The 57,671-nt window shown below is 53.4% G+C and carries 53 protein-coding genes (1 of these 53 only partly in view); 12 read left to right on the forward strand and 41 right to left on the reverse strand.

Annotated elements, in window-relative coordinates:
• Positions 1-570: 570 nt before the first annotated feature.
• The 5 genes from guaA to bcp all read right to left on the reverse strand — a co-directional run bounded on the left by guaA (position 571) and on the right by bcp (position 5,851).
• Complete coding sequence (guaA, locus tag D7Z26_RS20510; RefSeq protein ID WP_120978901.1) at positions 571-2,091, reverse strand: glutamine-hydrolyzing GMP synthase; 1,521 nt, start codon at positions 2,089-2,091, stop codon at positions 571-573.
• A gap of 95 nt (positions 2,092-2,186) precedes the next feature.
• Positions 2,187-3,155, reverse strand: coding sequence for a polysaccharide deacetylase family protein (locus tag D7Z26_RS20515; protein ID WP_120978902.1), 969 nt, complete (start codon positions 3,153-3,155; stop codon positions 2,187-2,189).
• A gap of 94 nt (positions 3,156-3,249) precedes the next feature.
• Positions 3,250-4,494: an MFS transporter gene (locus tag D7Z26_RS20520; RefSeq protein WP_120978903.1), complete on the reverse strand. Its 1,245-nt coding sequence runs from the start codon at positions 4,492-4,494 to the stop codon at positions 3,250-3,252.
• Between the two features lie 84 nt (positions 4,495-4,578).
• Positions 4,579-5,286, reverse strand: coding sequence for a FadR/GntR family transcriptional regulator (locus tag D7Z26_RS20525; RefSeq protein WP_120978904.1), 708 nt, complete (start codon positions 5,284-5,286; stop codon positions 4,579-4,581).
• Positions 5,287-5,353: 67 nt separating this feature from the next.
• Positions 5,354-5,851, reverse strand: a complete 498-nt coding sequence (gene bcp / locus D7Z26_RS20530) for a thioredoxin-dependent thiol peroxidase (protein WP_233567081.1) — start codon at positions 5,849-5,851, stop codon at positions 5,354-5,356.
• Between the two features lie 156 nt (positions 5,852-6,007).
• Here bcp and D7Z26_RS20535 point away from each other — a divergent pair, with 156 nt between their 5' ends.
• A complete protein-coding gene (locus D7Z26_RS20535; protein WP_120978905.1) occupies positions 6,008-6,685 on the forward strand; it encodes a DNA-binding response regulator in 678 nt (225 codons plus the stop codon).
• A gap of 307 nt (positions 6,686-6,992) precedes the next feature.
• Here the strand turns inward: D7Z26_RS20535 and D7Z26_RS20540 are convergent, their stop codons facing one another.
• From D7Z26_RS20540 to D7Z26_RS20550, 3 genes are read right to left on the reverse strand one after another with little or no spacing between them, the layout of a single operon-like run.
• The gene (locus D7Z26_RS20540) at positions 6,993-7,790 is read right to left on the reverse strand and encodes an ABC transporter permease (RefSeq protein ID WP_120978906.1); all 798 of its coding nucleotides are present in this window, start codon (positions 7,788-7,790) and stop codon (positions 6,993-6,995) included.
• Positions 7,791-7,794: 4 nt separating this feature from the next.
• Positions 7,795-8,589, reverse strand: coding sequence for an ABC transporter permease (locus D7Z26_RS20545; protein WP_120978907.1), 795 nt, complete (start codon positions 8,587-8,589; stop codon positions 7,795-7,797).
• Positions 8,586-9,734 (reverse strand): ABC transporter ATP-binding protein, encoded by a 1,149-nt coding sequence (locus tag D7Z26_RS20550; protein WP_120978908.1) that lies wholly within the window; start codon positions 9,732-9,734, stop codon positions 8,586-8,588. The genes D7Z26_RS20545 and D7Z26_RS20550 overlap by 4 nt, the downstream gene beginning before the upstream one ends.
• Positions 9,735-9,846: 112 nt before the next feature.
• Here D7Z26_RS20550 and D7Z26_RS20555 point away from each other — a divergent pair, with 112 nt between their 5' ends.
• Both D7Z26_RS20555 and D7Z26_RS20560 read left to right on the forward strand, forming a co-directional pair.
• Complete coding sequence (locus D7Z26_RS20555; protein ID WP_120978909.1) at positions 9,847-10,851, forward strand: LCP family protein; 1,005 nt, start codon at positions 9,847-9,849, stop codon at positions 10,849-10,851.
• A gap of 82 nt (positions 10,852-10,933) precedes the next feature.
• The gene (locus D7Z26_RS20560; RefSeq protein ID WP_120978910.1) at positions 10,934-12,259 is read left to right on the forward strand and encodes a glutamate-1-semialdehyde 2,1-aminomutase; all 1,326 of its coding nucleotides are present in this window, start codon (positions 10,934-10,936) and stop codon (positions 12,257-12,259) included.
• 87 nt (positions 12,260-12,346) lie between these two features.
• Here D7Z26_RS20560 and D7Z26_RS20565 read toward each other — a convergent pair whose 3' ends face one another.
• Together D7Z26_RS20565 and D7Z26_RS20570 are read right to left on the reverse strand one after the other, a co-directional pair.
• On the reverse strand, positions 12,347-13,780 hold the full coding sequence (locus tag D7Z26_RS20565) for a WG repeat-containing protein (protein WP_120978911.1): 1,434 nt from the start codon (positions 13,778-13,780) through the stop codon (positions 12,347-12,349).
• Positions 13,781-13,819: 39 nt separating this feature from the next.
• Positions 13,820-14,845, reverse strand: coding sequence for a sulfate ABC transporter substrate-binding protein (locus tag D7Z26_RS20570; RefSeq protein WP_120978912.1), 1,026 nt, complete (start codon positions 14,843-14,845; stop codon positions 13,820-13,822).
• A gap of 295 nt (positions 14,846-15,140) precedes the next feature.
• Between D7Z26_RS20570 and D7Z26_RS20575 the strand changes: the two genes are divergently transcribed.
• Both D7Z26_RS20575 and D7Z26_RS20580 read left to right on the forward strand, forming a co-directional pair.
• Positions 15,141-16,217 (forward strand): sulfate ABC transporter substrate-binding protein, encoded by a 1,077-nt coding sequence (locus tag D7Z26_RS20575; RefSeq protein ID WP_120978913.1) that lies wholly within the window; start codon positions 15,141-15,143, stop codon positions 16,215-16,217.
• A 297-nt stretch (positions 16,218-16,514) separates the two neighbouring features.
• Positions 16,515-18,767: an AraC family transcriptional regulator gene (locus D7Z26_RS20580; protein ID WP_158602386.1), complete on the forward strand. Its 2,253-nt coding sequence runs from the start codon at positions 16,515-16,517 to the stop codon at positions 18,765-18,767.
• Between the two features lie 89 nt (positions 18,768-18,856).
• Here the strand turns inward: D7Z26_RS20580 and D7Z26_RS20585 are convergent, their stop codons facing one another.
• The 8 genes from D7Z26_RS20585 to D7Z26_RS20620 all read right to left on the reverse strand — a co-directional run bounded on the left by D7Z26_RS20585 (position 18,857) and on the right by D7Z26_RS20620 (position 26,339).
• Positions 18,857-20,464, reverse strand: coding sequence for an extracellular solute-binding protein (locus tag D7Z26_RS20585; RefSeq protein ID WP_407643540.1), 1,608 nt, complete (start codon positions 20,462-20,464; stop codon positions 18,857-18,859).
• A 72-nt stretch (positions 20,465-20,536) separates the two neighbouring features.
• Positions 20,537-21,430 (reverse strand): carbohydrate ABC transporter permease, encoded by an 894-nt coding sequence (locus tag D7Z26_RS20590; protein ID WP_120978916.1) that lies wholly within the window; start codon positions 21,428-21,430, stop codon positions 20,537-20,539.
• Positions 21,431-21,442: 12 nt separating this feature from the next.
• Positions 21,443-22,414 carry an ABC transporter permease gene (locus D7Z26_RS20595; RefSeq protein ID WP_120978917.1) on the reverse strand — a complete coding sequence of 324 codons (972 nt, stop codon included), beginning with the start codon at positions 22,412-22,414 and terminating at the stop codon, positions 21,443-21,445.
• Between the two features lie 305 nt (positions 22,415-22,719).
• The gene (locus D7Z26_RS20600) at positions 22,720-22,950 is read right to left on the reverse strand and encodes a hypothetical protein (protein WP_120978918.1); all 231 of its coding nucleotides are present in this window, start codon (positions 22,948-22,950) and stop codon (positions 22,720-22,722) included.
• 58 nt (positions 22,951-23,008) lie between these two features.
• Positions 23,009-23,860, reverse strand: coding sequence for an inositol monophosphatase family protein (locus D7Z26_RS20605; RefSeq protein WP_120978919.1), 852 nt, complete (start codon positions 23,858-23,860; stop codon positions 23,009-23,011).
• Positions 23,861-24,053: 193 nt separating this feature from the next.
• Entirely contained in the window at positions 24,054-24,821 is a 768-nt protein-coding gene (fabI, locus tag D7Z26_RS20610) for an enoyl-ACP reductase FabI (protein WP_120978920.1), read from the reverse strand.
• 151 nt (positions 24,822-24,972) lie between these two features.
• The gene (gene uvsE, locus D7Z26_RS20615) at positions 24,973-25,983 is read right to left on the reverse strand and encodes a UV DNA damage repair endonuclease UvsE (protein WP_120978921.1); all 1,011 of its coding nucleotides are present in this window, start codon (positions 25,981-25,983) and stop codon (positions 24,973-24,975) included.
• A gap of 38 nt (positions 25,984-26,021) precedes the next feature.
• Entirely contained in the window at positions 26,022-26,339 is a 318-nt protein-coding gene (locus tag D7Z26_RS20620) for a hypothetical protein (protein WP_120978922.1), read from the reverse strand.
• A 478-nt stretch (positions 26,340-26,817) separates the two neighbouring features.
• Between D7Z26_RS20620 and D7Z26_RS20625 the strand changes: the two genes are divergently transcribed.
• Entirely contained in the window at positions 26,818-27,477 is a 660-nt protein-coding gene (locus tag D7Z26_RS20625) for a DNA-binding response regulator (RefSeq protein WP_120978923.1), read from the forward strand.
• On the opposite strand, the gene D7Z26_RS20630 is transcribed toward D7Z26_RS20625, so the two are convergent.
• Genes D7Z26_RS20630 through D7Z26_RS20640 form a run of 3 tightly spaced genes read right to left on the reverse strand, consistent with a single transcriptional unit; the run spans position 27,450 to position 30,839 of the window.
• Entirely contained in the window at positions 27,450-28,451 is a 1,002-nt protein-coding gene (locus D7Z26_RS20630; RefSeq protein WP_120978924.1) for a hypothetical protein, read from the reverse strand. The genes D7Z26_RS20625 and D7Z26_RS20630 overlap by 28 nt on opposite strands.
• A 24-nt stretch (positions 28,452-28,475) precedes the next feature.
• The gene (locus D7Z26_RS20635; RefSeq protein WP_120978925.1) at positions 28,476-29,645 is read right to left on the reverse strand and encodes a D-alanine--D-alanine ligase; all 1,170 of its coding nucleotides are present in this window, start codon (positions 29,643-29,645) and stop codon (positions 28,476-28,478) included.
• Positions 29,646-29,675: 30 nt separating this feature from the next.
• Complete coding sequence (locus D7Z26_RS20640) at positions 29,676-30,839, reverse strand: amidase domain-containing protein (RefSeq protein ID WP_233567086.1); 1,164 nt, start codon at positions 30,837-30,839, stop codon at positions 29,676-29,678.
• A gap of 403 nt (positions 30,840-31,242) precedes the next feature.
• Here D7Z26_RS20640 and acnA point away from each other — a divergent pair, with 403 nt between their 5' ends.
• The gene (acnA, locus tag D7Z26_RS20645) at positions 31,243-33,957 is read left to right on the forward strand and encodes an aconitate hydratase AcnA (RefSeq protein ID WP_407643541.1); all 2,715 of its coding nucleotides are present in this window, start codon (positions 31,243-31,245) and stop codon (positions 33,955-33,957) included.
• Between the two features lie 147 nt (positions 33,958-34,104).
• A complete protein-coding gene (locus D7Z26_RS20650; RefSeq protein WP_120978927.1) occupies positions 34,105-35,151 on the forward strand; it encodes a YlbL family protein in 1,047 nt (348 codons plus the stop codon).
• Between the two features lie 53 nt (positions 35,152-35,204).
• Here the strand turns inward: D7Z26_RS20650 and D7Z26_RS20655 are convergent, their stop codons facing one another.
• Entirely contained in the window at positions 35,205-35,948 is a 744-nt protein-coding gene (locus tag D7Z26_RS20655) for an IclR family transcriptional regulator (RefSeq protein ID WP_120978928.1), read from the reverse strand.
• 216 nt (positions 35,949-36,164) lie between these two features.
• Here D7Z26_RS20655 and D7Z26_RS20660 point away from each other — a divergent pair, with 216 nt between their 5' ends.
• Together D7Z26_RS20660 and D7Z26_RS20665 are read left to right on the forward strand one after the other, a co-directional pair.
• A complete protein-coding gene (locus D7Z26_RS20660) occupies positions 36,165-37,211 on the forward strand; it encodes an alpha/beta hydrolase (RefSeq protein WP_120978929.1) in 1,047 nt (348 codons plus the stop codon).
• Between the two features lie 116 nt (positions 37,212-37,327).
• Positions 37,328-38,569: a Fe-Mn family superoxide dismutase gene (locus tag D7Z26_RS20665; protein WP_120978930.1), complete on the forward strand. Its 1,242-nt coding sequence runs from the start codon at positions 37,328-37,330 to the stop codon at positions 38,567-38,569.
• Between the two features lie 75 nt (positions 38,570-38,644).
• On the opposite strand, the gene D7Z26_RS20670 is transcribed toward D7Z26_RS20665, so the two are convergent.
• From D7Z26_RS20670 to D7Z26_RS20690, 5 genes are all read right to left on the reverse strand, one after another.
• Complete coding sequence (locus tag D7Z26_RS20670) at positions 38,645-39,721, reverse strand: Gfo/Idh/MocA family protein (protein WP_120978931.1); 1,077 nt, start codon at positions 39,719-39,721, stop codon at positions 38,645-38,647.
• A gap of 136 nt (positions 39,722-39,857) precedes the next feature.
• A complete protein-coding gene (locus D7Z26_RS20675; protein WP_120978932.1) occupies positions 39,858-41,453 on the reverse strand; it encodes a methyl-accepting chemotaxis protein in 1,596 nt (531 codons plus the stop codon).
• A 56-nt stretch (positions 41,454-41,509) separates the two neighbouring features.
• Positions 41,510-43,540, reverse strand: coding sequence for a chemotaxis protein CheA (locus D7Z26_RS20680; protein WP_120978933.1), 2,031 nt, complete (start codon positions 43,538-43,540; stop codon positions 41,510-41,512).
• A gap of 14 nt (positions 43,541-43,554) precedes the next feature.
• Positions 43,555-43,983, reverse strand: coding sequence for a chemotaxis protein CheW (locus D7Z26_RS20685; RefSeq protein ID WP_120978934.1), 429 nt, complete (start codon positions 43,981-43,983; stop codon positions 43,555-43,557).
• Between the two features lie 50 nt (positions 43,984-44,033).
• Positions 44,034-44,597, reverse strand: coding sequence for an HD-GYP domain-containing protein (locus D7Z26_RS20690; RefSeq protein WP_407643538.1), 564 nt, complete (start codon positions 44,595-44,597; stop codon positions 44,034-44,036).
• Positions 44,598-44,810: 213 nt separating this feature from the next.
• Between D7Z26_RS20690 and D7Z26_RS20695 the strand changes: the two genes are divergently transcribed.
• Complete coding sequence (locus D7Z26_RS20695) at positions 44,811-45,797, forward strand: tyrosine-type recombinase/integrase (RefSeq protein ID WP_325050465.1); 987 nt, start codon at positions 44,811-44,813, stop codon at positions 45,795-45,797.
• A 284-nt stretch (positions 45,798-46,081) separates the two neighbouring features.
• Here the strand turns inward: D7Z26_RS20695 and folE are convergent, their stop codons facing one another.
• From folE to D7Z26_RS20730, 7 genes are all read right to left on the reverse strand, one after another.
• Positions 46,082-46,675 (reverse strand): GTP cyclohydrolase I FolE, encoded by a 594-nt coding sequence (gene folE, locus D7Z26_RS20700; RefSeq protein ID WP_120978936.1) that lies wholly within the window; start codon positions 46,673-46,675, stop codon positions 46,082-46,084.
• Between the two features lie 15 nt (positions 46,676-46,690).
• Positions 46,691-46,960 (reverse strand): YneF family protein, encoded by a 270-nt coding sequence (locus D7Z26_RS20705; protein ID WP_120978937.1) that lies wholly within the window; start codon positions 46,958-46,960, stop codon positions 46,691-46,693.
• Positions 46,961-47,082: 122 nt separating this feature from the next.
• A complete protein-coding gene (locus D7Z26_RS20710) occupies positions 47,083-48,105 on the reverse strand; it encodes an HD-GYP domain-containing protein (RefSeq protein ID WP_120978938.1) in 1,023 nt (340 codons plus the stop codon).
• A gap of 124 nt (positions 48,106-48,229) precedes the next feature.
• Positions 48,230-49,348: a tRNA epoxyqueuosine(34) reductase QueG gene (gene queG, locus D7Z26_RS20715; protein WP_120979119.1), complete on the reverse strand. Its 1,119-nt coding sequence runs from the start codon at positions 49,346-49,348 to the stop codon at positions 48,230-48,232.
• Between the two features lie 53 nt (positions 49,349-49,401).
• On the reverse strand, positions 49,402-49,998 hold the full coding sequence (lepB, locus tag D7Z26_RS20720; protein ID WP_120978939.1) for a signal peptidase I: 597 nt from the start codon (positions 49,996-49,998) through the stop codon (positions 49,402-49,404).
• Positions 49,995-50,576, reverse strand: a complete 582-nt coding sequence (locus D7Z26_RS20725; protein WP_120978940.1) for a DUF402 domain-containing protein — start codon at positions 50,574-50,576, stop codon at positions 49,995-49,997. The genes lepB and D7Z26_RS20725 overlap by 4 nt, the downstream gene beginning before the upstream one ends.
• Positions 50,577-50,751: 175 nt before the next feature.
• Positions 50,752-51,174, reverse strand: coding sequence for a GNAT family N-acetyltransferase (locus tag D7Z26_RS20730; RefSeq protein ID WP_120978941.1), 423 nt, complete (start codon positions 51,172-51,174; stop codon positions 50,752-50,754).
• 418 nt (positions 51,175-51,592) lie between these two features.
• On the opposite strand from D7Z26_RS20730, the gene D7Z26_RS20735 reads away from it, so the two are divergent.
• A complete protein-coding gene (locus tag D7Z26_RS20735; RefSeq protein ID WP_120978942.1) occupies positions 51,593-52,204 on the forward strand; it encodes a superoxide dismutase in 612 nt (203 codons plus the stop codon).
• Between the two features lie 80 nt (positions 52,205-52,284).
• Here the strand turns inward: D7Z26_RS20735 and D7Z26_RS20740 are convergent, their stop codons facing one another.
• The 7 genes from D7Z26_RS20740 to D7Z26_RS20770 all read right to left on the reverse strand — a co-directional run.
• Entirely contained in the window at positions 52,285-53,295 is a 1,011-nt protein-coding gene (locus D7Z26_RS20740; protein ID WP_120978943.1) for a globin-coupled sensor protein, read from the reverse strand.
• 109 nt (positions 53,296-53,404) lie between these two features.
• Positions 53,405-53,845, reverse strand: a complete 441-nt coding sequence (locus D7Z26_RS20745) for a hypothetical protein (protein WP_120978944.1) — start codon at positions 53,843-53,845, stop codon at positions 53,405-53,407.
• Positions 53,846-54,090: 245 nt separating this feature from the next.
• On the reverse strand, positions 54,091-55,212 hold the full coding sequence (gene mutY / locus D7Z26_RS20750; protein ID WP_120978945.1) for an A/G-specific adenine glycosylase: 1,122 nt from the start codon (positions 55,210-55,212) through the stop codon (positions 54,091-54,093).
• Positions 55,213-55,219: 7 nt separating this feature from the next.
• Positions 55,220-56,095, reverse strand: coding sequence for an AraC family transcriptional regulator (locus tag D7Z26_RS20755; RefSeq protein WP_120978946.1), 876 nt, complete (start codon positions 56,093-56,095; stop codon positions 55,220-55,222).
• Between the two features lie 156 nt (positions 56,096-56,251).
• Positions 56,252-56,641, reverse strand: coding sequence for a holo-ACP synthase (gene acpS, locus D7Z26_RS20760; protein ID WP_120978947.1), 390 nt, complete (start codon positions 56,639-56,641; stop codon positions 56,252-56,254).
• Positions 56,642-56,649: 8 nt separating this feature from the next.
• Positions 56,650-57,459 carry an ammonia-dependent NAD(+) synthetase gene (nadE, locus tag D7Z26_RS20765; RefSeq protein ID WP_120979120.1) on the reverse strand — a complete coding sequence of 270 codons (810 nt, stop codon included), beginning with the start codon at positions 57,457-57,459 and terminating at the stop codon, positions 56,650-56,652.
• 82 nt (positions 57,460-57,541) lie between these two features.
• Positions 57,542-57,671 carry the 3' end of a BrxA/BrxB family bacilliredoxin gene (locus tag D7Z26_RS20770; protein WP_120978948.1) on the reverse strand. 305 nt of this gene lie beyond the right edge of the window, so the window shows 130 of its 435 coding nt (coding positions 306-435); its start codon lies off the right edge, out of view; the stop codon is at positions 57,542-57,544.

Genomic DNA, 57,671 nt, shown 5'->3' on the forward strand with positions numbered 1-57,671 from the left:
TTATTTCATTAATGATAGCGGTTTACTTCCATTGAATGCGAAAACAAGGCAGACATCAACATGGGAATTTATTACTATAAACCACTCCGTTTTGGGTGCGTGGCATACGGAGGATTACTGGTTTTGGACGACTAATTCTCCCTCGCACGAATGCATTCCCCCGAATTACTCGCTTTCGACGACTAACTCTCCCTCGCACGCAAGCATTTCCCCGAATTACTCGTTTTGGACGACTAACTCTCCCTCGCACGAATGCATTTCCCCGAATTACTCGCTTTCGACGACTAACTCTCCCTCGCACGAATGCATTTCCCCGAATTACTCGTTTTGGACGACCAACTCTCCCTCGCACGAATGCATTTCCCCGAATTACTCGCTTTGAACGACTAACTCTCCCTCGTACACACGCATTTCCCTGAATTACTCGCTTTGAACGACTAACTCTCCCTCGCACGCACGCATTTTACCGAATTACTCGCTTTCGACGACTAACTACGCTTACCAAGCTCCGAAAAACGCAAGAAGCCCGCAGAGTTTAACTCCGCGGGCTTCTTCGCTACTTTGGTCCATTTACTCCCACTCGATCGTGGCCGGAGGTTTCGACGTGATGTCGTAAACGATCCGATTGACGTTCTTCACTTCGTTGACGATGCGGTTGGACACCTTCTCCAGCACGTCGAACGGAATTCTTGCCCAATCGGCGGTCATGCCGTCGATCGAGGTTACGGCGCGAATGCCGACGGTGTGGGAATACGTGCGTTCGTCGCCCATGACGCCGACGCTCTTCATGCCCGGCAGCGCCGTGAAGTACTGCCAGATCTCGCGGTCCAAGCCCGCTTTGGCGATCTCGTCGCGCAGAATGGCGTCGGATTCGCGTACGATCTCCAGCTTGTCCTCCGTAACTTCGCCGAGTACGCGGATCGCGAGACCCGGCCCCGGGAACGGCTGACGCATGACGATCGCTTCCGGTAAGCCGCACTCGGCGCCGACCTTGCGAACTTCGTCCTTGAACAGCGTCTTCAGCGGTTCGATCAGCTTGAACTTCATGTCTTCCGGCAAACCGCCGACGTTATGGTGAGACTTGATCGTCTGCGCCGTAGCCGTGCCGCTCTCCACGATATCGGTGTACAGCGTGCCTTGCGCGAGGAAAGTGAAGTCATCGAATTGCGCGGACTCTTCCTCGAACACGCGTATAAAATCGTTGCCGATGATTTTGCGTTTTTTCTCCGGATCTTCTACGCCCTTCAGGTTGCCGAGGAAACGTTCGCTCGCGTCGATCTTCACGACGTTCATTCCGAATTTGCCGACGAACGTCTCCATGACGCTCTCCGCTTCGCCTTTGCGCAGCAAGCCGTGGTCGATAAACATGCAAGTCAGTTGCTCGCCGATCGCTTTGTGGATCAAAATGGCTACGACGGAAGAATCTACTCCGCCCGACAGGGCGCATAGAACTTTTTTGTCGCCGACTTCGTTGCGAATCTCCTGGACCATATCGTCGATGAACGATCCCATCGTCCAATCGCCGCGGCATCCGCAGACTTCGAACAGGAAGTTGCGGATCATTTCGTTGCCGTGAACGGAATGGCGAACCTCCGGATGGAATTGCACCGCGTACAGATTGCGGGATACGTCGCTCATCGCGGCGATCGGAGCGTGCTCCGTGCTCGCGTCGACGCGGAATCCGGCCGGCATCTCCGTCACATGGTCCCCGTGGCTCATCCAAACCGTCTGACGGTTGGACAGTCCGCTCACCAACGCGGAACCTTCTACGAAATCGACGTCCGATTTGCCGTATTCGCGCTTATGCGCAGCCTCGACCTTACCGCCGTTCTGATGAGTAATAAGCTGCATTCCGTAACAAATACCGAAGATCGGAATGCCCAAGTCGTACACCGCGGGATCAACGTGCGGGGCGCCCTCCGCGTATACGCTGGCGGGACCTCCCGAGAACACGATGCCCTTCGGTTGCAATTGGCGGATTTTCTCGACCGAAGTGTTAAACGGCAGCAGTTCGCTGTACACGCCCAAATCGCGAATACGACGGGCGATTAATTGGTTATACTGGCCTCCGAAATCCAAAACGACGATCATTTCATGTTGATTAGTAGTCACTGGGTAAACCGAGCCTCCTGAGCGTACGGGGTAAAATCAATTGTAGCTATTATAGCTTTGCCGCTTCGACAGCGTCAAGGCGAGGAGACGGGCGTCGGCTCGGGAGACGGGCGCTCGGACGAAGGCGGAGACTCTTCCGGAACGACGGCTTTCGCTGCCGCTTCCAGCTTGGGTTCGGCAACTCTATCTTCCGGTTGGGGGGATACGTTGGCGAGCGCGGCTCCTTGGCCTCCAAGCCATGAGACCGCGTCCGCTAGGGTGGGATTGATTCGCTTCCACTTGATCTGCGGTGCGATTCGGAACGTCACCGGTTTTACTTGATCGGTAAGGGGCGCAAAAGTATAACCCTTCTTCGCAAAATATTGAATGATCGCAGGCAAAGCCTTAACCGTCTGCCCATGCCCGGACCCATCGTGCATGAGCACGATCATTTTGGACGTAAGCCTGGAGTTGGTAACATTTTCTATGATCTCTGAAGCCGGTACGCTCCGTCTTTTGGAATCCCCGCTATCCACGTTCCAATCGACGACGATGTAACCGGCGGCCTTCAACGCGTCGAAGTAAGCGGAGTCGAAATTGCCGAAGGTACCCCCGGGCGCGCGAAGAAGTCTCGTCTTTACCCCAGCCGTGCGTTCGATGATTCCCTCCGTCTTAACGACTTGCTCGGCGAAAGCCTTGAAGTCGCCATAGAGCTCCTTATACACGTGGTCATACGAGTGGTTGCCAATGGAATGGCCTTCCTTCGCGATGCGCTCAAGCAGCTTCGGACGACTTTCCACCTGATTCCCCACAACGAAAAACGTAGCCTTGATCTTCGCTTTGCGCAAAATATCGAGTACTTGACCGGTTAACGCGCTCGGTCCATCGTCGAACGTCAAGTAGACCGTCTTGCCATTAGTCGCGGCTTCCGCCGTCTCCTTCGTATTGTTCGTCGAAGAAGCCGCGTAGGTTTGTCCACCCGCTCCGAGCGCGAATACCGCCGCGGCGCAAGCTACTGCCAGCAACCACTTGCCGCCGAATCGGCTCTTTCCCATTGCTCTCATCGTCCCATCTCCCGCATCGCCTATCGGCCTTATGCTAGAGAATATGGGGCGAATAAGCGGCCTATGCCGGAGTTTTATTTTTGCGAACGCGGAATTATTCGGCTAGGTTAAGCTTACGGTCCGTCGGCAAGAAGACCGCCAACAGTCCGATTAACGGCAGGAACGCGCTCAGCTTAATGACGAACCCGATGCTCGTCGCGTCCGCGAGCGTTCCAAGCAGTACCGATCCGACACCCCCGAGACCGAACGCCAAGCCGAAGAACAACCCCGACACCGTACCTACCATGCCCGGAAGCAGCTCTTGCGCGTATACGACGATAACCGAGAACCCCGAAAGAAGGATAAATCCGATGCAAATGCACAGAACGACCGTCCAGAAGAGATTCGCATACGGAAGCAATAGCGAGAACGGAGCCGTGCCCAGAATCGAGAACCAGATCATGTTTCGTCTGCCGAAACGATCCGCCAGCGGTCCGCCCATGAACGTCCCGACCGCTCCCGCGGCCAGCAACGCGAAAATGAATACTTGCGCGTATTCCTTCGAAATGTGATGGTAGTCGATTAAATAAAACGCGAAGAACCCCGTCATGCTAGCCACGTACACGAATTTGGAGAATAGCAGCATGATCAGAATCGTCATTGCGTATGCAATCGTTTTTCTAGGCAACGCCTTCTTCTCGACGACTTTCCTCGGTCTTGCCGCTTGGCGGGCAATGTAGCCTTTGTACCACCTCGCGACGTAGACTTGCACGACGCAAGCGACCGCTGCGGCGATCGTAAACCAAATAATTCCGAATTGACCGAAGGGCACGAAAATAAGCGCGGTGAAAACAGGCGCGAGCGCTTGGCCGATGTTGCCCCCCGTCTGGAAAATCGACTGCGCCAAGCCTCTTCGCGGACCCGCGGCCATATAGGCCACTCGCGAAGCCTCGGGGTGCAGAACCGCCGAGCCTAAGCCGATAAAAACGACGGACAAGAGCACGAAGCCATAAGTTCCCGCGTAGGCTAATACCGCCATGCCGATCAGCGAGAACAAGACTCCTGCCGGAAGCAGATAGGGCATCGGTTTTTTGTCGGTATATAAGCCGATAAGCGGCTGCAGCAACGATGCCGTAATGTTTACGGTAAAAGCGATCCATCCGATCTGCGCGAAGCTAAGCTTCATCGACTCTTGGAGAATCGGGAATATCGCCGGAATAACGGACTGAACGGAATCGTTCAATAAGTGCACTAGGCTGATGGAAAACAAAATCGAGTATACCGTCTTCATCTGTTGGGCGCTGGAGTTGGCAGTTGGGCTCAGGTTACCGGCGCTTGCAACGTTGGTGTTTGCGTTCATGTCGCTTTCTTCCTTTCGTCATATCATCTGATGTTTAATGGCGCGGAAAGGCTGGCATGCCTTCGCTAATCGCCTTTCCGCGCGTTAATCCAGTTTGATCTTGAGTTGCTCGACCGTGCCGTCCAAGTTCCTTTTCGTCCACAGTTCCGCCTCGGCAACGTCCTTCTCCTTGATCGCTTCGTACAATTTCTCGTGGAAAAGCACGTGCGGATCGTGTACCTCATCGTCCTTGGCCAGGTTTGATAACGTCTCGCGCAACACGGACGAGAACGTCCGGTACAGATCGATAGCTACGTTGTTCTTGCTAGCTACGGCCACGGCGTTATGGAACTCGACGTCGGCATTGAGATAGGCGCTCGTGTCTCCTTTGTCCAGTGCGGCTTGGCGCGAATCCAGATGACGGCGCATCGCTTCCAGGTCCTGCTCGTCGCGACGCTCCGCGGCCAAACGGGAAATTTCCAGCTCCAGCATTTTCCGGACTTCGTACACTTCCATGATTTCCGCTCTTCTCAGCCTATGCGCGAGAGGCTCCTGCATGACGGATGCGGCGGACAAAAACGTTCCGAACCCTTGCTTTTTCTCCAATAGCCCGGCATGCACGAGTACCCTTACCGCTTCGCGGATCGTCGAGCGACCAACGCCGAATTGCGACATGAGCTCGGGCTCAGTCGGGATTCTGTCGCCGTGCTTCAGGCCGCCGCTCGTAATCGTATTCTGCAGTTGGGTAACGACGTCGTCCACGAGTTTCGTGCGCTTGAGCGTCTGGAACGACACTTTTGGAGTCACATTCATCTGATCATCTCCTGAATCGAATTATATCACGGAGCGGTGACAGGCGGAACCGTTTCAAGGAAAAAAATTAGTTGCCGCCGCCGAGCGCTTGCTTCACCGTATCCACGTGACCCTTTACCTTAATGTTGCGCCATTCTTGGATGAGGATTCCGTTCTCGTCGATCAGGAAAGTCGAACGTACGATGCCCATGTACTTCCTGCCGTACAATTGCTTTTCCTGCCATACTCCGAATAACTCGCATGCTTCATGCTCCGGATCCGCCAGCAATACGAAAGGCAACTCGTATTTCTGAATGAATTTGTAGTGCGATTTGAGATCGTTCGTGCTGATTCCGAGAATGATCGCGTTGGCCTCTCCGAATGAAGGAGCGGCATCCCGGAAATCGCATGATTCCTGCGTGCACGCCGGAGTCAGATCTTTGGGGTAGAAGTATAGAACGACTTTGCGACCGCGATAGCCGCTCAACTTGACCGTCTCACCGTTCGTTCCGGGAAGCTCGAAGTCCGGGACGGGCCGTCCGACTTGGATCGGAGCATGGATCGGTTTTTTCGATGATGGCGTCACATTAATTTGCTCCTTCTTTGACAAACTTTGCGGGTTGGCTTATTTTAAGATCAAGTATCTTTAAGCGAGCGAAGCACGCCGCGTATTCCCTATAAGGGAAGCCGCGGCTTTTTGGCGTTCTGCTCGATATTATGCGCCTAGGAGGAGGTCCTATTAATGTTCGAACAAAATTATTACGTCTGGCTGGAGCAGCAACGCAAAGCTCGCTCCGGAGAAGCTTTACGTAAGCTGGCCGAGGATCACAGGCATGCCGAGGAACTGTTCGTCCGAACGGTGTGGTGGCCGGCGATCGGCAAGCTGGATGATTTGCACGCGGAGTACGAGGTCCCGAATGCCCGGAGCAGTTCTTATTATCTCGATTTCGCTTATATCCGTCCCTCGTATCGGATCGATTGGGAGATCGACGACTTCAGCTCGCACGCCAAAAACATTAACCGCCGAGGCTTCGAATACGAGCGCGACCGGCAGAATTTCCTTACTCATAACGGCTGGCAGGTTTACCGATTCTCCCTTGACGCCGTGAGGGAGCGCCCCCTCCAATGCCAACAGTTCGTCCTGCAGGTCATCGGGAAGCTATACGGAAGCAACGATAACGGCCTGCAAAATGGGGATGCGTCGCGACTAACGTTGAAACAGCGGGAAATCCTGCGGATCGCGCTTCGTTTGCAACGCCCCTTCACGCCACTCGAGGTGTGCGAGGGGTTGGGGATTAAGGCGCAACACGCACGCAAACTGCTGCATGAATTAGTCATGATGGGTCTTATATCCGCTCAATCCGGGAAAGCGCGAATTCGTTCATACGCCTTAGGACCAAAAGCTCCCACTTGGATTTAGCATAGGGTTATGCCCTAACTCTATTTCCACAAAGTCGCTTGCTTGCATCCAAATAGCGTTGTACCATCACTCTTTTTACACACATCGTGCCACAAAACATCCTCATTAGACGAAATAGCATTATCGCGTCACTCTATTGCCCCCAAATACGAAAGTATTTCGGCAATAGAGTGATGGCATCACCCTATTCTCCGTGATCCCTCGGCAAGAGCATGTTACTTGCGAAACCCATCCTTCAAACGCACAATATCAACCGCGAGTATCCAGATCCTTCGGCCAAATGATTTCGAACGTGCAAGCACCCCGCCTAACTCCCCGCGCCGCGATAGCGACGGACGCCGTAGTTCCAGAACCAGAGGCCGAGCGACAGCACGACGATGCCGACGACCGGAGTGAGCCAGGCCATCCACCATTGTTCGAGGCGGCCGAGGAAAAACGAAGCCGGGTATACGCCGACGAACGCGAACGGCAGCAACCACGTCAGCAGAAATTTGATCGTTTTGTTATAGATTTCGACCGGGTACCGGCCGTAGTTCTGAATGTTGTAGATGAGCGGACCGATGCCCGTCGGCGCGTCCGAATAAAACGAGATCGCCGACATCGCGGTGTAGATGCCTATATAGATGAAGCACGAGCCGAGCACCATAATGATAAGCACGAACGGGTCATACCAATGGAACGGCAGGCCGAGCGTCGTCCATGACGTGATCATGATGATGAGTCCGACGGTCGCGCCGACGATGGCCGGCGGGTCCATGTTCTCTAGCATGACCTGCGACAACGAATGCGCGGGACGGGTGAGAACGCGATCCATCTCCCCTTTGACGATGTACCGTTCGCTGAAATTCCATGCGCTGAAAAACGTCGAGAACAGTCCCGAAGCGATCATGAAGTAGCCGTAGACGAACACGACTTCCGCCTCGCTCCAATTGCCCAGCGAAGGCGTGTGCATGAACACGATGAAAATAAACACGAGATTAAGCCCGTTAAACATTAAGTCCGACAGCACTTCGATCCAGAAGTCGGCGCGGTACGATAGCTTTGTTTTCATATAATTTGCGAAATAATCACGGTACAAACCGAGCATAAACGCGAACCGGCTCATCGGATCAACCCCCTTGCACGAACAGCCTGCGACGCGCCGACCGCCATACGAGCATGATCGGTACGAGCAAAACGGCCGTCCATATCACTTGGACAAGCAACGCGTTCCAGATATCCGCGCCTTGAATCCGGCCCGTGAACACCGAGCCCGGCAAATACGTAATCGCCTGGAACGGCAACCAATTCATGACCGAGATCGCCCAGCCGGGGAAAAACGCGATCGGTACGATAACGCCCGACAACAAGTCGACGAGAATCCTTTTCATGGCCATGATTCCTTGGTTGTTCTCGAAGAAAAACGCGCCTAGTCCGGTCAAAATATTCAGCTGCGAATTAATGAGAAAACTGAACCATAACATAACGAAGAATACGATCCATAGCTTCGGATCCGTGGGCAGCTCGATCGGGAAGATGAACGATACGATAATCATTCCCGGCACCATGAACAGTCCCAACCGGAACAAGCCTTCTCCGAAGCCTTGCATCATTTTGACGAGCAAATACGAATAGGGCCGGATAATCTGGATCGCCACGCTTCCGTCCACGATCTCGCCCGATATTTCGCGGTCCAAGTTATTGAAGTAGAACGCGCGCGCCATCCAAGACACGGCAACGTAGGTAGACATCTGAATAACCGTAAAGCCTTGGAGCGTCTCCGCGCTGCCGTATATGGCTTTCCATAGGAAATAATAAGCGCCGATGTTAATGGCATAAATAATAATGCCGCTGTAGTAATTCACCCGATAGGCGAGCATCATGAGAAACCGGATGCGAACGAAATCCAAATATGCGCTCATCATGATTCGTTTGCTCCCGCCTTGACCGTTTCCTTCGAATCGGCCGCTCCCGATGTGGCCGTCTCTCCGACAGCGCCCTCGGAATTGAGCTCAACGGACTCGCCTGTTTCTCCGGACTCCCCGGACAACGCGGACAGATCCCTTGGCGCTTCCGCGCTGCCGGACTGATAAATCTCGCGCACGATCTCGTCCGTATTCGTCTCGAAAATCTTAATGTCGCTGATTTCCCGAAGACCGACCACGCGGGACAGCACGTCGGACACATTCATCTCGCGGGGAATCCACACTTTGGCCGTCAAGTCGTTCTCGAGCGTCCAACGAACGTCCAGCCCGGAAGTCATGGCCGAGACGACCGACAACGTGACGGGATCGTTGAATTGGAACTGAACCTCGCGGCCTTTGCCCCAGCGCGACTTGAGTTCTTCGAGTCCGCCGTCGTAAATGATGCGGCCGTCGTCCAGCATGATAACGCGAGAACAAAGCGCTTCGATGTCTTGAAGATCGTGCGTCGTCAGAAGGATCGTCGTCCCCTCTTCGCGGTTCAGCCGCTTGAGGAATTCCCTGATCTCCGTCTTGACGACGATATCGAGCCCGATCGTCGGCTCGTCCAAGAACAGGATCGAAGGATTATGGAGCAGCGCTGCCACCAGCTCGCACCGCATGCGCTGGCCGAGACTCAGCTTGCGGACGGGACGGTTCAACAGCTCCTGCAACTGAAGCGTCTCCACCAGTTCGTCGAGTCTCCGCCTGAAATCCGTCTCGCTCACCCTGTACACTTTGCGCAACAGGTTAAACGACTCGATAACGCCGATATCCCACCACAGCTGGCTTCGCTGGCCGAATACGACGCCGATTCCTTGCACGAACTTCTCGCGTTCCTTATGGGGAACATAGCCGTTTACAACGAGCTTGCCGGATGTCGGCACGAGAATGCCGGTCAGCATCTTGATCGTCGTCGATTTGCCGGCGCCGTTCTCCCCGATGTATCCGCAGATCTCGCCTTGCGGAATCTGAAAACTGATATCTTTGACCGCGGCCACTTCGGTATGCTCCCGTCGGAACAAATCCTTGAGCGCTCCTTTCAGGCCTTCGCGGTTTTTCTGAACCTTGAATTGCTTGCGTAATTGATGAACGTCTATCGCTAACATATGAACCTCCTGCGTCCGGCATCGCTTACAGGATTAAATTTCCTTAACTTGCTTATCCCTTTGCCGAAACTTTATAATTTTATCATATTGCAACCGGAGAGGACATCCATACATGCGGAAAAGATGGAAATATACGCTTTTTAGCCTACTTGGCTTATTGTTGATCGCTTTCTGCTTCATCGGATGGAAGGCCTACGGAACATACCGCGAGATGGACCAAATCCATAAGCCGAAGGAACAATCGCGTTTCGGCCAATTCGAAGCGAAGCCGGAATACAAGCCGCCCGAATGGGAAGGCTCCGAACGCGTGAACGTACTCCTCATGGGAGGGGACGAGAGAGGGTTGCGAAAAGGCGAGGTCGCCCGCTCCGATTCCATGCTCGTCGTTTCGTTCGATCCCACGAGCAAAAAAATTCACCTTTTCTCGGTTCTTCGGGATACATACGTCGATATTCCAGGCTACAAACCGAACCGGATCAACGCGGCCATTACGCTAGGCGGTCCGGAACTAGCCATGAAGACGATAGGTAACTTAACCGGCTTGGACATCCAATATTATGTATACGTTGATTTCCAAGGATTCATTAAGCTGGTGGACTCAGTCGGAGGCGTCGACTTCTACGTCGAGAAGGATATGAAATATTCCGATGCGGCGGACGGTCACGTCTACGACATTAATCTGAAAAAGGGGCAACAGCATCTCGACGGCGATCATGCGCTGCAGTACGTGCGGTTCCGTCACGACAAGCTGTCGGATTTCACCCGGACGGAGCGTCAACGCGCGTTCCTGAAGGCGATCGCCAACAAGTTGGAATCCGGCTGGAACTTGATCAAGCTTCCTGATATTCTCGGCGAGGTTACCCCCTATATGGAATCGAACATGTCGGCGAAAGATATGCTGAAGCTGGCGAGCCTCGGCTATAAATCCCATCAGGCCGGTTCCGCGCAGCTTCCGCCGATGGAACTCGTCGAGGATAAGGTCGTCGGCGGCTCGTCCGTACTTGGTGTTAAGAACGAAGACGCGCTGAAAGGGTACGTGCAGGAAGTATTGGCCAAGGACGACACGACCGTTCCTTCCGCCTCCCCATCGGCTTCACCTTCCGGTTCATCAAAGTAGCAGCAGTTTTCTTCAACGAAAAGAAATATCGAGTAGTTGGCATCCCAATAGCGGCAAGCAATAACGGAGGGTATAACAATTAATGGCGAACATCAATAGAGAGAAATCGACACGGTTATACGAAGAAGCGCAGCAGCATATCGTAGGCGGAGTGAATAGCCCCTCCCGCTCGTTCAAGGCGGTCGGGGGAGGTGCGCCGGTGTTCATGGAACGCGGTGAGGGCGCGTATTTCTGGGACGTGGACGGCAACAAGTATATCGACTACTTAGCGGCGTTCGGACCGATCATCACCGGTCATGCCCACCCGCACGTAACCGATGCGATCGTACGCGCGGCACGAACCGGCACGCTATTCGGCACCGCGACCGAGCACGAGATCCGGTTGGCCGAAGCTTTGAAGACGGCCATTCCCTCGATGGACAAAGTCCGCTTCGTGAATTCCGGAACGGAAGCGGTCATGACGACGATCCGGGCCGCGCGGGCTTTCACCGGACGCAACAAAATCATCAAATTCGCCGGTTGCTACCACGGCCATGCCGACCTCGTGCTCGTCGCGGCGGGATCCGGTCCATCGACGCTTGGGATACCTGACAGTGCGGGCATTCCGCCGAGCATCGCCAGCGAAGTGATCACCGTGCCGTTCAACGAATTGGACGGCTTGCGCCAGGCGCTTGAACGCTGGGGAGACGAAGTCGCGGCCGTCATGGTCGAGCCGATCGTTGGCAACTTCGGGATGGTCATGCCGAAGCCCGGTTTCTTGGAAGGCTTGTGCAAGCTGGCACGTGACGCGGGCGCGCTCGTCATCTACGACGAGGTCATCAGCGCCTTCCGTTTCCATTACGGCTCGACCCAGACGTTGCCGTTGTTCCCCGACCATGAGGCGATTCGCCCGGATTTGACCGCCCTCGGCAAAATCATCGGGGGCGGCCTTCCGATCGGCGCATACGGCGGACGAGCGGACATCATGGCGATGATCGCTCCACTCGGTCCCGCCTATCAAGCGGGTACGATGGCCGGCAATCCGGCATCCGTTCTGGCCGGCATCGCTTGCTTGGAAGTGCTGCGCGAGCCTGGCGTTTACGATCGCATGGAAGCTCTCGCTACCCGGCTCGCCGATGGTTTGCAGGCATCCGCCGACCGCAATGGCATCCCGCTGACGATTAACCGGATCCTCGGCGCTTTCTCGACGCATTTCTGCGCTCATCCGGTCACCGACTACGAAGAAGCGCAAGGCTCGGACGGCGAACGTTTCGCCCGATTCTTCCGTCTGATGCTGGAACGCGGTATTTATCTCGCCCCATCGAAATACGAGGCGTGGTTCCTCACGACTGCCCACTCCGACGCGGACATCGATCAGACGCTAGAAGCCGCGGAGCAATCGTTCCGGGAGATGGCGAAGGACGAATAGATCTCTTTTATAACGAAATGAAAGAAGCCTCCCGGTCCGATTGGACGGGAGGCTTCTTCTACTTCTTTTATTCCGATCATTTTTCGATTATTTCGTAGTTGCTGGTGTTGCTGGTGTTGCTGGTGTTGCCGGAGCCGGAGCCGCAGGCGCTTCCTCCGCGACGGGAGCCGCGGCCACGACTTTGCCTTTGACGTCGATCAGCTTCGCGTCCGAACCCACAATTACGCGCGCCAAGCCTTTATCGAACGCTTCGACGGAATCGAACTTCGCTTCGATTACGACTTTCCCCTTCTTGTCGATGAAACCGTATTTCCCATCTTGCTCGAAGGAAGCCAGGCTGTCATGGAAGTCGCCGACATCCTCGTATTCCGTAGCAAGCACGACTTCGCCTTTCGTGTTCACGTAACTGAACACTCCGTCCGTCGCTACGGCCGCGAGACCTTCGCTAAACGAGAACGCTTGAGAGTACGTCGCCGGAATCGTCAGCGCGCCTTTCGCGTTCACGAACCCGAACGAGCCTTCTCCGTCCGCGCCTTCAGCCTGAACGAGTCCAAGTCCGTAGCTGAAATCGGATACGTGCTGGTAGATCGCGGGAATTACGACTTTCCCGGTGGCGTCGATATAACCGTATTTGCCCTCGATTTGCACGCCGGCCAAACCGCCGGAGAAATAGAACGCGTCTTCGAACTGCGGCTTGATTACTTCCTTGCCCGCATGGTCGATATAGCCGAACAAGTCGCCGGAACGAACGAGCGCCAAACCGCCGGAGAAGTCGAATACTTCGTCGTAAGCCGGAATAATGACCGTCTTGCCGAACGCGTTAATGTAGAAGGACTTTCCATCTTGCTCGACTAGAGCAAGCCCATCCGAGAAGTCGAAAGCTTGGGAGAATTGAGGAGCGATGACCGATTTGCCGGAGATATCGATGTATCCGAATTTCCCCCCGACCCTCACGATCGCCAAACCTTCGCTGAACTCGTTGGCTTGATCGTATTTCGCGGCGATTACGGTTTCTCCGAAGACGTTCACGTAACCTTGTTTGCCGCCCGCAACGTACGGGTGCAACCTTGGAGTAAGGCTAAGCGTGGACGCCGCGGCGTTTAATCCGATCGTCGCCCCGAACGTATCGGCGACGAAACGAGCGGGAACCCACACGATTCCGTCCTTGAACTGGGCGGGAGTCGTTAATGCTACGCTCTTGCCGTTGACGACCGCCGTCTTGGCGTTAACGACGAGCTTTAAGCTGCGCTTGCCTTGCGTAATGGTCGTGGTTTTGGTCGCTTGCTCCCATTTCAGCGTTGCGCCCAGAGCTGCCGCAAAAGGTTTGGCGGGAACATAGGTCGTTCCGTTAATCGTTGCCGTCGTCCAACCCGATTGGGCGATGCCGTCGACGGATATGCCGATGCTAGCGGTCGCGGCCGAAGCCGGGTTGGCATTACCAAAGCTAGCGATTTGAAGGGCCGCGAGAGCTGCGGCAGCAATGAGCAATCCTTTACGGATCGCGGGACTCGTATGTGTCATATCGGTATTCTCCTCATCATAATAGGAATGAATGCTATCTTATTTTTTCAGATAGATTTGGTCGAACGTTCCTTTGTCCGCGAAATGCTCCGCTTGCGCTTTATCCCAGCCCCCGAAGTCGTTGATCGAGATCAGGTTAAGCTTAGGGAAGTTTTTCTCGAATTCCTTGGCTACTTTCGGATTGATAGGACGGTAGTAGTTTTGGGCGGCGATTCTTTGACCTTCTTCCGTATACAAGTAGTCCAGGTAAGCGGTAGCGACTTGGCGAGTATCATGCTTGTTGACGTTTTTCGTCACGACGGCGACGGTAGGCTCGGCAAGTATGCTGAGGGAAGGCGTCACGATCTCGAATTTATCCCCGTATTCCTTTTTGGATAAATACGCTTCGTTCTCCCATGCGATCAGAACGTCGCCGATGCCTTTTTCGACGAATGTGTTCGTAGAGCCGCGAGCGCCGGTATCCAGCACGGGAACGTTCTGGAACAATTGTTTCACGAAATCTTTCGCTTTGTCCTGGCTGTTGTTATTGTTTTTCAGCGCGTAACCCCATGCCGCCAAGTAGTTCCAACGAGCTCCGCCGGACGTTTTCGGGTTAGGAGTAATTACGGAGACGCCGGGTTTGACCAAATCGTCCCAATCTTTGATATTTTTCGGGTTGCCCTTACGTACGAGGAATACGATCGTAGATTTGTAAGGCGCACTGTTGTTGGCAAGACGCTTCTGCCAGCCTTTGGCGATCAACCCTTTTTGCTCGATGGCCGTAACGTCGTACTCCAGTGCCAACGTCACGACGTCCGCTTCTAGACCGTCGATAACGGAACGGGCTTGCGCGCCGGAACCGCCATGCGATTGCTTAATCGTGACTTTCTGTCCCGTCTTCTTCTCCCAATATTTCGCGAACGCGGCGTTATAAGCGACGTACAACTCGCGAGTAGGATCATAAGAAACGTTGAGCAGGGTAACGCTTTTCTTCTCCGATTTCTTCGTGACGGCACCGAATACGGTCGTCGTGGACAAGATGAATGCCAATGCGGTAAGCAGGATGAGGCGGATTGGTTTTTTCATGCGAATGACTCTCCTTTTTGGTTACAAAATGTAGTAAACGCAAAAGGCCCCGATTTCACGCATACGCATAGCTAATACGAAGATTAGCGGTGCGGATGTGAAGTCGAGGCCTCCGGTTTACCGGTCGGGCACGATGGCACGATCCATTTGAATAAACCCATCATATTCCAGACTATTCCTAGTTGTCAACTATGATTTAATCGTTGACAACGTGCCCGTTCGCTTGCTACAATCGCCTCGATATATCCAATAATTTCTATTGGAATAACCAACTTAATGAAATGGGGAACTTTCTATGCTTCGGCGCAACGGCACGCGCAACGGCGCTATTCTCATCCTAATGTTAACTCTTTTCTCGGCAACCCTCTCGGCCTGCTCGGGCGGGAACAAAAATACGGGTACCGAATCTGAATCTCCGGCCTCCGACTATACGAAATCCTTATCGCTGCTTAACGCGGTATCGGACGGCACGGCGGAATTATTCAAAGATATCGACGCAGGATTCATTAAAAACTGGAAGGACCGTACGGGCCAGACGATAGCGATCCAACAAGCCGCAGGCGGATCCTCCGCGCAAGAAGCGGCCATTATCGGAGGCCAGCTTAAGGCGGACGTCACGACGTTAGGCGTCGGAACCGACATCGATGCCATTCAAGCCAAAGGCCTCGTAAGCGAAGGCTGGCAGCAGCGTTACGACTACAATAGTTCCCCTTTCTCGACGGCGGTCGCCTTCGTCGTCCGTTCGGGGAATCCCAAATCGATAGCCGAATGGGAAGACGTCGTTAAACCGGAAGTCGCGATCGTCACCTCCGATCCTCGCTCTTATTCGGACGCGCGATGGTATTATGCCGCGCCATGGGCGTATTCGCTCGATAAACAACCCGACGATACCGAAGCCGCCAAAGCATTCGTCACGAGTTTCCATCGGCAAGTGACCGTGTTGGCCAAGGATGACGCGGATGCGGAGAAAGCCTTCGTCGAGCTAGGCAAAGGCGACGTATGGGTAACGACGGAAAGCAACGCCCTTCGTTTGGCCAACGGAGCGGGCAAAGGCAAAATCGATGTCGTAGTCCCTTCCGTCTCGCTGACCGTCGAACCCGTCGTATCGGTCGTGGACGCCAACGCGGATACGAACGGTACCCGCGAAGTCGCTAACGCTTACGCGGATTACTTGTTCACCGAGGAAGCGCAGACGTTCGCTGCGAAGCACTTCTTCCGCCCAAGATTCGCTTCCGTAACGGAACAATTCGCGGGTACGTTTGCCGACGTCTCCCTGCTGACGGTCGACGACAACTTATCCGGTTGGGAAGATTTGCAGAAGGCGCTATTCGCGGACGGCGGCTTGTTCGGACAGTTGCCGGAGAAATCCTAATTCGCATCGTACGACTAAGAGAGACGGCCATGCGCGCCAACGCGTGGCCGTCTCTTCTTGCTTCCCCACACTCTCCCGTTATCGAGATCCGTCGATTCCTCCGCACGAAAGCATGTTTGTTCACCATTATCAGCAAAGTTCACTGCGAAAACCACGGAATGTACATTCCCGTGCGAATCATTCATTGTCCGGGCATTTGAACGGAGGATATAATGATTTTACGTTCCGGCAATGAACGATTTTGTCTTTTTCAAGTTCATAGCTTAAGTTTGCCTTAAATAGAATAGGGGGATGAGAATGCCGATCAGCAAGCTTAGAAAAAACGGCCAACTCTACATCAAATTGCTAATGAGCATTACGATCTGTACCGTCTTTACGCTCATCCTATCCTCTTCGATTTACTATATCAGTTACTCGCGAACGCTCCAGAAACAAGTCTATCAGACCGACTTGGCCAATCTCCGGCAGACGAGCCGGGAAGTGGTCAGCATGACCGATATCGCGCAATCCCTTTCCTTCCAAATCTATCGCAACAGCTCGATCGCCAAGCTGCTCTTCTATAAAGATCCAAGCATCTTCGATATCCGGGCGGTCATGATGGATCTCGACGTGTATATTAGCTCAATGCCTTATATTCAATCGATTTACGTTTACAATCCGAACGCATCTACCTTCTACATTTCTTCCGCTCGCGGGCAAGGAGGAATCCTGACGGAAGACGAATTGGACGACCGAAGCATCATCGACGTATTGGATCATTTCGAGGACTATAATGCGTTTACTCCGATTGCGCGAAAATACAAGGTCACCCCGGACGATCCGACCGAGACCGGAATTTATACGTATTTGTGCTACGATGCGATCGGTCAGGACAGGAAAATCAACTCGGCCGTCATCATTAATCTTTCGTCTTCGTGGATCAATCGGGGGATGAGCAGCTCCAATAACGGTACCGGGAAATCGTTCATCCTGAACGACAAGGGCACCGTTCTGTCGGGCGAAGACTTGACCCCGCAGCCATGGGACTCCGGCCAGTTAAAGCAACTGAAATCGCGCGTGCAAGGAAACGACAACAACTATTTCATCGCGGACGTTGAAGGCAAGAAATCGCTCGTCACTTTTACCTCCCCGGACACGATGTCTTGGCAGTACGTTCGTATTACGCCATATAAGCAGCTCACCGGCAAAATCTCGGACGTGAGGCGGACGACGATTCAGATCGCGATCGGCATCTTGCTGATCGGTCTGTTCATTTCCTGGCTGTTATCGCGTTTTCTATACGTTCCGATCCGGCAGATCGTCACCCGGATGAACTCCCTAGAATCCGACAAAAGGGACAGCAGCTTCGCCATCCGACAGAATGCCTTGCGCAAGCTCATTCAGATGCATACGATTCATCCGGAATCGCAGCTAGAGAAGCTGTCCCGCCTCGGAATCGCCTTCGATTTCACGAAAGATTATCGTCTGGTCTATTTGAGAATCGACGATTTCGAGCAATTGAAGAAGCAATACGCCAATGATCTGACCGTGCTGAAATTCGCCGTCATGAACATCGCTACGGAGATCGCTTCCAAGCATTTTCGAATCGAAACCGTAGATTGCGACGACGATAGCGTGCTGTTGCTGCTGAACGAGCCGGATAACGGCGACGCTGGTTCATCGGAATCGCTCGTATTACTGCTGAAGCAAATTCAGAACGCATCCCTGGAATACGTGAAAATCGGCTTAACCATCGCCTACAGCTCCGTATCGAATAACGCGTACCAGTTGAATGCGCTGTTCAAGCAGACTAGAGAAGCCTCTCTGCACCGTTATTATTTTGGTCACGGCATCGTCATCGAAGCTTCCGAGATCGAAGCTTACCGGACCAAAGAGTACGTCTTCCCTTCCTCCAAGGAAAAACGGCTCGTAGACAGCCTAATGTCCGGCAAAACGGAAGAAGCCAAAGCGTTGTATCGGGAGATCGTCCAGGACACTTCGGAATACCGCATTCAAGTCGGGCGCTCCGCCATCGCCCACTTGGCGATTACCTTGACGAATATTTTGGCCGAAATTCAGAAGAACGCCTCGATTCAGATCGAATGCACGATCGGAACAGGTCTTCCGAACGCCGATTCCTACGAGACGCTCGAACAATTGATCGCCTATTACGACGACTTCTTCGACGAGACGAAGACGAAGCTCCAAGAAAAAAGAAGCGGCAAGCAAGAAGATCTCATTCGCAAGATCAACGACCTGATAGAACGTAACTACCACGATCCGAATCTTAGCCTGAACTGGATCGCCGACGAACTCGCGATGTCCACGTTCTACGTCAGCCGGGTGTACAGGCAACAGACGCTGTCCGCGATCGTGGACGTCATCAACGGAACTCGAATGGAGAAATCCAAGGCTTTGCTCCTGCAAACGGACCTATCGGTCGTGGAGATTACGGAACGAACGGGTTATACGAATAGCTCCTATTTCCACCGTATGTTCAAGAAAACGTTCGGCGTTACTCCCGCCGAATTCCGCAAGACGAACGCGAATCGCGCGGATATCGGTCTATAAGAAATCGAGCGAATGGTTCGAAATAAGAAAGCCGCCTCTTCCGTAGATAAATTCTACTGGAGAGGCGGCTTCCGTCTGTTTGATTACTTTTATTTAATGCCCGATTCCGTTAAATACTGCTGCCATTGCTTCGTATACTCGGCTTGAGCTTTCTCCAAGCCCGCTTGCTTGGCTTTCTCCATGAACGTCTTGAGACCGCCCTCCACGTCTTTGACCTGACCGGCGATAAGCGGGTACAAGTATTGCTTCTCTACCTGTTCTAGTGCGGCGCGTTCCGCTTGGTAAGACGTATAGTCCTCGGCGAAACCGGTGAAGATGTCCGGCTTGGCGATCTGATCCAATTGGTCGAAGATCGCTTTAACGCCGTCGAAGCTCTGATCGAACAGCATGTACTCCGGATTTCTCCAAGCCCAGCCGTTCATGGCTTCTCGTGGGAATCCGTTGGTGTTGGCGTCGCCTACCATCTTGTAATAACCGTTGTCGACCGTATAGTTCGTGCCTTCGACTCCGTATTGGGTCAGTTGGTTGTAGCGCTTGTCGGTAACCATTTTCTCGTAGAACGCAAGGGCGCGTTCCGGGTTCTTACTGCTCTTAGGAACGGCGAAGCCATTGTGGATCGGATGTACAGGCGTCGCGAATCCGCGAGCAAGCGGAAATGGATAGTACGCCAGATTCCAGTCCGGGTGCGTCGATTGCATTTGGTTCAGCGTGGCATTGAAACGATTCGGATTGTCTCCGAGCATTGCCGCCGCTTTGCCCGTCGTGAGTTTTTCTTGGTTCGTCGTTTTTTCGTTCAATTCGTTCTTAGAGATATACCCGTTGTCAGCCCACCTCTTGTAGGTCAACAGATCTTGAAGCTGCTCGTCGGAGCCCCAGTAGGAATACACATCGCCCGGCTTGTCGTACTTGATTCCGATACCGTAAGGAAGAGGAGCTCCTACCGGATTGTGCGAAATCTCGCGGAACGTATCCGACAAAGCGCCGCGGACGTCCGATCCGATCGCGAGAGGCTGGATCCCAGGTTCGTTCTTCTTGATGCCGTCCAAGTACGCTTCGAAAGTCGGAATATCTACCGGCTTCGGCAAATTATACTTCAGGCGGAGATCTTCGCGCCATACGAACCCGTTCGTTACGTATTCTTTGAACGTCGCCGGAACCGTGTAGATGTGACCGTCTACTTTGACCGCGTCCCACATGTCCTGCGGCACGAACTTCTGAAGCGTAGGCGCCGCCGCCGGCAAAATATCCTCGATCGGGAGGAATGCGCCCTTCTTCGCGTAGGATTGATATTGCGTCCAATCCGCCGTAAAGATCAAGTCGATCGCCTGGCCGGTAGACAGCAACAACTTATATTTCTGATCCCAGTCGGTCCATGTCGTGTAGTTAAACGTAACGGTGGCGTTCAAGTCCTCTTGGGCCATTTTATTGATTGCCGCTTCGATTTTCGATAAGTCCTTAGGCGCGTCGCCCAGCATATAAAATTGAAGATTAACGTGCTTGGACATATCCAGGCCGCTGGATCCGGACGGAGAAGCATTCGCGGATTCGGAGGAAGATGACGTCGGCGAAGCCGCCGGAGCGGACGACGAGGCTCCCGAATCGTTGTTCTTGCTCGAGCATGCGGCGAGGATGGAACCTACCAGTGCGATGGATAGGATGGCGCCGGACCACTTTTTCGTCTTTCTAAACATGTGAATCCTCCCTTTTGGATGTTCGACTCTTCTATGTTAGCCGATCCCGGGGCCCCGTGGATCGGTTCTAACCGTAATTTAGCCTTTGACGGCTCCGATCGTGAGGCCTTTGACGAAATAACGCTGCACGAACGGGTACAGGAATAAAATCGGTCCCGTTACGATGATCGCCATCGCCATTTTCGTGGATTCGGTCGGAATGTCTCCCGCCACGTTAACGCCGGAACCGGCTCCGAGCTTGGAGATGGAATCCGCCGCGTTAATCATGTTGTACAAGTAGAACTGCAATTGGAACAGCTTCGTGTCGTTAATGAACAACGACGTCGTAAACCAGTCGTTCCAATATTGCAGGGCAAGGAACAGCCCTACCGTCGCGATTCCGGGCATAGACAATTGAAGAACGATTCGGTAATAGATCAAGAAATCGTTGGCGCCGTCGATCTTCGCCGATTCGATCATCTCGTCCGGAACCGCGGAACGAATGAAGTTCTTCATCAGGATAATCAAGAAAGGCGTCATTAAGCCGGGGTAGATCAGGACGGTATACGTATCCATCAAACCGAGATATTTGGTCATTAAGATGTACCAAGGAACAAGACCGCCTCCGAACAACGTCGTGAAATAAATGACGAAGGAGAAAAAGTTCCGATACTTGAAATCTTTGCACTGCAGCACGTATCCCGCCATCGTCATCAGGAACAAACCGAGAAGCGTACCGACGACGGTGGAGAAAACCGTTATGCCGTAGGCGCGCATGACTTGCTCGGGAAACCGGAATACCGTCCGGTAGCCGGCCCAGGAGAACTCCTTGGGAATGAGGTGGTAGCCGTCCCGGATGATAGAGTCGTTATTCGTCAGCGAAGCCGAGAGTATAAGCAGGAACGGGAACAAACACGCGACGGAGCCAAGAATAAGGATGACGATGGCGACGTAACGGAATACGAGCGTCGACTGTTCTTCTTTTATTTTCATAGATACCTCATCTCAAAACAGGGCATATTCGGAATTGATTTTCCGAATAATCCAGTTCACGGTCATGATAAGAACGAATCCGAAGATCGATTGGTACACCCCGGCCGCCGTAGCCAGACCGACGTCGAAGGTCACCTTGAGCGAGCGGAAAACGTAAGTGTCGAGAATGTCCGTCGTATCGTAGAGAAGTCCGTTGTTGCCGATCATCTGGTAGAACAGCTCGAACTGCCCTTTCATAATGCTGCCGAGCGCGAATAACAGCAGGACGACGAACGTCGTTTTTAACATCGGGATCGTAATGTTCCATATGCGCTGGAAAATGTTCGCCCCATCGATCTTGGCCGCTTCGTAGTATTCGTCGCTGATCCCGGTGATAGCCGCCAAGTAGATGACCATGCTGTAGCCGAGGTGTTTCCACAAGTAGAAGATGATGATCAAGAAAATCCATGCTCCGGGTTTGCTGTAGATGTCTACCGGTTGCGCTCCCAAGCCCTTCAGAACCGTGTTTAGGAAGCCGCGCTCATAGTTGAACATGTTGTAAACGATGACGCTAAGTATGACGAACGAGATGAAATAAGGCAGGAATAAGACCGATTGCGTAATTTTCTTGAACCATTTGCCCTGGAGCTCGCTGACTAAGATCGCCAGGAAGATGGCTAGGACATTGCCGAGCAAGATGAAGGCGGCATTATAGCCTAGCGTGTTGAGGGTAAGCTGGACAAGCTTGCCCGACTTCCATAGAAATTCGAAGTTTTGCAGTCCGACGAACGGCGAATTGAACAAGCTGGAGTTGAAATCGAACTGAACGAACGCGTAGTAGATGCCGACCATCGGCGTATAGGAATTAATGAGGAAAAAAGCGATCGTCGGGAAAAGCATCAGGAATAAAATACGGTTCGTGACGAGCTCGTGCAGCAATCCCCTCTTTTTATTCGCGTTAATGGCGCTATTCGTCTTTATCGCGGTATTCGTCGTTACGGCCATGCGGCGACCTCCTTCTGTGTATGCCCCGCGTCTCGGCGACCGGGATACAATCAGCATATCGGAGGGTTGGGACGCTTCCTAGTGAACAATGAAGACAACCGTGAAGTATTGCGCTTTCGGGGATTGGAGGATGCTGACTTTCGTGAAAAGTGGAGGGTGAACAAAGGCTTAGTGGGTGTAGTATGTTGCTTTCGGGGGTGAGGCGTGGACAGCCAAAACGAGCTACTCTGCCCGAAACGCTGTTGAGCCGCAACCGAAAGGAATCAATGAAAAAGGCGGCTCCGAATTCGGAGCCGCCCTTGCCACTATTCGTCCTCTTTAATAGGCACTTTGTTATATCGGCCGTCGACTTCGTCCGCCATCGAACGATACAGCTTCGTTTCTTCGACGATCGGATCCTTCTTCGTCTGCACGCGGATTTCCCACTTCGGTAGCAATCGTTTGACGGCTTCTTCTTCGGATTGTTCGCTCGAACCGTCAGCGTTCTCCCCCGCCAAACTGCGAGCCAGCAGCTCTTCTGCTTCTTTACGCTCCAATGTCAACGCCTCCGTCACCTATAAAGTCAGTTTCTAGGATGGACGAATATTCGCGATCTCATGTACCCGAAGCCGCTTTGAGCTCCGCAACGAGCGCATCATGCACTAGTCCGTTACTGGCAACGACGTTGCGTACGCCCAAGTGATATGGCTCTCCGCCGATATCCGACATGCGGCCTCCCGCTTCTTCGACGAGTAACGAACCCGCCGCGATATCCCATGAGCTTAAGTTATACTCCCAGAATCCGCTTAACCGTCCCGCCGCCACGTAAGCCAAATGCAAAGCCGCCGAACCGGCGACTCGAAGGTTGCGAACCTGCGGAGCCAATGCTTGAATGCTCTTAAGGTTCGCTGGCAATGCAACGTGCTGATCGGCCGGGAATCCAGTTGCCAGCAAGCTTTGATTCAGCGCATTTTCCGGAGATGCCTTCATCTTGCGCCCGTGAACGTAAGCGCCCTTGCCCCTTTCCGCCACGAACAGCTCGTCCCGCGACGGATCGTACACGACGCCGACGATGACTTGTCCACGGTGAGCTAGCGCGATCGACACCGAGTAGAACGGGAATCCGTGCACGTAATTCGTAGTACCGTCCACGGGATCGACGATCCACAAATATTCAGCCTCGCTCTTCTCCTTCAAAGCTCTTGCCGAAGCTTCCGGACCGGGCTCCACGCCTTCTTCGCCTAAGAAAGAATGGGTCGGAAAGTGAGTCCCGATCAGATTTCGAATCATCCGCTCGGCACCCTTGTCCACTTCCGTAACGAGATCATGCATCGAATATTTCGTATCCAATTGAGTGATATTACCCAATTTGCTCTTAATCCATTCGCCGGCCTTGGCCGCGCAGTTAACGGCTACCGCCGTAAAGCTCTTGCCGCCGATTACGCTTTCCGGCTGGTTGGCTTCCATGGTCATCCCTCTAATCTTTGAAATCGGTTCCAACGACGTTGTCGTTATTCTCTTATTCTATACGAAAACGCAATCAAACGGTTGCGGCAAACGCACAAAAGACCGCCACTGGAGCAAAAAAGCCTTTTGCCCATCCTGCGGAAGGGGCAAAGGCTCACTCGCGTCAACGCTTACCATGCAACTTGATTGGTTATTAACCGACGATATTATACCCGTTGTCCACATGCAACACTTCGCCCGTAATTCCGCGCGCCCAAGGGCTCATGAGAAACATCGCCGTGTCGCCGACATCGGACGCTTCGGTGTTGCGGCGAAGAGGTGCTTTCTCTTCCACATGCTTCAATATCGTATTGAAGCCCGCGATGCCTTTGGCCGCCAGCGTTCGGATTGGACCGGCGGAAATCGCGTTCACGCGAATATCTTGCGGGCCTAGGTCGCTTGCCAAGTAGCGAACGGAAGCTTCCAGTGCAGCTTTGGCAACGCCCATGACGTTATAGTTCTGGAGCGTGCGTTCCGCGCCGAGATATGTCAGCGTGACGATGCTTCCGCCTTCCGTCATCAATGGATACAGCCTCTGCGCCACGGCCGTCAGCGAATACACGCTCACGTCGTGCGCCAGTGCGAATCCCGCACGCGAAGTATTCACGTACATTCCGTCCAATTCCTCCGCCTTGGCGAAAGCGATACAATGGGCTAATCCGTGCAGCGTGCCGACTTCTTCTTTCAATCGTACGGCTAACGCCTCGATATCCTCGTCCGAAGAAACGTTGCACTGCAAAGTTAAAGATCCCTCTATCGTATTAGCCAGCTTTTGCACGCGCTCCTCGACCCGTTCGTTCTCGTATGTAAACACGAGCCGCGCTCCTTGGGACGCAAGCGATTGCGCGATGGCCCATGCGATGCTGCGCTCGTTGGCAACGCCCATGACCACGATGTTCTTTCCTTCCAGCAATCCGTTCATTCCGTGGAAATCCCCCTCGTCACAAGTAAGGATGCCGTTAAGAGAAGTCGAATCCTAGAGGTTGGCAACACCCTTCCATGTCCAACGTAACTTATTTCCACAGCGATTGCAACAGCGAATTAAGCCAAGCTCCGCTTGCATGTACGCGTTTTCAGGACAGAACTTCCATGCTGCCTCCATCGATGATTCGGATCGGTTCTCCAGCCTCTTCCAACGCCCGGAAATCGTCCATAAGCTGCAGCAATGCCCCGTCTTTTCTCTTCGCCTCGATCATGACGTCGATTGCGGGAGTCGATCCGGCAATTTCCATTAGAAAACGAAAGAGCGGTTCGATCTCGACGTTGTCTGCGTGCCCCCGGGGATCGGATTCGCTCTTCGGACTAGACGCGTGGATCTTGGGCGGCAACAACAACGGAGTGTTCGCGTGTTGCACGTTCCAGGCAAAGTCGTTCCAAGTACGCAGAATTCTCGGCCATAGGTCGGCAGCCTTTTCGTTGCCGGGATTAACCGCATGATGATGGATGTCCAGAACCATCGGGGTGCCGACTGCTTCCGCGATTTCGAGCGTTTCCAAGGCGGTAAACGTTTTGTCATCGTTCTCCAACGTAATTCGGCTCGTAATTCTCGGTTCGATCGCGCGAAATTGTTCGATGAATCTGCGGCTGGATGTCGGCTTGTCCCCGTAACTGCCCCCCACGTGAATATTGTTCGTGGCGCGCCCGTCCAGTCCCATCGCTTCGAGCATTCTCACATGGTATTTAAGATCGTTAATCGATTTGCGCAGCACATCTTCCCGAGGGGTGCTTATTACCGTAAAATGATCCGGATGGAAAGAAACCCTCATGTTGTGATCGCGTGAGAACGCGCCGACTTCCGCGAACGAAGGGGCCAGGATGGGAAAAGGATCCCAATCGGCCAACTCCTCGTGGGTGGCGAGAGGAATCAATTTCGAAGTCATCCGGTATACATGCACGCCGAGGTAGCGATTGTGCTTCAGCAAACGCAGCGTATTATGTAAATTTTCCTCGGCGATTCGTTCGAGCCGTCTCAGCCCCGCCTCGCGGTCCTGCAGCTTGGAAAAGCTGGCCATCGTCATCGTCTTCGAGGGAGAAGCTTTCTCCAGTTCGACGGACATCGCTACGTATCCGAATCGTACGATCATGCTCGTTCCACCGCCCACGGTTTTGTGTTCCTACGGGTTTAGGATTGCTCCCCGAAGAACATTTCATGTGCGAGCGAAGTCTGGACCCTTGCTTCCTCTTCCGTTAAGCGCCGAACGAGCTCCATCTCCACCTGCGTCACTTCTTCGCCTTGGAAGTTGATCTCGGCAATGGACGCGACGATCCGAACGATCGCGACCGCTTGATTGTCCGGAGCATACGCGATTACTTTCTGTCCCGTCGGGAATACCCGGAACTGTTTTTTGACCATTTTCCCCCGACCGTACTCGAGTAGCTCGTACAATTCTTGCTCCGACTTGAATTTGCAGACCGAATTGAACTCCGTTTGAAAGCCCATGCGATTCCACCTTCCCTTTCCTGCCGCTGGCGCAGCTTATAAGTTTCATTATAACCTTCCGACCGGAGCTACGGAAAGACGACCTAATCCACACCCCTTGCCTCTTCCATCCCTTATCTTATCCACGCGCTCAACCCGCCGTAAGACTGTCCACACTCCGAATGCAATTCCGATCGTTATCCACATGGTGATAAGTTCGAAAATGTGCTTAAACGGGCATTTGTTCACATTTGGCTGTGGGTTGACGCTTGTTTTTGGGGACTACCTTCATTCGATCCGACTCGGTGACGGGATGGGTTGCCTCCGAACTTTTTCGATGTTGGGGATAAAGGAAATCCATAATCGAATATGCACAATTAATGACATTTCCATCCATATGATGTACAATCACAGCATATCGCGAGTGAAGCACACCGCCACTTATCCCCCTTTCGGGGATCGGGGCGGTTATTTTTTTGTAGGAGGTTGTTGATAACCGATGAGCCAGTTTGAGTTAGCCTACCGCGTATGGCTGGACAAGCATATTGCCGAAAGCCGCGGCGAGCGCCGTCGCAGAATTAAAGAGCGCCACGGATTCGGAGAAAAAAGTTTGCTTGAGCACGCTTGGTGGCCCGTTATCGGAAACTTGGACGACATATGCCCGGAATACGAATTCGTCGATTCCGAAGGTAACCACGTCTTTATGGACTTCGCCTACATCCGACTCCCCAAACCGACCTGCCTCGAATCCGACAGCTTCGGTACGCATGCCCGGGATGCCGATCGATGGACGTTCTCTCGAGGGCTCGACCGCCAGAACGAAATCGCCCTAGCAGGCTGGAACGTGCTGCGATTCTCGATCGACAAACTAAAAGAAAACCCCGAAGCCTGCCGCAAGCACCTTCGGACGATGTTAACGAATTGGTATGGAAGCGACGAAGCGCATGTTCTCGAGCTTAATTTGTATCAACGGGAAATCTTGCGGTTGGCTACTCGTTCGTCCGAGCCGGTTACCGTAGATACCGTTCGTCAGGTTCTTGGACGTAGCGATAGATTCGCTCGCGAACAACTCCATCAGATGGTTGAAAACCGGATACTTGAGCCAGCGAGCGGACATCAACGGATTCGAAGTTACCGACTTAGACGGGACGCGAGATAGCGGAACCCTGTTCCGCTATTGAGGCCGTCCCTGCCCTTGGGCGCGAAATCCATGCCCTTGGACGCGAAATAGCGGAACCCTGTTCCGCTATTGAGGCTGTCCGTGCCCTTGGACGCGAGATAGCGGAACCCTGTTCCGCTATTGGGGCCGTTCGTGCCCTTGGGCGCGAGATAGCGGAACCCTGTTCCGCTATTGAGGCCGTCCCTGCCCTTGGGCGCGAAATAGCGGAACCCTGTTCCGCTATTGGGGCCGTCCATGCCCTTGGACGCGAGATAGCGGAACCCTGTTCCGCTATTGGGGCTGTCCGTGCCCTCGGACGCGAAATAGCGGAAACCTGTTCCGCTATTGGGGCCGTTCGTTCCCTTGGACGCGAAATAGCGGAACTCTGTTCCGCTATTGGGGCTGTCCGTGCCCTTGGACGCGAAATAGCGGAACCCTGTTCCGCTATTGGGGCCGTTCGTTCCCTTGGGGGCGAGATAGCGGAACCCTTTTCCGCTATTGGGGCTGTCCGTGCCCTTGGACGCGAGATAGCGGAACCCTGTTCCGCTATTGGGGCCGTTCGTGCCCTTGGGCGCGAGATAGCGGAACCCTGTTCCGCTATTAGGGCCGTTCGTGCCCTTGGACGCGAGATAGCGGAACCCTTTTCCGCTATTGGGGCCGTTCGTGCCCTTGGGCGCGAGATAGCGGAACCCTGTTCCGCTATTGGGGCCGTTCGTGCCCTTGAGCGCGAAATAGCGGAACCCTGTTCCGCTATTGGGGCTGTCCGTGCCCTTGGACGCGAAATAGCGGAACCCTGTTCCGCTATTGGGGCCGTTCGTGCCCTTGGACGCGAAATAGCGGAACCCTGTTCCGCTATTGGGGCTGTCCGTGCCCTTGGTCGCGAAATAGCGGAACCCTGTTCCGCTATTGGGGCTGTCCGTGCCCTTGGACGCGAAATAGCGGAAACCTGTTCCGCTATTCCTCAGGCTACCCACGCCTCAAACATTCTGCAAGTGAAGTTACTCTCCCCCGCCGTAGTCGATCGATTGGCGTTCCGCGTGGCGCTCGATGGCAAGTTGGATCAAGGTGTCCAGCAACTCGCGGTAAGAGACGCCGGATTCCTTCCACATGAGCGGGTACATGCTGTACGGGGTGAAACCCGGCAACGTGTTCACCTCGTTGATGAACAGCGCTCCGTCGCTGCGGCGCATGAAGAAGTCCGCGCGGCATAAGCCGGATCCGTCGATCGCGAGGAAGGCCTGCAACGCCATCGCGCGTACGGATTCCGCCGTTTCCGCCGGAATTTCCGCCGGAATGACCATCACCGACTTACCGTCGGTATACTTCGCTTTATAGTCGTAGAATTCATTCGAGCTGCATACTTCCCCCGGCACCGAAGCGCGCGGGTCGTCGTTCCCGAGCACGCTGACCTCGATCTCGCGGGCATCGACGAACTCTTCGACAATGACCTTGCGGTCGTACCGCAGAGCTTCCTCTATGGCCGTCACCAACTCTTCGCGGTTGCGCGCCTTCGACACGCCTACGCTGGATCCAAGGTTAGCCGGCTTCACGAAGCTCGGATACCCGAGCTCTTCCACGCTCCGCAAGCAAGCCTCGCGGTCCTTATTCCATTGATAACGAACGAAATGCCGGTAGCCCACTTGCGGCAATCCCGCTTGCGCGAACATCGTTTTCATCGCGACCTTGTCCATTCCGACGGAGGATGCGAGCACGCCCGCTCCCACGTACGGTAGTCCGGCCATCTCGAATAACCCTTGTATCGTTCCGTCTTCCCCGAAGGTTCCGTGAAGAAGCGGCAACATGACATCGATAGCTTTGCCGTCGTTCGCAGGCTCGCCGTCGGTTAGCACGTTCTCCGACATCCCTTGGAGAACAGGCAAAAGTGCGTTGCTGACTAGCCCCGCATCTGCGCCGGCATCGCCAACCGCTCCCGTATCGTCCCCTGCCCCTGCTCCACCTTGAGAGAATTGCAGTTCCGCAACCGCCGCGGGCGGCGCGCTAAGCAATGGCCCGGATCTCCATTGACCCTTGGGCGTAATATAGAAAGGAATAAGTTCATATCGTTCGTAATCAAACGCCTTCAACACGGCCAGCGCCGTCTGCAACGAGACTTGATGCTCGCCAGAGCGGCCGCCGTACACGAGTCCGACGCGTATTTTGTTCCCCATATTGTCGTTTACCTCCGGCTTAATCGACATTCAAAACTCATCGGCGATATGGTAAAAGTGGTACCGGGTTTTCTCCGTCCAAGCGTACGAATCCTTGTAGTCCCAATACCGATGTCGGCTGCTTACCGTATTCGCATTCACGAGCGGCATGCCTTCCGGGGTAATTGCGGTAACGATCACGTTATGTCCGACGCGGCCGTTGCCATCCCAATCATAACAAATGACGTCGCCCAGCTTTAACGCTTCAGGCCCGGAAACGGCATGCGCCCGAAGCCCTAACGCGCGTGGATTGCCCAAATAATGTTGCAAACTATTCGCGACCGCCCAACTGAAGCTCCAATTTTCATTGTTGCCGGAATAACCTTTATACCACCAGCCCGATGGCCTTCTCCCAGTATAATTCATAGGCGCTCCGCCTGCAAAGAGACACTGGGACACGTAGTTCGTGCAATTGACCTCGAATTTCTCGTAGCCCGGGTTCGGTTCGTTCCACCATCTCTCGGCGTATGCGACCGTTTCTTCCCGAAAATAAGGAATACCCCTGCGCGTGATTCCCTGCCCGTAACCTGCTCCGTAACCCGCTCCGTAACCGCCTCCGTAGCCGTTTAAGCCATATCCGCCTTCACCGCTAATGTCCCCGTAATTCGAATAGCGATCGTTCGCCGAACCTCCCGAATACACTTTGGACTTAAACCCGTATAAGGCTTGCGGGTTAATATACGGCATGGAGGGTACGGCCGTCTTTTTTTCTCCGTCCCATGGATCATGCACTTCATCCTCATCGAACGGATAAGCGTCCGCTGATCTCTCGATGCCCAGCGGCTTCACCGTATCCAGAAGCCAGCCTTTCCCGTATCGCACGAATCGAAGCCGCTCGCGTTCTACCCTCTCCTCCATCCACGGTTGCTTGCGTTGCTCCATGGAACGCACGAGATGAATGGACACGTCGGCGACGACTTCTCCCTTGCTCTCGTTAAATTTCTCGATGCGCGCGCGCATCTCGCTGCGGATGGACCTCATCGTTCCCTTCGCTTCCCGCTGCGCCGTCAATTGAAGCCGCCGGGCAAGCCGGTCGCGGTGTTCCCTGTCGGTAATATCGCGCAGCTTGCGGGCATCCGTATTCAAGGCCGCTTCATTAATAATGCTGACGTATTCGTACAAAGCTTGCTTCCAATCCGATTCCTCGCTTGGCACCAAGCATCCCTCCTCCATGCGACTTCGCAGACGGCGCCGGATCGCGCCATTTCATTTTATGATCGCAAATCTCATTCCATGCTCTCCCATACCGGGGATATGCTCAACGAAGAGTAATGGAATAAGTCACGAGGCGAATGAAACCTCGGTCGCTTGCGGCATGCTAACGGAATGAGTTTTGCGGATTTCCCCTTTGAAATGGACCGATATCCCCTCTAAACGTCTTTACGGCGCCTCGACAAGGGAGTATACTTAAGCCAAAGAGTATTTTTGAAATCGCGTTTCACTCAGTGAAACTCATTCTCAATGAGAAGGATTCATAGGTATCGGTTTCCAGTTACCTTTCATTCGCAATCATCGAGGCCGACAGTCAAAAATACGGCAGATTCAAATCTAGGAGGTCATACACTTGTCCAAATTGCCTTATCAAGTCGCGCAGGACCTGCAGTCTTCCGGCCAAACGTATCGCTACTACCGTCTTCAAGCTCTAGAAGAGCAAGGCCTGGGTCCCGTATCCAAGCTCCCGTTCTCCATTAAAGTGTTGCTCGAAGCGGCCATTCGCCAATTCGACGGACGCGGAATTACGGAAGAGCACGTCAAGCAACTCGCGACATGGACGCAAGGTCGCGAAGACAAAGAAATTCCGTTCATCCCGGCTCGTATCGTGCTTCAAGACTTTACCGGCGTTCCGGTCGTCGTCGACTTGGCCGCCATGCGCGAAACCGTAAAACAAGCGGGCGGAGATCCGAAACAGATCAATCCTCTCGTACCCGTCGATCTCGTTATCGACCACTCCGTCATGGTCGACGCTTTCGGCACGCCGGACGCGTTGCAGTACAACATGGACGTCGAATTCGAACGCAACGAAGAGCGCTATCGTTTCCTTCGTTGGGCGCAAACGGCATTCAACAACTTCCGTGCCGTTCCTCCGGCTACGGGTATCGTTCACCAAGTCAACTTGGAGTACCTCGCATCGGTTGCCGCCACCAAAACGAAAGACGGCGTAACCGAAGTGTATCCGGATTCCCTCGTCGGAACCGATTCGCATACGACGATGATCAATGGTCTCGGCGTAGTCGGATGGGGCGTCGGCGGTATCGAAGCCGAAGCCGGAATGCTAGGACAGCCGCTTTACTTCGTAATGCCTGAAGTCGTCGGCTTCAAACTGAGCGGCAAACTGGCGGAAGGCGCGACGGCAACTGACCTTGCGCTTACCGTAACGCAAATCCTTCGCAAAAAAGGCGTCGTCGGCAAATTCGTCGAATTTTTCGGCTCCGGTCTTTCCAATATCAGCCTAGCCGACCGCGCTACGGTCGCGAACATGGCTCCTGAATACGGCGCTACGGTCGGTTTCTTCCCGGTCGATAGCGAAACGTTGAACTACCTGAGACTTACGGGCCGCGAAGAAAGCCAAATCGACCTCGTCGAAGCTTACTACAAAGCGCAAGACATGTTCCGTACGGACGAAACTCCGGATCCGGTCTTCACCGAAGTCATCGAGCTCGATTTGTCCACGATCGTTCCAAGCTTGGCGGGTCCTAAGCGTCCTCAAGACCGCGTTGAATTGACGGCAATGAAACAATCGTTCAACGAAAGCATCCGCACGCCGATCGAAAAAGGCGGCTTCGGCTTGTCCGACGCGCAAATCGATCAATCGGTCGAAGTGAAGCATCCGAACGGCCAGCAAACTCGTCTCGGTACGGGCGCTGTCGTCATCGCGGCGATCACGAGCTGTACGAACACTTCCAACCCGAGCGTTATGATCGGTGCGGGCCTCGTCGCTAAGAAAGCCGTAGAACGCGGCCTGAAAAAGCCGGCTTACGTGAAGAGCTCCCTGACTCCGGGATCCCTCGTCGTAACCGACTACCTGAACAACGCGGGATTGCTACCTTACCTCGAGAAGCTCGGCTTCTATGTCGCCGGTTACGGCTGCGCGACTTGTATCGGTAACTCCGGTCCGTTGCCGGACGAAGTCAGCGCCGCGATCGCCGATAACGATCTTGCCGTTGCCGCCGTTCTGTCCGGTAACCGTAACTTCGAAGGCCGCGTACATGCCCAAGTCAAAGCGAACTACTTGGCTTCGCCGCCGCTCGTCGTCGCTTACGCGCTTGCCGGAACGGTCAACATCGACCTGACGAGCGAGCCGATCGGATACGATGCCGACAACAAACCGGTATACCTGAAAGACATCTGGCCGACGAACGAGGAGATTCAACAAGCGGTTGCCGCTTCCCTGTCTCCGGATATGTTCCGTGCCAAATACAAAAACGTGTTCACCCAAAACGAACAATGGAACAAAATTCCAGTTCCGGAAGGCGAGCTGTACGAGTGGGACGACAAATCGACCTACATCGCGAATCCGCCGTTCTTCAAGGATCTGGCGCCGCAACCGGGCGATATTTCCGATATCAAGAACGCTCGCGTAATGGCTCTGTTGGGCGATTCCGTAACGACCGACCACATCTCTCCTGCCGGTAACATCAAAGCCGATAGCCCAGCGGGTAAATATTTGATGGAGCACGGCGTGAAAAAAGAAGACTTCAACTCGTACGGTTCCCGTCGCGGACACCACGAAGTCATGATGAGAGGAACGTTCGCGAACATCCGTATCCGGAACCAAGTGGCTCCAGGCACGGAAGGCGGCGTAACGACTTACCTCCCTACCGACGAAGTCATGTCCATCTACGACGCTTCGATGAAATACCAAGATAGCGGCACGAACCTGATCGTTATCGCCGGCAAAGAATACGGCACGGGCAGCTCCCGCGACTGGGCGGCCAAAGGTACTTTCTTGCTTGGCGTCAAAGCCGTAATCGCGGAAAGCTTCGAGCGGATTCACCGTTCCAACCTCGTAGGCATGGGCGTGCTTCCGTTGCAATTCCCGACCGGCCAAGGCTGGAAAACGCTCGGCATCACGGGTCGCGAAACGTTCGAGATCACCGGCTTGTCCAACGACGTTACGCCAGGACAGACGGTTACCGTTACTGCGAAACGCGAAGACGGCACGACGTTCGAATTCTCGGCGATCGCTCGCCTCGACTCGATGGTCGACGTCGACTACTACCGCAACAGCGGTATTCTGCAGACGGTGCTTCGCCAGATGATCGCCGCTCAATAATCGGCTACTAATGGCTCTTAAGCCCTCATCTCCGGATGAGGGCTTTTTGCTATTTTGCGCGACGGTTTTGTTTCCGGGCAACTGCATAAGCTATAATAAAGCTACGAAATTATCGCGATACATACGCATAACTGGAGGTTTGCCCGGATGGCCGTAATGAAAAAATCTTGGATGCGCCGACACTGGCTGACCCTCCTCTCCGGAGTTCTCGTCGTTCTCTTCGTAGCCGCTTACTTGAAACCGTGGCCTTACATGCTTTACGGACCCGGTTCGGCCGAACCCGTTCATCCCAGGGTAGAAACCGGCCATAAGCTCGAAGAGAAAGGCCAATTGCTCTTCACGACCGTCTCCACCTATTCGAATCCGAATATTTTCTCCATCATCTATGCCCGGATCAGCAAACGCATGGACGTGAAGCCCGAAAGCGAGGCCACGGGCGGCGCTACGAACATGGAGGCTTATCGCAACCTGCTCGCTTGGATGCGCGACAGTTCGGAAGCAAACGCGCTTCTCGCGGCCTATACGGCCATGAAGAAGCCGATCGACGTTCAGGAACAAGGCGTCATCGTCTATGCCTTGCTCCCCGAGTCCAAAGCCCGCGAAGGCGGTCTGCAAGAAGGCGATATCATTAACGCGGTGGATGGCACGGCGGCGAAGACGGTTACGGAGCTATCCGGATTTCTCCAAAATAAAAAAGCCGGAGACAAAGTTACCGTATCGGGGACGAGAGGCGAGAAGACGTTCAAAGCAACGGTCGAGTTGATCAAGATGCCTTCCGGCGACCGAATCGGAATCGGCTTCCAGAACGAAACCGTGCTGAAGGTCACGGCGCCCGATCCGGTCAAATTCGACTTCGCCGATACGGGCGGTCCTTCCGCGGGTCTCATGATGACGCTCGAAATCATCGCCCAACTGAACGGAGAGGATTTGACGAGAGGCTATAACATCGCCGGCACGGGTACGATCAGCGCGGACGGCACCGTCGGGCTCATCGGCGGCATCAACTACAAGCTGATGGCCGCGGACCGGGAGAAAGCGGATTACTTCCTCGTTCCCTACAACGCGAAGAACTCGTCCAATTGGGATCTTGCCCAGAAGACGGTTAAGGATCTTAAGCTTAAGCCCAAGCTCGTCAAAGTATCCACGCTCCAGGAAGCGCTCGACTTCCTTCGCAAGCTGGATCCGAAAGCCTAAAGTCAAAGGGAGCTTCCGATTACGGAAGCTCCCTTTTTGTGCCTTATTACCGTTTATCCCAACAGCGCGCCCATGCGATGCGCGGATTCGATAATCGCGGGCGCGTATTCGTGCATCCGATCGGGCGTCAGCCGATTGGACGGGCCGGATACCGCCAGCGCGGCGACTAGCTTGCCGGACCGGTTGAAGATGGGAGCCGCCACCGCTGCCGCTCCGGGTTCCCTCTCCTCGAAGCTCGTCGCGTAGCCCGTCGACACGATCTCGTCGAGCTGTTTGGCGAAAGTTTGAAGGTCTAATTGAGCCGGCCAGGACGGATCCGCAAGAACGGTTTCCCTGTCGCCGTCGTTCGCGAATGCGAGCAGCACCTTGCTGGAAGCGCCGACCGACAGCGGTAACCGAGCGCCGACCGTGGCGACTCTCCGAATGGCTTGCATGCTTTGCACGGCCTGTATTCTAACGCGTTCCGAACGATCCCTCACGTATAGGCTGATCGTCTCGCTAATCTCATCCCTAAGCTTCTCCATCTCCGGAAGAAGAACGACGGAAGGATCATCCGAACGGAAAAGATGCGCGGACAGCTCAAGCACGCTTAATCCCAGCCGATATTTGTCGGTCGCCGCATCGCGGGTCACGAATCCCTTATCTTCCAAAGTCGCCAATAAGCGATGCACGGTACTTTTGTGCAAGCCGACGCGGCCCGCGATTTCCGTTAGTCCCCACTCGTGTCTGGAAGCAAAACAAAGGAGTACGTCCAGTGCTCGCTCGACCGCTCTTACCGTTCGTTTTTCCTCTTCCATCGTCGTCTGCCTCCCTATTTAAAATGTTTCACCCTATGAAACGCTGTTACACACAGTATAACGCAATCCCTTCTATTCGTAAATATTGGAAGCGCTTTATTACAATTTCGTTACACGGGATTTACAAGTCGCTCCGGCTCATTGACGCTCTAGGTCTATCGATCTACGATGAATCTACAACTCACGTAGCTTCTACCAAAAGCGAGGCGATTCCCCATGACGACGATGACGACGCCACTTCCGCTAGCGGGCTCCGGCAATGCGATGCCGGCTCCCGTCCTGCCTTCTTCGCGCAGGGGAATTCGCAGGCTCCTACGAACCGCCCTCCAACTCTTCTATACTCTCATTGCGCTTTCGTCGATTATATTCGTCGCATTGCACGCTTACCTAGCATGGACGCTGTCCCATCCTCCCGTCGCGACTTTCGGTTCGAATCCGATGCTTGCCAAAAGTTTGCCCTATTCGGACGTTACTTTCCCCAGCGCGGACAATAAGACGCAAGTAGACGGCTGGTGGATTCCCTCGACCGCGAGCCGCAGCACGGTCGTCCTGAGCCACGGTTACGGAGCGAACCGGGAAGAGCTCTGGGTTCCGATGTACGATTTGGCCGAGCGGCTTCATAACGAGAACTACAACGTCCTCATGTTCGACTACGGTTTCGCCAGTACTAAGCATTCCACCCCGGCGACCGGAGGCATCATTGAATCCCAGCAACTGATCGGAGCGATTCAATATGCACGCGGTCAAGGCAGCGACGAATTGATCGTTTGGGGTTTCTCGATGGGTGCGGGAACCGCTCTTCAAGCAGCGCTGCTCGGAGTGCCCGTCGACGCGATGATCCTTGACAGCACGTTTATTCCCGATTCCGATACGATATACGGCAATATTCTCAATTGGGTCCATATTCCCAAGTATCCTTCCTTAACGCTAGTCGAATTATTTTTCCCGCTCATGAGCGGGGTTCGCCTTGAACAAATCCCGTCAACCCGGATTCAAGATACGGCTTATGACTTCCCTTTATTGCTCATTCACGGTACGGCCGACGACAAAGCGCCGACTTCGATATCCGAGCATATCGCCAAATCCCAGAAAAATGCCTTGTCTCAGCTATGGGTCGTACCCGGAGCCATCCACGAGATGATCTACCGCACGCATACCGCCGAGTATGTGCAGCGTACGGATTCCTTCCTGAAACAAGTGCATGCGGGAGCGTTGGCCAAAGCCCATTCCTCGGATACCGCTCAAGCGTCTAACAGCGCTTAACGATAAGCGAGTTTCACGTTGCCCTTTCCGTCATCCCGTCATGATTCCGCCTCCTCGGGCATACGCTAAGTACGAGGGTTACTTCGTCTGAAGCGATATCGGGGAGGTTTTTCGTCATGCGCTCGGTTCAAGGAAATATTGCGCCCGCTCGTTTGTTGGAGGAAATCGCATTGTGGAAAACGCAAGAGCAAGAACACGCGACCGTCATTCGGTCGGTCATCCCTGAACTCGAGCCGGAATACGGGCAATGGCTGTCGGCATGGGAGAGCGTCTTCTCGCATACGAGGCAAGTCGCGCAGAACATGCAAGGAGCCATCGAAGGGGAACCAGCCCTCGCCCAATCGCCGGAATATGCGGCATGGTTGCCTCAACTGCTCGATGAATCCCTCTATCAATCGAGGGAATTCGGCAGGCAATTGCAATTGTTACCCGAGCGTAGTCTAGCGATTCGGCAACTGCAGGATAAGTCCTTGGCATTGGCTTCCCTGAACCGACAGTCCGAGTTCAGCAACGGCGTGATGGCGCAGCTCGAACAATCCGGAGCGATTCAATGGTCCGCGCCAAGGAATTCGGAAGATGAATATCCCGAGGGCTTCGGCGGTCCGGAGCCTGCCGACGACAGTCTGAACACCCGGCCGAACCACGATACGCCTCTCGAGGAGAGACCGAACGTCACCTGGTCGACGCCTTTGGACGGATTCGGCCAGGGCATGGACCCTGCGGTCGGCAATCCCGTCCCGATCGGAGGCCATACGCTCCCCCCGCTCCCCTACGCTTACAAAGCATTAGAGCCCTACATCGACGAGAAAACGATGAGGATCCATCACGATATCCATCATAAGAGCTATGTCGACGGATTGAACAAAGCCGAGCTTAAGCTCGACGAGGCCCGCAAGACCGGCGATTTCGATTTGGTAAAGCATTGGGAAAGGGAACTTGCTTTTAACGGCGCAGGACACTATCTGCATACGTTATTCTGGGACGTTATGTCGCCACGAGGCGGAGGCAAACCCAAAGGAGCGCTCCTGGACGAGATTACGCGCAGCTTCGGAAGCTACGACGCGTTCAAGAAACAGTTTTCGGAAGCCGCGGGTAAAGTGGAAGGCGGGGGTTGGGCCATTCTCGTCTGGAGCCCTCGCAGTCATCGGCTTGAAATTCTAACCGCGGAGAAGCATCAGAATTTGTCTCAATGGGATGTTGTCCCCCTTCTGCCTCTCGACGTATGGGAGCACGCTTATTATCTGAAGCATCAGAACGATCGCCCCGCCTATGTCAAAGATTGGTGGAACGTCGTCAATTGGCCTTATGTCGAGGATCGGTTCGCCAAAGCAAGGACGTTGCAATGGATCCCTTTCTAGAAAACGCCAAAAGCCCCTTACCGACCTTTGTTAAGGCCGGTAAGGGGCTTATTTCGTTCACCTGCAACTTAGTCCTTACAGGCTCCAGTCCAGCTTCACTTCGCCGCCCTTGCGGGACGACTCGTAGATCGCATCGATGATCAAGTTGCTGCGCAAGCCCGTTTCCGCGGACGTCCATGGGGTCGCGCCCGTGCGAACGCAGTCGAGGAAATGGCGGCTAAGGCGTACGCGCGCGCCTTCGTCTTCCGCGGGCGACGTGAACGGCACTTCGATCGGTTGGTCGAAACGTTCGGTCAAGTACTTGCCTTCGTTGCCGCGCAGAACCGCGCCGCCATCGGAGCCCATCAAGTGCAGGAACGGCGCGCTGTCGGTGTCCATATGAACCGCCCAGCTTACTTCAAGCGTCAGCGACGTACCGTCTTCCATCTTGATGATCGCCGTAGCCAAATCCTCGACATCGTAGATGCCGTTCCAGTCCGGCTTGCCCCAGTCGCCGATCCCTTTTTTCTTCGGACCGAATTCCGCATAAGTCGAACCGTATACCGATACCGGCTTCGGCTCGCCCATGAGGAAGAACGCCAGATCCAGCATATGAACGCCGATATCGATCAGCGGTCCCCCGCCCGATTGTCCGTGCTGCGTGAACCACGTGCCCCATCCCGGAATGCCTTTACGGCGATACCAACCGGTTTTCGCGGTGTAGATGCGTCCGAGCTCACCGCGATCGATCTGTTCCTTCACTTGCAGGGAGAGCGGCTCCCAACGCATTTGGTGGGCGACCATGACCGTTTTGCCGGAGCGCTTCTGCGCGCGCACAATTTCTTTGGCCGCTTCGGAATCGAGACCCATAGGCTTCTCGACCAGCACATGCTTGCCATGTTCTAAAGCAAGAATCGTCAGCGGAGCGTGCGCCGAGTTCGGCACGGCTACGATGACCGCGTCCACGTCATCCCGGCGAATGAGTTCTTCCGGGGACGGACTTACGACGGGAATGCCGTATTGCGCTGCTCTCTGCTCGGCTAACGGAAGGAACGTATCCGTTACCGCGACGAATTCGCATTCGTCTTTGAGCTTGCCGAATTGTTGGAGATGTACGTTTCCGATGTTGCCTGCACCGATGAGACCGATGCGAATTTTGTTCGAGCTTGTCATAAGCCGGATTCCTCCAATGATGATGAGAATCGATACGATAGCGAATACTCTCATCTTAAATCATTAGACGATCCGCTTATCATCATCAATTTGGCTTACTTCTTATGTTCTATTGCCTTGAACTGCCGATTCGAAATCAAGAATTACCGATCGTGAATAAGGAAACCGCTCGTTGCAGATCGGCGGCCAGCACGGCAAGCGATTGCGCGGTAGCTGCCGTTTCCTGACTTGCGGCAGCCGCTTCCTCCGTCGTAGCCGAGATGCTTTCTACCGCTTCCTGCACCGTCGAAGCCTGGGCAGCCTGTTCTTCGCTGGCCGCCGCGATTTCCGTTACCTTGTTGCCCGCGTCATTGACCATTTCGGCGATTTGCTTGAACGATTCTCCGGTCTTGCGGGAGAACGTAGCGCTCTCATGGACCGCCGCTACGCTTTGCTTCGTATTCTCCTGCATCCCTTTAATGATTCCCGTGATTTGCTTCGTTGCTTCGCTGCTTCGTTCGGCAAGCTTCCGCACCTCGTCCGCGACGACGGCGAATCCCCGCCCCTGTTCTCCTGCCCTGGCCGCTTCGATCGCGGCGTTAAGCGCAAGCAGATTCGTCTGATCCGCGATATCCTCGATGACTTCGATGATGTCCCCGATTTTCTGCGAATCATCCTCTAACCGCGACATTTTACCGCTAACCTCGTTCATGCTTTCCATTGAGGAACGGATGACCTCTTCCCCATCCTTAGCTACCCGCACCGTGCTGTCCGACAACTCGGATGCCAGCTCCGTATTGCGGGCTACGGAATGAATCGCGCTGGACAGCTCGTTGAATAATTCGCTAATCGTTTGCGCCGCATCCGCCTGGTTCGAGTTGCCGGTCGCAATCTCTTCGCTGCTGGCGGAAATTTGTTGAGATGCCGCCGCAAGACTCTCGGAGTTCGCAAGAATATCTCCGACGATCCTCCGGAGATTTCTCACCATCGCGTCCACGGAGGAGGCAAGATTTCCGATCTCGTCTTTCGTCTGGATATTTACCGTCTGCGTAAGATCGCCTTCCGATACTTTCTTGACGAGCTCGACGACTCTGCGCAGAGGGTTGGCGATGATTCGCGAAATCACATAGCCGAGAAGAACGCTGAGGATAACTGCGACGACGAGTACGATCAGCGTCACGTTGCGCGATGAGCTGTATAGCTTCGCGCCCGCATCGCGAGAATTCTCCGCTTCTCCCAAGTTGTTCTGGATGAGCTTCGTGAGTAAGTCCTTGATTTTGTTCGTTATCGTTTGATACTCGTTGTCTATGACCTTCACCATTTCTTCCAATTGGCCGGCATCCTTGAGTTTGACCGCCGATTCATAAGTTTGCATATACTCTGACCAGCTCTCGTCGAACGGCTGAATCATTTCAGCGGAGCTGTCGGATAGCTTAGTTTGCCTAAAGTTCTTGATCGATTGTTCGATAATCGTCATCTGTTGCTTATAGCTTTCTTTCGTTTTCGCGATTACTTGCTCATCCTCGGACATGTATAGCTTGCGAAGGGACACTCGCATATCGTTAAATCCAATTTGAGCTTGCTGCAACGATTGGATGGCTACTAACTGATTATCGTACATGTCGTTCAGGCTGCCGTTCATCTTGCCAAGGTTGTTCATGCCGTATACGCCTACGAAAGTCATGATTACCGCGATGAGCATAAAGGAGGATATCAATTTCGTGCTCGTTTGTAAGTTATAAAACCATTTCATTATCGTTCGCCTCTTCTCTAGGTGATTAATAATAGCGGTTTAACGGATATGCGGAATCAAGCTCTTCCCATCCTGCGAATGATCCCGCCGATTTCCAGAATCAACGCGACTTTGCCGTCTCCCAGTATCGTCGCTCCGGCAATGCCTTCCGATTGCCCAACGAACGCGCCCAGCGATTTAATGACGATTTCTTGGTTGCCCAGAAGCTCGTCGACGGCGAGAGCATACCTCTTCTCCGCGCGACCGACAATGACGACCGGAACGGATTTGGATCTGGCTGTGTCGTTGGGGTACCCGAAGATGTCGTGTATCCATGCGATCGGAATGACCTGATTACGGATCGTAACGATCGGGATTCCTTTGATGTTATGTATATCTTCATGCGATAATCGAACGATCTCGGCCACGTTGCTCATCGGAATGATAAACGTTCGTCCGCCGACTCTCACCAGAAGTCCGGTAATGATCGCAAGCGTAAGCGGCAGCCTGATCTTGAACCTCGTACCTTCTCCCGCATTCGTCTCGATATCGATCCGGCCATTCATTCTCTCGATGCCGGCTCGGACGATATCCATCCCTACTCCCCTTCCGGAAATATCGCTCACCTGCGATGCGGTCGACAAGCCGGCGTGAAAAATAAGATCTACGGCCTCCTTGTCCGTGTAACGATCGGCCTCGGATTGCGATATCAGACGCTGGCTTACTGCTTTGCGCACAAGCTTGCGCGGATCGATTCCCGCACCGTCGTCCTCGACGACGATCAAAACCTGATTGTCTTCATGCGAAGCGCTGATCGTTATTTTTCCTCTTAGCGGTTTTCCTTGCGCTCTTCTCGTCTCCGGCATTTCGATGCCATGATCCACCGCATTGCGAAGCAAATGGATAAGAGGATCGCCGAGTTCTTCGATAAGCGTACGATCAAGCTCGGTGTCCTTGCCCTCCATGGATAGCTCGACGTCCTTGCCCAATGATTGCGACATATCGCGGATCATTCTTGGGAAACGGTTGAAGAGCTGCTCGATCGGAAGCATCCGCACCTTCATGACGCTTTCCTGAAGTTCGCCTATAATCCGGGTAATATGGTCCGTAATTTGCCCTAACTCCTGAAGCGAATCTTCCGTTCCGAACTTCGAGGCAAGCGAGCGCTCGACTTGCCGAACCCGAGTTTGATCGATAACCAATTCGCCAACCAGATTCATGAGCTTCTCCAGTCTATCGACGTTCACCCTGATTGACTGCACGCGCGCCTTATCTTGCAGAGGCGACGAAGCGGACGACTCGGAATCGTTCGATACCATCAAATCCGCTTCATCGTCGCGCTCTCGCTGGGCTAATGCTTCAAGTTCTACCCTGCCGCAGTCTTCGATCTCGACTTCCCCGACATCGATCCAAGCCAGTGCTCGCGATTGTATCGCTTCCGAAGTCTCGTCGCTTAGAATTAAACAACGGCAGCTTCTTTTACTTTCCTCGTCCTCCCCCTCCATGGGCCTAATGGCATCCGTCCACAACACGTTTGTAGAGCTCTCCGCCAACCACGCAAGTATAAGGTGAAATCGGGCTGTTCTCATCTCGCAATCGGGCGTCAACCCGATCCTTATCCAATAAGCGCGGTCTCCCTGCTCCAGGTGACGTACAGCATGATTAACCTCCTCTACGGACAATAGAATGTTTCCACGATCAATCCTTCGCAACTCGTTTACTTGATTCGGCCAATCGCCTGAAGCGAGCGCATCGACCAAATCATCGATCCCGGAGCTCTCGTGTTTTCTTGCAACGATCTCCGTTCGCAACTGTTTCATTCGATCTACGCATCGGAAGAACAGAGTGGCTAACTCTTGCGTCACTTCGCATTCCTGGTTTCTTACTTTCTCGAGAATATGCTCCATGTTGTGGGTCAGACGCTTCATTCGTTCGTAACCCATCACGGCGGATGAACCCTTAAGCGTGTGAGCGGCGCGGAACAACCGTTGGATCCCTTCCAGCGTCTCTTCCTTCCGTTCAAGTCGCAGTACTTCTTCCTCCATCACTCGCAGCTGCTCGTCCAACTCTTCCATGTACAGGGCTTGATATTCCGTCATGTCCAGCATCGCGTATGCCCCCTCTATTCCCGCAGCAGCACTTCGTCCATTTTAAGTATTCCTACAAGATCATCCTCGTGGATGCCGATCCCACTGAAATACGAGCCGTTTATTCCTCCCACCCAATCCGGCGGGGGCTGGATGTCGGTGAACGTCGTCACCTTGTTCACTTTATCCACGATGATGCCGACGGACTCCTCGCGGTGATTAACGACCACGATGCGAGTCGATTTCGTTGCCGCTTCGCTTTCAAGCATTAACATGCTTCTTAGGCCGATGACAGGAACGATCTTGCCTCGCAAATTAATAACTCCGTGCACGTAGGATTGGCAATTCGGAATTTCCGTAATGTCCAACATTCTGATAATTTCGTGAATTTCCGAGATAAGAATGGCGTATTTTTCGTTTCCTATGCTGAACTCGACGTATTGGTCATGCTTCGTTGTATCCATGCGATTGTCCTCTCCTGATGATAGTTCATGCTATGAATAAGGAATGCCTTTCAAAATGTCTTGAATAAATCCGCATAAGAGAGGTACATCGTATTCACGACGTCCAATAGGGAGTAGAACCGTTCCGCGAGCGACGGATCGAATTGAGTTCCCGCATTTCGTATGATTTCCTGCATCGCCTCCTCTGCCGTTTTCGTTTTTCGGTACGGTCGCGGGGAAAGCATGCTGTCGAATGCATCCACGACCGAGCAAGCTCTCGCCGTCCATGGAATATCCTCGCCGGACAAGCCTACCGGATAACCGCTGCCATCCCACCGTTCGTGGTGATGTAGCACCGTCTCGACAAGCGTCCGATCCATGCCCGGAATTTCAGTAAGCAACTCGGCTCCGGCAGAAGGATGACGTTTAATGCTCGCCCATTGTTCTTTTGTCAGCCGATCCTCGCTATCCAACACCTCGTTCGGGACAGCCAGCTTTCCCAAGTCGTGAATAAAGCAGCCCCTGACAAGATTGGAGGATCTCTCCTGATCGAGCCTTAGCGTTTCCGCCAGCTTCTCCCCCAGCCAAGCAACGCGAACGCAATGTCGGAAAGTTTCTTCATGTTTATGCCGCAATTGCTCCATCCTCCCGGATACGCCGCATCTTTCTGCGAGTATCCGGAAAAATCCATTAGCCGTGGATAAACTTCCCTCCATGTTTCGACCTACTTCCCGTTGATCTTCGTAAACGCGTTAACTGTTCGAGAAGAGCAGCCGATATATTGAAAGTTGACTGTTCGACATGTCGAACAATTACTGTTGTACGACATCTAAGAGGAGGATCAGAGGATGAAGATGAACACATTTGAGACGTATTTCGTATCTGAGCAGAGCATGGTCCTATCCGGTGAACAAAATGGAGATTTCAATGACGATCAAATCGTAGATATGTTTTTGTCGGCGTGCGGATTATCCGAGCCTTCGCAACTCAGCTACAAACGCGCGCTTTATTTTTTCCGTTCTTTCGTATCGCATCTTTTATTGAAGAATGTCACTTGGAGGGAAGTCGAGGCCTATAAACTCGGGTTGATTCGGGGGACGATAAGCCGCTCGGGCAAACCGCTCGCTCCCGCTAGCGTCTCCGCGTTAATAGCGCCCGTTAAATCGTTTTACAGATGGGGAAGCGACCCTAATGTCGGTTTATTGCCGCGAAACCCTACCAGTTCCGTTCGCTTGCCGCAAGTGAAAGTAACAAGCAAAAAACATTATTTAACGCGCAACGAAGTACAAAGTCTGTTGACTGCGCTCCAGAGGCAAAACCTGCGCAATTACTTAATCGGACTGTCTCTCGTTACGTTAGGGCTTCGGGTCTCGGAGCTTTCTAACCTTTCATGGGGAGATTTTCATACCGATCCGGCAGGGATGTCCGTTTGGTTGAATGTCGTTAACGGAAAAGGAGGAAAAACCCGCGACGTCAAGGTGCCGATGGGATTGTGGTCGATATTCGAGGATTATCGGGCGCATACGGGCAATGTTGCAGCCCCTCTTACCGAGGACAAAGCTAAAGTGTTTAAGATTACCGCAAGACAGATCGAACGAATTATTCAAGAGGCGGGTAAGATAAGCATCCTATCCAAACGACCGACCCCGCATTGGCTACGCCATACGAATGCGACATTGGCGCTCTTGAAAGGAGCAACGCTCCAACAAGTACAAGAATCGCTCGGACACACGCACATCAATACGACGCAACGCTATCTTCATACGGTGGAACAGATTAAGAAAGCGGCTCCCGACTTCGTTGAGGAAATGCTTAACGACTTCATCGCGCTCTAATTGGGGAGGATTTTGTCGAATGATTAGATCGACTCATTAAAATTGAGTTGTAAAAACCGACTTTTTAACCTAAAATTTGATTGAGCGCAAGTAAAAGCAAGCATTTAAGTATCTTTAGACATAGGTAAAATGTCGTACAACAGTAATTGTACGACTTCGTATACAGCATACTTATTCATGGCTTCGCTCTCCATATTATCATTTGCCTAATTCGACAAAAAATACCTAATATACCTGTAAAAAAAAGGCCATTCCGCGGTGATCCCAGGGAGTGGCCTTTCCTATTACCTCTTCAATAGCTCCAGAAATTCAGAACGAAGCGCCGCGCTCTGGCGGAATTGGCCCCGAACTCCCGAAGTAACCGTCTTGCTGCCCGGCTTCTTGACGCCGCGCGCGCACATGCAGAGGTGCTCGCCTTCCACGACGACCATAACGCCGTGAGGCTGAAGCACTTCCTCGAGAATATCCGCGATCTGCGACGTAATTCTTTCCTGCACCTGCAGCCGACGGGTAATCGCTTCTACCAGACGGGCTAGCTTGCTCAATCCGGCGATTTTACCGCTCGGTATATAGCCGATATGCGCTTTACCGAAGAAAGGCGCCATATGATGCTCGCATTGGCTGTAATACACGATGTCTTTCACGATGACAAGCTCTTCGTGCTGCTCGTCGAAGGTTACGCCGAGAACGTCTCTAGGATCTACCGCGTAGCCCGCGAAAATTTCCTCGTACATCCGGGTAACTCGCGCTGGCGTCTCCAGTAACCCTTCCCGTTCGACGTTCTCGCCGATCAGCTTCAAGATTTCGCGAATATGATGCTCGACTTGCTCGCGATTGTCGCTAACGTGAGTGTTAACATAGTCTTTGGCTCCCGCCATCGCTATTCCCCCTAACTATCTGCGGAATTTCGGATTGTTCCGGTTGTTCTGGTTGCCGCCCGGAGCTTTAGGAGCGTTTCCGGCGCCTTGGTTTTTCATCATTTGCTGGGCTTTCGCAAGCTGTTGGCTATTCATGTTATAGCCCATTTGCTTCGCCATTTTTTGCAGCATTTCCGGGTTGTTTTGCATCTTCGTCATTTGACTGCGCAAGTAATACACGCCGACGATAAAACCAAGGATCAAACCGACGATTAACGTCAGAATCGGAATAATGTAGGACCACATAAGCGAACGCCTCCAACATTCATAATAAAACCCCGCTTACGCCGCGATGCGCTAGAGCAGGGCTGTCGTACTATGATAGCATGGCCGAAGGATAGGGCGCAAACGGTAAAATCGTAAGTCTCCTACGATAATACCGACTCAATGAACATCGTCGGATTTTGCGCGAGATCGACTTCCGCATAACCGACCGCCTCGTCGCCTTCCTTATCGATTACGCGAACGATCGGACGCCCCGGCAACCCTCGATGCTGACCGACCACGACGCCTGTCTGACGGTTGGAGAGCCTTACGGATATGCCGTTAGGATAGATCGAGACGATCCGCATGAAATGGACGAGCACCTCGTGATCGAGCTTGGTACCCGACATCGCGTTTAACTCCTCGCAAGCTTCGTGTGGCATGAGAGATCTGCCTTCCCCCGAAGCGTAGATCATGTTATCGTATGCGTTGGCAACCGCCGCGATCTTCGCGTAAGTATGAATATCGTCGCCGGTCAATCCGCGAGGGGCCCCGCTTCCGTCGATCGCTTCATGGTGCTGGAAAGCGACGTGCGCAATGAGCAAGCTGTACTCCCGTTTGTTCTTCAGCAGCTCGAATCCCCGCCACGAGTGGTGCATTCGGCCTTCCTGCACTTCAGGAGCGCCTAACTTGCCGAGATCGTGGAGCAGCGCTCCGATCGCCAGCTCCTTCAATTGCAGCATATTGAGTCCCATGTTCAAACCCAACAAAGAGGAGATCATGCATACGTTCATTGCGTGCAGGAACATCGCATTGTCCGCCGTCCGAATGTCGGAAAGTTGAATAAGCAGGTTCTGGTTTTTCATTACGTCTTCGAGCATCTCGTCTACGGTTTGGCTGACCGCCTTCGAATTAAACGACTTTCCCGAGCGCAGCGCCTCGAACATCTCGGACATCTGGTGGATGACCGCGCGTTTCGTTTCGTCCGATAGCACCTCGTCGATCGAGATGTCGCGATACATCGGATTGTCGATATAGACGGTCGTAACTCCGATTCGCTTCAGAGTGCTAATCATATATACCGTTAACTGCACTCCCTTGGATAGCAGCACCGTTCCGTTAGAGGAGAAAATCGTCTTCCCTAATATTTGTCCCGTTTCGACGGACTCGATATCGACCAACTTCATTGCTTCTCTCTCCTGCCTTTGCGCTATGTTGCGTTTCCTTAGCTGACTTATTGTATATTTCGGCAAAAAAGACGTTGAAGTGAATGCGTAGGAGTTGAATTGTCGCTCATTTCCTCGGAAATAATCAGTTGGCCGTGCGATCCTCCCGGCCGTTCAAGGCTCGGCCGATCGCTTCCGTTACCGACGGATCTTTTTCTGTCGATAACGCGTCGTTCAAGCTTGCCCTGGCTTCTTCCGAGGCAATTTTACCAAGCGACCACGCCGCGGTCGCCCTCAAGACGGGACGCGGGTCATCGCGCAATACGGCGGCCACGTCGGGGACCGATTCCGCATCGCGGAAATTGCCGAGCGCGATTAGCGCATTGCGCTGAATCGGCTTGCGGCCGCGCCAGGCGGCGGAACTATCCCCGAATTTCTCGCGAAACTCGCGATTGCCCATCTTCAGCAACGGACGAAGCAACGGCTTGGCGATCTCCGGATCGGGAATGAGCTCGGCATGATGCCTGATGTCGATCTTGCGGTTTACGGGACAGACGATCTGGCACGTATCGCATCCGTATAACCGGTTGCCGATCTTCGCCATCATTTCCTCGCTCACCATTTCTTTCGTCTGAGTGACGTAGGAAATGCACAATTGAGCGTTTAATTGTCCGGGTCCCACGAGCGCTCCCGTAGGGCATGCGTCGATGCATAACGTACAATCCCCGCACCCTTCGGCTATTGCCGAATCCGGCGGAAGCGGCAAGTTCGTGATCGTCTCGCCCAGATAGACCCACGAACCGAGCTCGGGCGTCAACGTAGAGCAATTTTTGCCGCTCCAGCCGATCCCCGCCCGTTCCGCAACGGCACGGTCGGAGAGCGCCCCGGTGTCCACCATCGACATCAGCTTGGCTTCCGGTACTCTTTCCATAATCCAAGCATCCAGCTTCGCCAATCTTCTCCGCAAAGCCCGATGGTAGTCTTCTCCCCACGCGGAACGCGACAGGATCCCCCTACGTTTGCCCGGTTCGGAGACGGGAGCCCCTTTCATCTTGGACGGGTATGCGACGGCGATGGCGATAATTGATCTAGCTTCCTGCATTAGCAGAGTCGGAGTCGTCCTTAAGTCCAAGTCCGGCTCCTCGAAACCGGATTCATGGCCCCGTTCCCGATGCCGTACGAGTCTTTCGCGAAGCTCGGAGAACGGTTCCGCGGTCGTTATCCTCAGCTTGTCTATCCCGAGATCCGGAGCGGCGGCGATCATTTCATCCTTCAAACGGCTCCAGAACGAGGAATCCCGGTTAACATCCCGTTGGCTCACAGTTTCGCCCAGCGGCTTATCGGCCACACGATCAGGTCCGCTCTTCCTTTAATGTACGATTCGGGTACTTCATTAAACGCGCGGCTATCCCTGCTCGCCCGTTCATGCCGGTTATCCCCCATCACGAAATAATGCTTCGGGCTGACCGTCGTCGGTCCGAAATCCCCGTCTTCGATTTTCGCGTCCGTATAGGGCTCTACGGTTAGCTTGCCATTGATATAAAGCTCGCCGCCGCGGATTTCCAACGTGTCGCCCGGCATGCCCACGATGCGTTTGACCAAATATTCCTTGCGTTCCGGACCCTCGCTAGGGTCCTTAAGAATGACGACGTCCCCGCGTTTCAAGCTTCCGAACTCCAGCACGACCTTGTTCACGAACAGCCATTCGTTCTCATGCAGCGTCGGTTCCATGGAGATTTTCTTAACGGTGGACAACTGGAATACGTAAGCCTGAAGAAGCATCACGATAATCGCCGCGACGATAAGCGCTTTCGTCCAATCCCACAGCTCTTTGCGCCAACCGCTTAATACAGGCTGCTTTTGCGCGGAACGCCTTCTGTTGCCTGGAGCTCTAGACTCCGCTTGTTGTCTCATAGACGTCCATTCTCTCCTTCGGCTTCCGCCTGTCGCTTCCATTGCTCGTAGTAATGGTAGATCTCGTCATCCCCGAACGGGAATTCCCGTCTCGCGATGGCGTCCAACAGCTCCAGCAGGGCTCCTTCAACGCGGGCTTCGATGTTCTCGCCGTAACGGTATTCTTCCTTATGCCTGAGGAACTCGTCCCTGTCCAGCTCTTGAACGGTCCCGTCAGGCAATACGACGACGTCCAAATCGTAATCGATATAGGTCAAGACATCCCCGTATCGATAGGGAGGGGACGCCAAATTGCAATAATAACGAATGCCTTTTTCTTCGATTAAAGCGACTACGTTATACCATAGCTCGGGCATGAAGAAGGAAACGGCCGGCACTCTGCTGATCCATTCGTTGCCGCTTGCCTCCACGATCGTAGTCCGGTCGTTCAACAACACGCATACCTGTCTTCCGATATGCCGGGGATGCAACTTGTCTTGAGGTACTTGCCAATTCTCAAGCCAAACCCGATGCAACGAACCGTCATGCTTAAAGCTCTTGATCACGCGTTTGACATATGGACTATCCGATGTCTCCATGACGGTACGCCCCCCCGTTTTGCTTCTTCAAGTTGAATGCCGTTACGTATGGACGGCAAGGTGCGATACTATAAGAAAAGCATATCTCCCCGCCAAAAGCAATGGCGCGAAAGATATGCTTCCAATGAGCAGATCATTACGATAATAGCGAATCAGGATGTTTAGGATGTTTGTCTTATCCGGCTACGATCGATAGAGGATGCGTTAACTGGGCGAAATCGATCGGCCTTACGCCGAGCGACTCGTAGAATGGACGCAAAAGCTCGTTATGCTTGTCTCCGGGAATCAGAACCTTCATTACTTTGCGTTGACGGAACCGGTTATTCATCGTAGATACGAGAGCCCGTCCCACGCCTTGGCGTCTGAAACCTTCATGCACGGCTACGCGATACATGTAGCCCTTCTGTTTATCTATCGTTCCGATCAATACGCCTGCGATAACGCCCGCCGATTCGGCGACCAGCACAAGCTCGCTGTCCCAAGACAATTGGCGTGCGAACGCGCCCATCGTCTCCTCGCAACATTCCTCCGACAATACTTCTTCCAGAAGCTCCGCGACCGACCTGTAGTCTGACAATTGGAAAGAACGAATCTGCATGCTGCACAATCCTCCGGACAAGAAGTTAGAAGTTTACATCCAGTTAACGTTTTAACGGTCTCTTAATTTTACGACAATTTGGCGAAATTTCTAGTTCTTTTATTAAAAAAACACAAATATTTTCGTCAAAATGCTAGAATCTTTGGTGAAAACGCTTTAAAACGGACGATTACCGGTGATTTATAGATACTTTTGGTCGATAACCGCGATATTCGCTTCCTTTTGCGGTTATTTCGTAGCGGTAATGGGCATTTTAATGGAGTCGCTTGCTCTCGTTTGTCCCGGGGATGTGTCAGAACGACACGAGTTTTGACTTTTTATACATCTATGTTGATTTAATCAAATGGATAAGGGATAATAGTTATCGTGAGCAACTAAAGCTACATATCGATATTCAATTCATAGGAGGTAATTACAAATGGCACACGAATTGCCCGCACTACCTTACGCAACGGACGCGCTTGAGCCCCACATCGACACGGCGACAATGGAAATCCATCACGGCCGCCACCACAATGCCTATGTAACGAACTTGAACAACGCATTGAAATCCGCTCCGGAACTCGAAAGCAAAAGCGTTGAAGATCTGATCGCGGACTTGAACGCCGTACCGGAAAGCATCCGTACCGCGGTTCGCAACAACGGCGGCGGACATGCGAACCACTCCCTGTTCTGGAAAACGATCAGCCCAAGCGGCGGCGGACAACCTTCCGGCGCATTGGCTTCCGCGATCGACAGCGAACTGGGCGGATTCGACAAATTCAAAGAAACTTTCGCGGCTGCTGGCGCGACTCGCTTCGGCTCCGGCTGGGCATGGCTTGCGCTGGGCAAAGACGGCAACCTTAAAGTATACAGCCTGCCGAACCAAGATAGCCCGATCATGGAAGGCGACACTCCTCTTCTCGGATTGGACGTTTGGGAGCACGCTTACTACCTGAAATACCAGAACAAACGCCCTGACTACATCGCGGCTTTCTGGAACGTCGTGGACTGGAACGCAGTCGGCGCGAGCTACGACGCGGCGAAGTAATCGTAAGAGAGTAATAGCATGGAGAAACAGCCCGCAGATCAGGTCCGTCCTGACTTGCGGGCTGTTTTTTGTCGTCATGCTTATGAATTCTGTTCGACCAAACCGTTTAATTCGGCGGTTACCGTATCGATCATCTGCACGAACGAGGACAATTCCTGCGAGCTCGCCGCCTGTTCCCTGGAGAAACGCACCGTCTCTTCGCTACCGTGCTTAACCTCGTCCAGCGAGGAACGGATTTCCTTCAGCTTGCTCTGAATCGTAATCAATGCCTGCTTGGAATGAGTGGCCAGCTTGCGGATCTCATTGGCGACGACCTCGAATCCGAGTCCCGCCTCTCCCGCTCTAGCCGCTTCCAACGCCGCATTCAAACCGATCAGATGCGTCTGATCGGAAATTTCCCGCATCGTCGAGCCGAGCTGGTGAATTTCGTCGATTTCGCGGGAAAGCTCGCCGACCTTAACGTTGGAATTCTCTTGCACGTTCGCAGTATGTATCGCGTTGGTCGCCACCGCATTGCTGCTCTCGCTAAGTTGAACCATCATCGAGGACAGCTCCTGCACGATGCCGCTCACTTTAACGAGCATATTTTGCCGCTCATCGACCAGCTTCTCGATTTTCGCCTTCTCGTCCTGCTCGTAAGCCTCAAGCACGATCTGGGAGTCCAAGTTGAACAGCTTGCTAAGTACATAGGTAATTCGCAGCCATTCTTCGGGAACGATTCGTTTTAGATGGGACGTGGCGATATCCAAATATAGAACATAAGTGCCTAAGTACCAATCGGTCGTTAATCCGATTCGGGAATGCACTTTGCCGATATACAGCCTTTTGGAGAAAAATTCCTCGTCGATTACTCCGGCAGTCAGTGCCTGGAAATACCAGCGCTGAGTCTCTTTCAACCGCTCGATCGTGCTGTGGGATTGGATAAGCCGCAATAATTCCGGTTGTTCCGTAATGCGATCGTAAAGCTCATTCACGACATCATCCGTAATGTCGGAGAACAATTTCTGCTTCGTACTCAGAAACTTCAGGTCATCCTCTTCGATACCGATATAGCGCAATTGTTTCCGCCTTGCCTCGTTCACTTGAATCATAGGACTTCCTCCTCATCTGAGCTGACGTAAGACTAGCTTGTCTTGAATCGACGTTTACGTCAAGCCCTTCGATGAATGTTCACATTTTCTTCCTCTTTAGGATAAGTTCCTAGATTTCGACTTTGGTCGCGTACAGCGGCAGGACATCCTCTTCGTTCGGAATGCGGATTACGCAATCCAATATATTCATCAGCTCTGCCCGAGCATGATTCAAGTATCCCATGACCGAATCCTGGAGCTTGTCCGTCTGCAACGCCGCGTTCAACCAGAGCTTTCGGTTCAGCAAAACGATCGATAGCTCGAACGGAGAACGGTAACGTCTGATTTCCTCGTAGATTGTCGTTTGAAGATACGTTTCCGGAAGCACCAGGGAATACATGAGAACGGGGTGCCCGGGGTGTAAATCCTTAATCTGGAATTGCTCTAGCAAAGGATAGTTATTTTTGTGCCACCGGTACCCGAACATCGCCGATTCCTCTTCTTCCCATACGGGCTCGTACACTTTAATCGCCTCCTGGAAGAGCTGCTTGTAGAATTCCGCTAATTTCACTTCCGTCCCCCTCGTTAGTCGTGCGCATCCTGTGAGTTCGTATACTGTAACTTTAAGCTCGAGGTATTAAATCTAGTGCCTGATGAATATTTGAAAAATGTTTGTTTCCCTAACCGAAACGAGAGGAATAAGAGAAAGTTGTTAGCAAATTGTTTGGGTTATTCGTCACGTAAGCCTTAACGCGAACAAAACCATGGCATCTCGGCGATGTTACCGCCGTTTGCCATGGTTTTGTTCTCGAAGCTCTAATCATTATTGCGATTAATAAAATACTCCGTTAATAATTTCCTGAACACGTTGGGCCAAACATAGTCCTCGAAGTTATCCGGACTAACCCACTCGTAAGCCGTGCGATCCGCAATGTAGCGTTCATCTTTCACCGTCGCGGACAATACTCTTATTTTCCAGACGAGATGCGTGAAGATGTGCTGCGCCTCCCCGATTACCCGTTCGTCGGCATGAATCCTCAACCCTTCGTTCGCGAGAGCCTTTTCTAACCCGATCTTGCCCTCCGCGAGAGATTCCCATGCCACGGCGTCCGGAACTTCAATATGGGGAAGCTCCCACATTTTCGCTAGGAGCCCTGTTTCCGGACGTCTGCGAACGAGTACCTTGCCCGCGTTCTCCCCCTTGCCTTCCAATAGCGCCGCGAAACGATACACGTCTCTGGCCTTCTTCGCTTTCGTCTTCACCGGAAGCTCCCGTTCCCGGCCTTCCAGACGGCCAAGGCACATCGTTCTGACCGGGCATTCCCCGCAGGACGGCGACTTCGGCGTACAGACTAAAGCCCCGAGTTCCATTAACGCCTGGTTGAAATCGGCCGCTTCTCCTTCGGGAATAAGCGATTGCGCCAACGTTTCCATGCGGATTCGCGTGGCGGGACGAGCGATATCGTCCTCCAAGCAGAAATATCGCGACAGCACGCGCATGACGTTGCCGTCGACCGCAGGCTCCGGCTGATTATACGCGATGCTAAGAATCGCGCCCGTCGTATAAGGGCCGACGCCCTTCAAGCCCGATACTTGCCGCTTATCGCTTGGTACCCTTCCGCCGTATTCGGAGACGACTTCGCGCGCTGCAGATTGCAAATTACGCGCCCTAGAGTAGTATCCTAGGCCTTCCCAATGCTTCAGCACGTCTTCCTCCGGCGCTAAGGCAAGTTCCGTCAGAGAAGGAAAACGATGCACGAACCGGTTGAAATACGGGATTACGGTATCCACTCTCGTCTGCTGAAGCATGATTTCCGATACCCAGATATGATAAGGATCCCTGCTTCTCCGCCATGGCAAGTCCCGTCTTACTTTACGGTACCACCTGAGCAGTTCCTCGCCGAAATACGTCTTGCTCTCGTCCGCGTTTAAGCTCATGCTCCGCTTAACCCTCCTCGTCCGTGCCGGCCGATTCGTTCTCCGCGGCCGTGAACAACGCCGCTTGCTTGCGATAGCGGCTAGGCGTCAAGCCGGTATGGGCCTTGAACATTCGAGAAAAATAGTAAATTTGCATGCCGATCTTGCTAGCCACCGCGGACACGTTGCATTCCGGTTGAAGCAGCAGCCCCTTCGCGACTTCCATCCTCCGTTGATTCACGTATTGAATCGGCGAATAACCCAGGATCCCTTTGAAAAATACGATAAAGTAATTCGGATGCAAATACACTTGTTTGGCCAAGCTTTCAACCGTTATGTTGTCCGCGAGATGATCGTCGATATATTGCAGGATAACGTTGATTTTCTGAAGCTCCTCGGACGGGGCGCCCTCGTTCTCGCCTAGCGGCAAGCTGTCCAAATATATGCTCAGCAGCTCCAGCAACGCGGCTTTAATCCGCAACCTGGAAGTGAGCTTGTCCCTTACCAGCTCCTTGAACAGTTGCTTGAATAACGCGTCGACCGCAGGGCCATCCATAATCTGAATATGAAACGGCATCTGCAACGTACGATACAAATCCCGTTCCTCGTAGCTGCTACGGTAATGACACCACTGCAGCGTAATCTCTTCATCCTTCTCCAGGGCGAAGCGATGAGGGGTTCCCGACAGAAGAATAATGAGCTTTCCCTGAACAAGGGGGACCTCCTTGCCACGCACGTAAAGCTTGCCCGTTCCTTCCTTTACGTACAGGAACCGGCTGCAGTCGTATATATCTTCGCGGTCTTTAACAGAAGAGGCGTCCAACACCGTTTCGGCCGCCGCCGAGACTTCAAAATTCATGTGCTCGAAATGTTTCATCATGATCGTCAAATAATTCGTAGTCATCTCAATGCTCCATTATCCCGGTATATAGATTACAACCTTATTGTTAATATATTTCCATTATACGTTAGTCTGTCCCCGGCGTGTAATTACAATTTCATTACGCAAACCCATAAAATAACAGCCCGATCGTGAACCACAACCGGACTGTTGCGAGATTTACTTTTCTATTAAAGCCGTTGCCGCGGCTAACGATCTTTCGTGCGTAATCGCGATATGCAACGTATATGCTTGGTCTTTCCATCCGAGCCGCTCCATCGAAGCTTTCGACAGGACGCCTATCGGTTTCCCGAGCGCATCGGGGAGTACTTCGATATCATGGAATCCTACTTTGGCTCCAATACCGCAACCTAAAGCTTTCACTACGGCTTCCTTGGCCGCGAACCTGCCGCTGACGTACTCCAACGCCCTGCGTGGCCGAAGATTCGATAGATGCTCCCTTTCCCTCGCGGTAAGCACCCGTTCCACGAACCTGCGTCCCGCGGCGCCCGAGAGCAGTTTCTCCATCCTTGCCAGCTCGACGACGTCCAGTCCGATTCCGACGATCATCCCGTCGGTTAAATTCCCGGAATATTCTCGCGCTTATGTTGCGTGCGCAAGTAGCGACTCTCGAGAATGTCCCGGGCTTTCGCGTCGATCTCTTTGCCTTCCAAGTAGGAACTGTTGTCCTCGTAAGAGACCCCCAGCTCGTCCTCGTCCGTCTGTCCATGCCAGAGGCCCGCCGTAGGAGCTTTGTCGATTACGCTCGCCGGAACGCCTAGGCGTCTGGCAAGCTCTCTCACTTGGCGTTTGTTCAGCGTGCTGAGCGGAGTAATATCCACCGCTCCGTCCCCCCACTTCGTGAAGAAGCCGGTCAGCGCTTCGGATGCGTGATCCGTTCCGACGACGAGCAGGTTGAGATCGAATGCCAGCGCATATTGAACGACCATTCGCGTGCGGGCTTTCACGTTACCTTTGCCCCCGCGACTAATATGGCGGTGAATGTTCAATGCTTTGAATGCGTATTCGGCTTCGAGCGCGATTTCGTCGACCGCTTCTTCGATATTCGTCTCTACCTTATGCGTTAATTGGAAAGCTTCGGCGACTTCGTAGCTATGCTGAATATCCTCTTGTTCGCCGTAAGGTTGAAATACGCCCAGCGTTATGTATTCTTTCCCGGTTTCCTGCGACAGCTCGTCCGTAGCCCGCTTGCAAAGTCCGGTCGCGACGGCGCTATCGACTCCGCCGCTAATCGCGATCAGCAATCCCGTTGCTCCGGCTTTCCTGACATAATCCTTCAAGAAGCCGACGCGCTTCTCGATCTCCAGGTCGACGTCGATCGTGGGCTTAACGCCTAACTTCGCGATAATATCTTGTTGTGTCGTCATTTCTCCCGAACCCCCCGTTGGAAACAAAAATATCCCGTCGGCATATCCGCCGCAATGGCGGATGCCTTCGGGATGAGAAGATTTACCGGCAATAACGGTCAAAGGCGCCTGTAAGATCTTCGGCGATGTCTCCAGCGCTGCGATTCTCGATCTGGTGCCTTTCGATGAAGTGAACGAGTTCTCCGTCCTTCAACAAGGCGATCGACGGGGAA

Origin of the sequence: Cohnella endophytica, from assembly GCF_003628305.1 — a bacterium.
Classification (GTDB): domain Bacteria; phylum Bacillota; class Bacilli; order Paenibacillales; family Paenibacillaceae; genus Cohnella; species Cohnella endophytica.

What these genes read in the sequence shown, in the direction of transcription:
- guaA (WP_120978901.1), bottom strand. Translation starts at nt 2,091, where the DNA reads ATGATCGTCGTTTTGGATTTCGGAGGCCAGTATAACCAATTAATCGCC.
- D7Z26_RS20515 (WP_120978902.1), bottom strand. Translation starts at nt 3,155, where the DNA reads ATGAGAGCAATGGGAAAGAGCCGATTCGGCGGCAAGTGGTTGCTGGCA.
- D7Z26_RS20520 (WP_120978903.1), bottom strand. Translation starts at nt 4,494, where the DNA reads ATGAACGCAAACACCAACGTTGCAAGCGCCGGTAACCTGAGCCCAACT.
- D7Z26_RS20525 (WP_120978904.1), bottom strand. Translation starts at nt 5,286, where the DNA reads ATGAATGTGACTCCAAAAGTGTCGTTCCAGACGCTCAAGCGCACGAAA.
- D7Z26_RS20535 (WP_120978905.1), top strand. Translation starts at nt 6,008, where the DNA reads ATGTTCGAACAAAATTATTACGTCTGGCTGGAGCAGCAACGCAAAGCT.
- D7Z26_RS20540 (WP_120978906.1), bottom strand. Translation starts at nt 7,790, where the DNA reads ATGAGCCGGTTCGCGTTTATGCTCGGTTTGTACCGTGATTATTTCGCA.
- D7Z26_RS20545 (WP_120978907.1), bottom strand. Translation starts at nt 8,589, where the DNA reads ATGATGAGCGCATATTTGGATTTCGTTCGCATCCGGTTTCTCATGATG.
- D7Z26_RS20550 (WP_120978908.1), bottom strand. Translation starts at nt 9,734, where the DNA reads ATGTTAGCGATAGACGTTCATCAATTACGCAAGCAATTCAAGGTTCAG.
- D7Z26_RS20555 (WP_120978909.1), top strand. Translation starts at nt 9,847, where the DNA reads ATGCGGAAAAGATGGAAATATACGCTTTTTAGCCTACTTGGCTTATTG.
- D7Z26_RS20560 (WP_120978910.1), top strand. Translation starts at nt 10,934, where the DNA reads ATGGCGAACATCAATAGAGAGAAATCGACACGGTTATACGAAGAAGCG.
- D7Z26_RS20565 (WP_120978911.1), bottom strand. Translation starts at nt 13,780, where the DNA reads ATGACACATACGAGTCCCGCGATCCGTAAAGGATTGCTCATTGCTGCC.
- D7Z26_RS20570 (WP_120978912.1), bottom strand. Translation starts at nt 14,845, where the DNA reads ATGAAAAAACCAATCCGCCTCATCCTGCTTACCGCATTGGCATTCATC.
- D7Z26_RS20575 (WP_120978913.1), top strand. Translation starts at nt 15,141, where the DNA reads ATGCTTCGGCGCAACGGCACGCGCAACGGCGCTATTCTCATCCTAATG.
- D7Z26_RS20580 (WP_158602386.1), top strand. Translation starts at nt 16,515, where the DNA reads ATGCCGATCAGCAAGCTTAGAAAAAACGGCCAACTCTACATCAAATTG.
- D7Z26_RS20590 (WP_120978916.1), bottom strand. Translation starts at nt 21,430, where the DNA reads ATGAAAATAAAAGAAGAACAGTCGACGCTCGTATTCCGTTACGTCGCC.
- D7Z26_RS20595 (WP_120978917.1), bottom strand. Translation starts at nt 22,414, where the DNA reads ATGGCCGTAACGACGAATACCGCGATAAAGACGAATAGCGCCATTAAC.
- D7Z26_RS20605 (WP_120978919.1), bottom strand. Translation starts at nt 23,860, where the DNA reads ATGGAAGCCAACCAGCCGGAAAGCGTAATCGGCGGCAAGAGCTTTACG.
- fabI (WP_120978920.1), bottom strand. Translation starts at nt 24,821, where the DNA reads ATGAACGGATTGCTGGAAGGAAAGAACATCGTGGTCATGGGCGTTGCC.
- uvsE (WP_120978921.1), bottom strand. Translation starts at nt 25,983, where the DNA reads ATGATCGTACGATTCGGATACGTAGCGATGTCCGTCGAACTGGAGAAA.
- D7Z26_RS20620 (WP_120978922.1), bottom strand. Translation starts at nt 26,339, where the DNA reads ATGGGCTTTCAAACGGAGTTCAATTCGGTCTGCAAATTCAAGTCGGAG.
- D7Z26_RS20625 (WP_120978923.1), top strand. Translation starts at nt 26,818, where the DNA reads ATGAGCCAGTTTGAGTTAGCCTACCGCGTATGGCTGGACAAGCATATT.
- D7Z26_RS20635 (WP_120978925.1), bottom strand. Translation starts at nt 29,645, where the DNA reads ATGGGGAACAAAATACGCGTCGGACTCGTGTACGGCGGCCGCTCTGGC.
- D7Z26_RS20650 (WP_120978927.1), top strand. Translation starts at nt 34,105, where the DNA reads ATGGCCGTAATGAAAAAATCTTGGATGCGCCGACACTGGCTGACCCTC.
- D7Z26_RS20655 (WP_120978928.1), bottom strand. Translation starts at nt 35,948, where the DNA reads ATGGAAGAGGAAAAACGAACGGTAAGAGCGGTCGAGCGAGCACTGGAC.
- D7Z26_RS20660 (WP_120978929.1), top strand. Translation starts at nt 36,165, where the DNA reads ATGACGACGATGACGACGCCACTTCCGCTAGCGGGCTCCGGCAATGCG.
- D7Z26_RS20665 (WP_120978930.1), top strand. Translation starts at nt 37,328, where the DNA reads ATGCGCTCGGTTCAAGGAAATATTGCGCCCGCTCGTTTGTTGGAGGAA.
- D7Z26_RS20670 (WP_120978931.1), bottom strand. Translation starts at nt 39,721, where the DNA reads ATGACAAGCTCGAACAAAATTCGCATCGGTCTCATCGGTGCAGGCAAC.
- D7Z26_RS20675 (WP_120978932.1), bottom strand. Translation starts at nt 41,453, where the DNA reads ATGAAATGGTTTTATAACTTACAAACGAGCACGAAATTGATATCCTCC.
- D7Z26_RS20680 (WP_120978933.1), bottom strand. Translation starts at nt 43,540, where the DNA reads ATGCTGGACATGACGGAATATCAAGCCCTGTACATGGAAGAGTTGGAC.
- D7Z26_RS20685 (WP_120978934.1), bottom strand. Translation starts at nt 43,983, where the DNA reads ATGGATACAACGAAGCATGACCAATACGTCGAGTTCAGCATAGGAAAC.
- D7Z26_RS20695 (WP_325050465.1), top strand. Translation starts at nt 44,811, where the DNA reads ATGAAGATGAACACATTTGAGACGTATTTCGTATCTGAGCAGAGCATG.
- folE (WP_120978936.1), bottom strand. Translation starts at nt 46,675, where the DNA reads ATGGCGGGAGCCAAAGACTATGTTAACACTCACGTTAGCGACAATCGC.
- D7Z26_RS20705 (WP_120978937.1), bottom strand. Translation starts at nt 46,960, where the DNA reads ATGTGGTCCTACATTATTCCGATTCTGACGTTAATCGTCGGTTTGATC.
- D7Z26_RS20710 (WP_120978938.1), bottom strand. Translation starts at nt 48,105, where the DNA reads ATGAAGTTGGTCGATATCGAGTCCGTCGAAACGGGACAAATATTAGGG.
- queG (WP_120979119.1), bottom strand. Translation starts at nt 49,348, where the DNA reads ATGATCGCCGCCGCTCCGGATCTCGGGATAGACAAGCTGAGGATAACG.
- lepB (WP_120978939.1), bottom strand. Translation starts at nt 49,998, where the DNA reads ATGAGACAACAAGCGGAGTCTAGAGCTCCAGGCAACAGAAGGCGTTCC.
- D7Z26_RS20725 (WP_120978940.1), bottom strand. Translation starts at nt 50,576, where the DNA reads ATGGAGACATCGGATAGTCCATATGTCAAACGCGTGATCAAGAGCTTT.
- D7Z26_RS20730 (WP_120978941.1), bottom strand. Translation starts at nt 51,174, where the DNA reads ATGCAGATTCGTTCTTTCCAATTGTCAGACTACAGGTCGGTCGCGGAG.
- D7Z26_RS20735 (WP_120978942.1), top strand. Translation starts at nt 51,593, where the DNA reads ATGGCACACGAATTGCCCGCACTACCTTACGCAACGGACGCGCTTGAG.
- D7Z26_RS20740 (WP_120978943.1), bottom strand. Translation starts at nt 53,295, where the DNA reads ATGATTCAAGTGAACGAGGCAAGGCGGAAACAATTGCGCTATATCGGT.
- mutY (WP_120978945.1), bottom strand. Translation starts at nt 55,212, where the DNA reads ATGAGCTTAAACGCGGACGAGAGCAAGACGTATTTCGGCGAGGAACTG.
- D7Z26_RS20755 (WP_120978946.1), bottom strand. Translation starts at nt 56,095, where the DNA reads ATGACTACGAATTATTTGACGATCATGATGAAACATTTCGAGCACATG.
- acpS (WP_120978947.1), bottom strand. Translation starts at nt 56,641, where the DNA reads ATGATCGTCGGAATCGGACTGGACGTCGTCGAGCTGGCAAGGATGGAG.
- nadE (WP_120979120.1), bottom strand. Translation starts at nt 57,459, where the DNA reads ATGACGACACAACAAGATATTATCGCGAAGTTAGGCGTTAAGCCCACG.